Here is a 57,345-nt window from a genome sequence, read left to right on the forward strand (position 1 = left end):
GGCTACAACAGAGCGCGCGGCAGCGCGGTGATCGCGGCCGCCAAGGCGCATTTGGATTGCGTTGCGCCTTTGCGGCAGGGCAACCATGCTCAAGTTCAAGGTTATCGCGTCGACGCTGGCGAACTGGACGTGTTGCTGGTTGACGGCCAGCACACCCGCTTAGTGGATCCGGCAACCTTTGTCGGTTTCACGGGTCAGAGTGCATCACCACAGTCCATCCTGCTGCGCCATCATGGCCTGCATGTGGAGATTCAAATTGACCGGCAGGGCGCGATCGGTGCCCAAGATTTGGCCGGTGTACAGGACCTCTGGGTCGAGGCGGCGCTCAGTACCATCATGGATTGCGAAGATTCGGTCGCCGCCGTCGATGCCGAGGACAAGGTCGCGCTCTATCGTAACTGGCAGGGTTTGATGACCGGTGACCTTAGGGTTACCTTTCGCAAGGCGGGCCAGGCCCAGACCCGCCGCCTGGCGACAGATCGAACCTATAACGCCGCACCGGGCGGCGAGTTGACCTTAGCCGGGCGCAGCCTGATGTTTATTCGTCATGTCGGTCATCATATTTTGACCGACGCGGTGCTCGATGCCCAGGGTAATCCGATTCCCGAGGCTATTTTGGACGGCATGATTACCAGCCTGTCGGCGATCCACGACCTGCAGCGGCGCGGCAACAGCCGAACCGGCAGTATCTATGTGGTTAAACCCAAGTTGCATGGCCCGGCCGAAGTGGCCTTCGCGGTCAAGTTGTTCGGCCGTATCGAACAGGCATTGGGATTGGCCGAAAACACTCTCAAGATCGGCATTATGGATGAGGAGCGGCGCACCAGTGTGAACTTGAAGGCCTGCATCTATGAGGCTCGGCAGCGCTTGGTGTTTATCAATACCGGCTTTCTCGATCGCAGCGGTGATGAAATACACACCAGCCGCCATGCCGGGGTCATGGTACCCAAGGCCCAGATGAAGCAAGCGCCCTGGTTGGCCGCCTACGAACAACACAATGTGGCGGTCGGCCTGGCCTGTGGTTTGGCCGGTCGAGCGCAGATTGGCAAGGGGATGTGGGCCATGCCCGACGAGATGGCCGCGATGTTGCGGCAAAAGATCGTCCACCCCATGGCCGGTGCCAGCACCGCCTGGGTGCCGTCGCCGACCGGTGCAGTGCTACACAGCCTGCACTATCATCAGGTCGATGTGGGTGCGCGGCAACAGGATGCGCAGGTCCGGCAAGACGTGAAGCTCGATGAACTGCTCAGCTTGCCCCTGTTGGCGAACCCCAGTGAGCTTACGGCTAGGCAGATTCAACAGGAGTTAGACGGCCATGCTCAAGCCGTACTCGGTTATGTAGTGCGCTGGGTCGAACAGGGTATTGGCTGTTCGACGGTGCCGGATATTAACAACATGGGCCTAATGGAAGACCGGGCGACCCTGCGTATTGCCAGTCAACATCTCGCCAACTGGCTGTTACAGGGTGTTATCGACCGGGCTTTGGTGCTGGTGACGTTGGAAAAAATGGCTCGGATCGTCGATGGCCAAAACTGCGCGGATCCGCTCTACCGGCCGATGGGACCGAATTATCACACCAGTCTCGCCTTTCAGGCGGCCAGCGCCTTGATCCTCAACGGCTCAACACAGCCCAATGGCTACACCGAGCCGTTGTTGCATGCCTATCGTAGGCAAGTAAAGGCGCGTTCGGCGGCTATTGTTTGACCTGGCAGATGGCCGCTGGGTCGTTGTTGGCCAGGCCATTAATATTGCGCAAGGTGATCTCGGCGATGGCGGTTAAGGCTTCCTGGGTGAAAAACGCCTGATGGCCGGTGATCAATACGTTCTTAAAGGTTTGTAAGCGGGCGAGCATATCGTCGTGCAGTATTTCATCGGAGTTGTCTTCGAAGAATAGCTCGGCTTCTTCTTCATAGACATCCAAGCCGAGATAGCCGATGTGGCCCATTTTCAACGCATCAATCACCGCCCGGGTATCGATTAACGCACCGCGGCTGGTGTTGATGAGCATCAGGCCCGGTTTCATCTGATGGATCGAATTACTGTTAATGATGTGCCGGGTCGTGGCTAGCAGCGGGCAATGCAGGGAGATAATATCGCTGTCGGTCCAGATCTGCTCTAGTGGTACATAGGTCGCGGCGGTTTTTTCAAGCTCTGGGTTGGGGTAGGGGTCGTAGCAGTTTACCCGGCAGCCGAAGCCGAGCAAAATGTTGCAAAAGGCCAAGCCAATCTTACCGGTACCGATCACTCCGACCGTTTTGCCATGCATATCGAAACCGAGCAGGCCATGCAAAGAATAGTCGTTTTCACGCACCCGGTTATGGGCCCGATGCAGATTGCGATTGAGCGATAGGGCTAGCGCGACGGCATGTTCGGCCACGGCATAGGGCGAGTATTCCGGTACCCGGGCGACTAGGATGCCACTGGCGTCGGCCTGCACCAGGTCGACATTGTTGAAGCCGGCGCAGCGCAGCGCAATCATCTGCACCCGATGGTCAGCCAGAGTCCGGATAACCGGCGCCGAAAGGGTGTCATTGACAAAACAGCAGACCACATCGAAGCCCTGGGCCAGAATGGCGGTCTGCTCATCCAGATGCGGCTCGAAAAAGGTCATCTGATGTTGATCCTGATTGACCGCGCTCAGGTGCGCCCGGTCGTAGGGTTTACTGCTGAATACGGCAATTTTCATTGGCTTACATTCCGTTAGCAAGATTCAGACTGATGGGCTGTGGCGACTATTTGGGGTCTCGGGTCTCAAGTGTCGGGTCTAGGGTTGGAACGTAACTTCCTCATCATCGAGCCAGAGTCGCTCGACCAGGATATCGTTCTCTATTTTGCCATCATCGAAGGTGGCAAATCGAATCGGCACAAACTCCAATTCTGGCGCCACCCAGATGAGTTTCTTTTGCTTCGATTGGAGCGGCCAGAGCTGCTTGATAATAAGAGTATGAACCCGGCCATTGGGCAGCAGCAGCAATTCTTCACCGATCACCTCGAATTTTAAGGCGACCGGACGATTGTGACGCATAAATTGAAACGCAAAGCTCTTGCCACCTTCCATCAGCGCGGCTCGCATCGGTAGCTGGAAGCTCATCGGGTCGTGAATCGGGCTGGCCAGGCTGTACTCAAAGAAATCTTTTTTGACGTATCCCGTCAGCCACTCTTTACCCCAATCAAATTGCCAGTCGACGTGTTCCTTAAAAAACAACACCTTGCTATCACGCTGATAGCTAAGCGGCCGGTATTGGCCCTCAACGGTTTCACCGACCGAGCGTTCAAAGGAGTTAATCGGGCCTCCGTCGGTCTCGAGCTGCAGGGACCAGTTACCCTGAACGTCAGAAAAAAAGGTCATTACCCCATCAAGTTTGATATCCAGAGCACCGTGGCGCGTGGCGGTGATCTCAGCGCGATAGTTACTCAACGCGAGGCTCTGACCGGCGATCAGGCAGGTTACCAAAAAAACACCTAGGGACTTACAACTCGACAGCAATGGCATACCCGGTTAACAATCCAAAAAAACAATTAGTCAGCAGTATTATCTATTTGTTTGGGAAACAGAAGCGTTTCACCGTCAAAGTGGGGAATGCCGTCGACAAAGATCAGTTGATCACGGCACAGCCAGGACAGCACCAGCGGGTAGAGTTGATGCTCAGCCACTAAAACTTTATCGGCCAAGCTGAGCGCTGTGTCCTGGTCGTCGATCGCAACGTGCGCTTGCGCTAGGAGCGGTCCACCGTCCAGTTCGGGGGTAACCAGGTGGACCGTCGCGCCGGCTTGGCGATCGCCGGCCGCTAGGGCGCGCTCATGAGTATGCAGTCCGGGATACTTGGGCAGTAAGGACGGGTGGATATTAACCATCCGGCCGAGATAGTGCGACACCAGGTCGGCGGTCAAAATCCGCATAAAACCGGCCAATACCACCAGATCGGGCTGGTATGAGTCGATGCGTTGCTGCAGCGCTTGGTCAAACAGTGTCCGTGAGGCAAATTGGGTATGATCTAGAGTGATGGCGTCGGCACCGTGGGTCACGGCCCGCTGTAGGCCCATCACGCCGGGGCGATTGGAAACCACCGCGACGACCTGGCCGGCCACGCTCTGGTCGGCGCAAGCATCGAGTATGGCTTGCAGATTGCTGCCGCCACCACTGATCAGGACTACTATTCTTTTCCGAATCATTAGCCGTTGATGCCATCAATCAAGACGCTGGCACCATCCTTGGCTTCAATCACGCCGATGGTCAGGGCCGGTTCGCCTAGGGCGGTCAGGCGCGCGATTATCGCTTGCTCAGAGGCGGCCGGGACCACCAGAATAAGCCCGATGCCGCAATTAAAGGTGCGCAACATTTCGCTATCGGTAATATTGCCCTGCTCCTGCAGCCAATTGAACACCGCCGGCATTTGCCAGCTCGTGGCATCGATGCGCACCGCCAGATGATCGGGTAAAACGCGCGGTAAATTTTCCCAGAAACCGCCACCGGTAATATGCGAGATAGCGTGTACTGGCTGGTCCTGTAACAGGGCCAGAACCGGCTTAACATAGATGCGCGTGGGGGCCATCAAGGCATCGGCCAGGCTGACATCGCCTAACATTTGGTTGGTGTCGGCATTGCTCAGCTCGAGCACCTTGCGTACCAATGAATAGCCGTTTGAATGTGGACCGGAGGAGGGCAAGCCAATGACGACATCTCCCGCTGCGACCTTGGTGCCGTCAATAATCAGCGCTTCTTCGACTACGCCGGTGCAGAAACCGGCCAGATCATAATCTTCACCCTCATACATACCGGGCATTTCCGCGGTTTCGCCGCCCACCAGGGCACAGTTGGCCTGTTGGCAGCCTGCGCCGATGCCGGCGATGACTCGACTGGCAATGTCAATGCTGAGTTTTCCGGTGGCATAGTAGTCGAGAAAATAGAGCGGTTCGGCCCCTAAGACGATTAGGTCGTTAACACACATGGCGACCAGGTCAATGCCGATGGTGTCGTGACGATTCAAATCCATCGCCAGTTTGAGCTTGGTGCCGACGCCATCGGTGCCGGAAACCAGGACTGGCTGCTTATATCCAGCCGGAATGCGACATAGGGCACCAAAGCCGCCAATGCCACCCATCACTTCGGGGCGACGGGTTGCCTTAACAGTACCTTTTATACGTTCTACCAGGGCATTGCCTGCATCAATATCAACACCTGCATCTTTATAGCTTAAAGAAGGTTTATTCTGGTCTGTCATTCGGGGCTCCAATCGTTTATCTGGGTGGTCTGCTCGCGCGGCGCGCGGATTGTAACAGGGTCTTTCTTGATGGTCAGCATGTTCAAACGGTCAGGATCCATCAAAGTCACAAAAAGAACAGCCTTTGTAAGGGCCTGAGTCACTTTGGTCTGTATTTTTTGCAACGCTCTGTCACAATGGCCCCTTGATTAGTCTGGGTTGCTGTTTTTGCCGCACCTGATGGGAGAATTATGCACACCACCTTGCCTCACGGCCACCCTGCGCGAATGTCGGGTCTGTTCGCCTCTTTGCTACTGCTTATGATCGTTGCAACGCCGACTTGGGCGGCAACCGAGTTGCCACTCTATCAGGAACGAATAGTTGTTAGTGGTAATGCAACCCCAAAAGAACAAGATAGCGCCATTAAACAGGCCTTCAAACAACTATTAGTGCGCGTGACGGGCATTCGTGCGACGCTTGACGAGCCAGCCATTGCGGCAGAACTGGGCCAGGGCAGTCGTTTTCTGTCATCGTTTCGGTTTGAAGAGAGTAGTGAGTTTTTTACCAATATTCTGGGTGAGCAGGTGGCCACTAAAGCCATGGTGTTGGACTTTGATAAGGCCACGGTAGACGATCTGTTAATTCAGAACCGCCTGCCGGTCTGGGGTGCCCGACGGCCCGACGTGTTGATTTGGTTGGCGGATCGACTCGACGGGCAGGATCATATTCTCTCCGACAGTGAAACCACCGAGGTTTCTGAGCTGCTAGCATCTGAAGCCGCTGCGCGCGGTGTGCCGCTGCTACTGCCGATTATGGACCTCACCGATACCTTGAATCTGTCTTTTGCCGATGTGAATGGTTTATTTTCGCAGGATATAGAGTTCGCTTCGGGGCGATACAATGCTGAGGCCGTTTTGGCTGGTCGAATTGTGCAACGAGAAAGTGACTACAGTGCCGACTGGTTGCTGTTGTTTAAAGGCGAGCGCACCCGTCTGCCGGTACTCAGCGGAACTCTGGCCGATATTGTTAGCGAGGGACTGAATATGGTGGCCGAGCGCATGTCTAAGCAGTATGCCTTTGTCTCGGATCCTCAGCTGTCCGGCTCTGTTCGCTTACGGGTGGTCAACATTACCGATCTCACTGAGTTTGCGGCTATTGAGCGCTATTTACAGAGTGTTAATCTGATCACCGGGATTACGGCGCATCATTTCAGTGCTACCGATATTGTCTTCGAACTGTCGATCAGCGGCGACCGCATGCAGTTGGCCGATTTGCTCACCCTAGATGGTCAGCTGGTTAGGATCGAGGAAGCTTCGCTGGCCGCTGCGTTGGACAATCTGTTGTATTATCAATGGCTGCCTAACTGATCGCTCTGCGGGCTCTAAAAAAAGGAATTGTTATGCATATCACAGACTCCCAGAAATGGCTGATTTTGGCTGGAGTGCTCTTGCTCGGTTGGCTGATCGTGTCCCTGGCGCCGATCTTGAGCCCGTTTTTAACCGCCATCCTGTTAGCCTACCTGGGTGATCCACTGGTGGATCGACTCGAACAATGGAAAGTCTCGCGCACCAATGGCGTGATTATCACCTTTCTCCTGTTAACGCTGGTATTTGTCGCCGCGGCATTGTTGTTAGTGCCCGCGCTGGCGCGACAAGTCGATGATCTTATCTCGTCCCTACCGGCGGTCTTTGCCTGGATCCGCGACGTCGCCGCACCCTATCTTGAAAGTCGCTTCGGTCTGGTGATCATTCAGTTCGATTGGCTTGAGTGGGGCAAGCAACTGGATTGGGGTGCGACCGGCAATGTGGTCAAGACCATTGTTGGCAATCTGACTCAGTCGGGTATGGCGCTACTGGGTATGCTCACCAACCTGGTAATCGTTCCCGTGGTGACCTTCTATTTGCTACGCGATTGGGATTTGTTGGTCGAGCGGATTGGTGCCTTGGTGCCGCGCTTCTATATCGACTCGGTGTCCGATCTGGCGCAGCAATGCCATGAAACGCTCGGTGCCTTCTTTCGCGGTCAGCTAATGGTGATGTTTGCCCTATCGCTGATTTACTCCGGTGGCCTGATGGTGTTGGGCCTGGACTTAGGTCTATTGGTCGGACTCTTGGCCGGTTTGGCTTCCATCGTGCCTTATCTAGGCACCATAGTGGGTATCGGCGCCGGTCTGATTGCTGCCTATTTTCAGTTCGGTGATATCACCCATCTGCTTTTGGTGGTGCTGGTGTTTTCGATCGGGCAGGTATTGGAAGGCACGGTCCTGACTCCCAAGCTGGTCGGCGATCGTATCGGTTTGCATCCGGTTGCCGTTATGTTTGCCGTCTTGGCCGGAGGCCAGCTGTTCGGCTTTGTCGGGATTTTGCTGGCGTTACCAGCCGCGGCAGTGATTATGGTCCTGTTGCGTCGTGTGCATCTGAACTATCGTGCCAGTCGCCTCTACGGCCAAGCCGACGATGTGCTTAACGAGTCGTCTGAGGCCGAGCCGGAGCCTGCCCAATTGACTGCGGAGCCGGAGCCGATCGGCGATCAAGCGACGCATCAAAAGGACGACTCGTGACGCTTAAAGAGATACCCCATCAGCTGCCCTTACACGTCAGCTTCCGTGAAGACGCGGTGTTTGAAGATTTCTTGCCCGGTAATAATGCCGTGGCCATTGGCACGCTGCGCCAAGCGCTGGCAAAGTTAAGCGATCATCTGGTTTTTCTCTGGGGCGCGCCCGGAACCGGTGTCAGCCATCTGTTGCAGGCGGCGGTCCACGATTTGCAAAACCAGGGCTTGTCGGCCTTGTATTTGCCGCTGTCGGAATGTTTGGCTTACGGCCCTGAGGCTATCGAGGGTTTAGAGGACCTAGATGCTATCGCGTTCGACGACCTGGATCTGATCAACGACCATGCTCAGTGGCAGGAGGCCTTGTTTCACTTCTATAATCGGATGCAGGATCGAGGTAAGTTGATTCTCATTGGCGGATTGTGCAGCCCTTTGCACCTTGGTCTGAGCCTGCCTGACCTGAAGTCGCGGCTCAGCTCGGGTCTGACCCTGCAGTTAGTCAGCATGGGCGATGAAGAACGGATTGAATGGCTGGTCTGGAAGGGTCGCCGGCGCGGCTTAGTGATCGAAACCGATGTCGCCGAATTTATCATTCATCGGCACAATCGCAATATGCAGCAGATGGTCGCAACCTTTGATCGCTTGGATTCAGCTTCTCTGGCCGAAAAACGCCGCCTGACCATTCCCTTTATTAAGCAAGTCCTCGATTGGTAACAACCTAGCGAGACCTTAGGTCTGGCTAGGTTGCTTGCCGCTCATCAACAACTAATTGATGAAGGGATTGTTGAATCGATGAAGGGATTGTTTAATCGATGAAGGGATTGTTGCTCGACAGGTGGATCGGGTTTTCAAATTGCGCCAGTTTGATTGCGTCAGGGCTCAGGTCGACCTGATCGGCGCCCATCACCGATTCGCCAAATGAATAGATCGCCTGTAAGCCATTGCTGCGAACCGCCTTATCGACCGATCTCTGCTCTTCCAATACTGCCTCGTTGGCGACTCTATAACGAGTCATAGCCGGCGCACCGTGGCGCGTGGCCATCAGCTCAAGAGTTTTAGCCGGCGAAAGCAACAGCGCACTGGCATTATTGCCGCCGAAGCCCTTGGAATTGATGATGGTGCCCATCATTGATGCGCCGTCCTCCCCGACCGACTGATGATCCATTAAGATATTTAGATTCGAACTGTGCACGTCCTCAGCCAGATGATCGATCGTCTTGATCCCCGGAATCATGCCGGTGTGCCAGACGCCCAGGGCGGCCGTGATTTGATCCGCCGCCGCTGGACCCAGGGAATGGCCGACATAGGATTTGACCGCCGAAACGGACCAGTCTTTGATGGCAAAGGTCTTGGCCACCTCATTGAGAATATGGGATTCAGTAACGCGATTTTGCGGCGTTCCAGTGCCATGGGCCATAACGAAGGTTTTGTCCACATCTTTGCCTAATATACCCTGAGCCAGGGCCGCCGCCTTGGCCATGGTAATGTAGTTACCAATGCCCGGGCCGGAAATGGATTTCTTGTTGGCATCGGCGTTGACAAACACATCTGCGACCGCACCGAAGACGGTGGCACCGAGTTCCAGGGCCAGCTCATCGTCCATCAGAATAAGGAATTGGGCCGACTCGGCCAGGGTGAAGCCGACATTCGATGAGAAGGGTCGGCAGGCTCGGCGGTTGTCCGCCTTGCTGGCATCATCGAGGTCACGCAACTGCTCGTCTTCGGCCAGGGCGCCCATGACGCGAAAACCTTCCATCAGTTCCGGCACGATCGGCGCCTCGGCGTTGCCGACAATAGCGACGCGACACTGGCCCGATTGAATGTCGTGCAGGCCTTGACGCAGGTTGTATAAGAAGGTCGCGCAGGCCCCAGCGTTCGATCCGGTATTGCCGACGCTGTTGATGATATAGCTGTTGATAAAGTCGGCGGACATCTCGGGAAAGCTCAGCGGCATCATCTTCGAACTGACGCGTTTGCCGTTATAGCCGGCCTGTATCAGCCCCTTGAGACCGTATTGATCGAGTTGGCTGAGCGATGAGCCGGCATAGACCGAGACCGCATCGGGCGATATCTTCGCCATAATCGCCTGCCAAGGCATGCCCAGTGACTGAATTGCATCCGAAGCGCCATAGACCGCCATTTGCAAGCCGCGGGGGTGGTGGGCCGAATTATAGTGTTCCGCTGGGTTAAAGCCGGCCGGCAATTGACCGGCCGAAGAGACCTTGGCGCTATAGGTATCGGGGATCACGGTGTCCAAGCGCTCGCTAAGCGTAACCCGACAGGTTTTCGCATCGACATCGTTGACCGTCCAATTGTCGGGCAGGGTATTGGGCATATGGTGTTTTTTGATGGTAAAGCTGACCGGTTCGGCAAAGTTCAACTCTGCCTTTTGGCCGGTGGGCACGGCGCTGGGGTCAAAATGGGTCTGGGCATCGATGCGCCGGATCAGGGTACCGTCGAGTATCGCCTGTCGGGTTTGCGGATGCGCAGGGTCCAGTCCCATTAAAGTGGCTAAATCCTGCCAGGTATCGGCCATCTGGTTTTCGCTGAGTGCTTCATGCACCAAACGCTTGTGGGCGTGGTGCATTGACGTGCGGCCAGCGGCGTTTATGCCGCCAAAACCAACAATGACAGGAAGCTTTTTCATGCGCAAAACCTTAATGTTTTAGAGGCGGTCAATATAGGCATTATCTTGCCGATCTGTTATAACTAAGCGGACATATTATTAAACTATTCGGTCAATTATGAACATTGCGTTTGTGCTATACCCGCAAATTTTGGCCACCGGTGTGTCGATTCCGGTCGAGATGTTTCATGCCGCCGCGTTGGCCGCCGCCAACCGAGGCCAAGGCAATTTGCAACTGAGCTTTGTCGCCGAGCAGAAGGGACCGGTCACGGTCACGGCGGGTCTGCAATTGGTGGCCGATCACGATTTTAACGATACCTTGGATGTCGACTGGTTGTTTATTCCGCCGATGTGGGGCTCGCCCTGGTCGGTGCTCGGCCAACAAACGGCGCTGCAGAGCTGGATCGTCAAGCAATATCAACGGGGCTGTCGATTGATTGCCACCGGCACTGGCGTTGGCCATCTGGCGATGGCCGGTCTAATCACCGGTCGGGTCGCGACCACCCATTGGTACTATCTGCCGCGTTTTAGCCAACGCTTCCCACAGGTTAAATTCCAAAAACAGCATTTCATTACCCATCAGGATGGCGTCTATTGTGCCGGTTCGATCAATGCGCAAACGGATTTAGTGCTCTATTTTATTGAACGGGAATATGGTGCGGCAGCGTTAGCGTTAGTTGAACAGCAGTTTATGCACGAACTCAAACGCACCTTCTCGACCCCGTTCTATGAACCCGGTGGCGGCATCCACGATGATGAAGCGGTGAGTGTGGCGCAAAGCTGGATCCGCAGTCATTATGCGCAGCCGATTAGCATTGGTCAGGTGGCCCAGGCGGCCGGGCAATCGGAGCGCCAGTTGCGGCGTCGCTTTGAACATGCGGTGGGTGAGTCGCCGCAACGGTATCTGTTGCGAGTGCGTATCGAGGCCGCCCAAAGCCTGCTGCGCGAAACCAATCTATTGATGATCGACATCGCCCTGGCCTCGGGTTTTAACGGCTCGGCTTACTTTTCTCGGATCTTTAAAAAGCACACCGCCATGTCGCCCGGTGGCTACCGCACCATGGTACGCAATAAACGCTTCTCGGTCGGTTCAGCAGACTAGTCCATCTGTTCCTCTTGCTTTTGTTTTTCCTTGGCCGCTTTCTTCAGAGGTCGTAACCAGACGACCGTGTAATAGAAGGTCGTCAGGATAAAAGTGCAGATCAGCAGACCGCCGACCAGTCCCTGAGGTGAGACGGTTTTTACCACGCCCCAGACCAGGTATGCCAAGAGGAAAAAGCCCAGCCAGCTGAGGTTGCGGGCATTAGGTGCCATCACGGTGGGAATGAAGAAGAGCAGGGGAAGGATGCTCAGCGCTGCCAAGAACAGACCCGACAGCAGCCATTGGTGCAGCGGCATGCTCGATGGGCTGGGTCCGGACAAGAAGGTGGCGACAAAGCAGGCGACAAAGAGCAATGCAAAATGCAGACGTATTTTTTTGTTGATCTGAGCTTGATTAGTGGTCATTTAGGAGCCTTAAGCTGTAGTGCGCCAAGCGTTTGCCCTGGCCAGTGGCCAGTTTAGCCACCTCGGCACTGAGGTTTTGGTGTTGTTCGCCGGCAATATGAGACACGCCATAGGGCGTGCCGCCCCCGTAATCGCTGTGCAGAGCCGGTTCGCTAAAGGGCACACCGGTGATCAGCATGCCATGGTGGAGGAGCGGGTTCATCATCGACAGTAGGGTGGATTCTTGACCGCCATGGGGTGTGGTGGTGCTGGTAAAGACCGTTGCCGGCTTACCGAGCATTTGGCCGTTGATCCAACTGGAGGTGGTCTGTTCGAGAAAGTACTTGAGTGCCGCAGCCATATTGCCGAAGCGGCCTGGAGACCCCAAGGCCAGACCAGCCGCACCGGCAAAATCCTCGGGTGTGCAATAAAGCGGTCCCTGATCGGGAATGGTATCGATGGCCTTATCAAAGCCCGGACCGACCTCCGGCACGGTGCGCACGCGCGCTTCTATCCCAGCAACTGACTCGATACCGGCCGCCAGCGCCTCAGCCAATTGGGCCACGCTGCCGTGGCGACTGTAATATAAGACTAAAATATAGGGCACCTAGAGTATCTCCAGTAGGGCATCAGTTGGTCGGCCGATGCGCGCACCCTTGGCGGTCACGACTATGGGTCGTTCGAGTAGCTTAGGGTAGGCCGAGATAGCGGCGAAGATGGCCTCGTCTGAGGCCGCGGGCGACAGGCCGGCGAGCGTATATTCGGCGTCTTTGCTGCGCAGCAAATCGTGCGCTGGGCGCTTTAAACTGGCCAATAGGGCGCGCAACTCGATCACGTTTGGCGGGACTCGGCGGTAGTCGCGCAGTTCAATGTCGATGCCCTGTTGCGTCAGCAGCGCGAGCGCCTGACGGGATTTTGAACAGCTGGGGTTGTGATAGATCGTTGCTTTCATCTCGTTCTTGAGTCCTTGTTTTGCCACTAGTTTACCGTCTTTTTCTCTGCACAGGGTAACGGCCGGGCTATTGTTCTTGGTCGCTCAGATCGTCAGTGGGAATGTTTTGAGTAAGCTGATAATAGCGATAAACCCGTTCCAATTCGTTCTGATGCCACATCTGGGCGGCGGCACCATTGTCCAGTCCCTGATAAACTCCCAATTGCATTAATTTCTGAAAAAAGCCTGGGCGAGGGTAGGGTTCCCCGGATTTCTGGATAACCACCGCCGCTAATTGTGGCAGCTCCAAGAGCGCATCATCCTCCTGGCACGCTTCCAACAGCGCGGTGGTTTGACCGATGCTATTGGGCGGCTGAAAGCCCAATTGTGTGGTCAGACTTTTGTAGTCCAGGGTTGCCTCTTTTTGCGCGCACTCAAGAAGTATGGCTCGCAACCGGTTTGTGTCGGGAATTTGAAACATGAGTTACCTGTGCAAGGTTCGATTTTCTGGGGCCAAACGGTCATCAAGTGACTCTTAGGGTCACCTTTACTTCGACCGGCTCGACGCTAAATGTGACGCCACGCTCAGGCCAAGAATAAAGTATTTAATGTGTGAAGTCGTTCCATAATTATCATTTACAGCATGATACGGTTGCGCTCTATACAGAACCTCATCTCAATAATGCAGAGGTTTTGGGGGAGAAAGCAATGAACATGACAAAGCCGTACCAATCGATTCTACGCGTACTAATTGTGGCCACTATTACCGTCTTGTCAGCTTGCAGTCAGGAATTTGGTGGCGATGGTGAGCGCACGGCGGTTATCAATGAGCAGGGCCGGTCACTCTACAATGGCCAATGTGCATCCTGCCACGGTCCCAATGGTGAAGGTGGTTCCGGTGGTGCCCTGATTGCCTGTGCGACCTGTGGCAACGAGGCCTCATTGATCGCCAAGATCGAGCGCGACATGCCCAACAGCAGCAGCCCGATGCACGGCAGCGATGCCGCCGATACGGCGGAATACATTATCGCCGCCTTTAATGAACATGCCAATGGCAAAGTAGAGCGCGCCTTGCCGGGTGTGGCGACCCTGACGCCGAACGAGGCCGTCTACAAACTGGCCTTTGAGCTCGCCGGGCGGCTGCCCACCGATGCCGAAATATCCGCCTTTGCACGGGATTTGGACGGTGAGAAGGCGGTCATGTATGGCTTTATGGAGACCGACTACTTCTACGAACGGCTCAAGGACATGTTCAACGATTCGATGTTGACCGACTACGCTCGGCGCGAGAATACCAATAGTGGTAACTCGGTTGAGAACCTCTTCGCCTCGCTCGAATCGCCGGTGAACGTCGGTCAAAACGCAAAATACGATGTCTATCCTAACCTGAACTGGGAGCAGGACTTTGTCGATGCCATCAGCATCGACGGCAAGATTTCCACCACCTATCTCGATTACTTTACCGATGAAGCCCTGGGCCGCCGACCGATGCTGTTGGTGGAATATCTGGCGCGCAATGATCGTAACTTTAAAGAATTCGTCTCCGCTAAATACACGGTGGTAAACCGCTTTTCCTATGAAGCCCTCGGCGCCGATCGGGCCGGCACGCATGTGCGTATCGTGGATCCCGATTTACCCCTGCCTAACGGCGCATCGGCGGTGGTAACCAATCCGCAGTGGAGTGCCTTTCAGAACGTCACCGAGGTTGAAGAATATCTCGATGTGATCGAGCTCTATGGCAATGTCGGCACTAACGGCGACCATTATGTGGTGCGCGATTTTCCCTACGATCCACGCGATATCAAGGCCGCTCAGCTGTTCTACAATGACGAAAACGGCAATGCCAAAACCGAGGGCGTGCCCCATTCCGGTGTTCTGACCGATGAGGTCTTCCTGAATAAGTACACCGCCACCGAAACCAATAAACACCGAAATCGTGCGCGTATGGTCTATTGGTTCTTTGCCGCCAAGGATCTGCTCGCCATTGAAGGCAATCGCAATGCCGATCTGTTGGAATTCGAGGACTTTGGCAACAATGTCGGTGAGACCGATCCGACCAACTCCAACCCGGACTGTCTGGTTTGTCATGAAATAATGGACGTGGTGGCGGCCGCGTTCGAGAACTACAGCTTGTCGGGCGTCTACGACACGCGCAACCCCGATAATGTGCCCGATCACGACCTAGCCATCAGTTGGGGCCTGAGTTCCGCTAAGATCAAGACCACCGGGACCATCGACCAGAACTACTATTCTCGGGAGCTGCAGTGGTTAGGTGAGCAGGTCGCCAATGATCCGGCCTACTCGCGTGGCATCGCGCAGATGATCCTTAAGGGCCTGACCGGTCAGGATATATTGGGGGAACCGAGTGAGGATTCGCCCGAAGCCTATGTCCAGGCCTATAAAGAACAGGCACGCCTAATTGTGCATGCCGCAGCCGAATTCGAGGCCGATGAGTTCAACATTAAGGCGTTGATCTATGCCATTTCCAAGAGTGCCTACTATCGCTCAACGGGCATGTTTTATAACGATCTGGCTGAGGATTACAGCCAGATAGGCTCATTGCGCTATTTGCCCCCCCAGTTACTCAATCAGAAGCTGCGCGCGCTCAATTCCGGCGGCTGGAATCAATCGCTGCGCCTGGATCAGCTAAATTCACGGCTGTTTATGGGCGGCAAAAATTCCACCGATATATTCCGCGATGCCGATTCGGTGAGCGGAATTATCTCTGCGGTGACCGAACGGATGGCCGTCGAGGAGGCCTGTGACATCGTGCGCAATGAGTTTGGTACCAATCGACTCGAGCGCACGCTGTTTAAATTGGTCGACGATACAACCGATCTGAATGCCAGTTCGGCCAATGCTCGCCAAGGTCAACTTAAGGCGATCCGCGCGACCATTACTCAGCTCTATTTGGCGGTCTTGCATCAGGAGGTGTCATTGGATAGCGAGGAGGTTGCAATCACCTTTGAGCTGTTCCAAACGGTATTGGATGCCAATATCGACTCGCCCTGCAACACCGGTGGCGGTGCGCGAGCGGTGCGCGAAGCCTGGTACGCGGTAATGGTCTATCTAATGACCGATTACCGTTTTATCTACAGCTGATCGACAGGAGATTTGACCATGAATCGCAGAACCTTTCTTAAAAATGCCAGTGCCTCCGGCATGGTGCTGATGGCACCGTTGTCCCTGTCCTTGTCATCCACGGCATCAGCGGCGACCGACCTAAGTCCGGTCGGGCAATACTTCGTCTTTGCCCATCTGGGCGGTGGTTGGGAACCGACCACCTTCTGCAACCCGCACGGCAATAAGCTGCGCTCGACGGTGGGTGTGGAGCTGGGTAAGCAAGCCAGTCAGGTGCGCAATGCCGGCAGTCCGGTCAATCGGTTTCCCGCCTCAGCCATTCGCCGGGCCCAAGATATCTATGCCGGCACCAGCAGCATCGATGCTGATCTGAAGTATGCCCCCTATTTGGGGACCTTCAATCAGGCCGGCGCCGCTGGCGAACTGGATGATGACAGCGCCAATCAGGGCTTAACCAGCGTGCATATTCAACAGATACTCAGTGGCGAGCTAGTCGCCGACCTGTTGACCGCGGCGCCCAGTGCCGGTTTTAGTTGGCAAGGCACCAAGACGGTGGCGCAAATCAGTGTTAATGCTAGGGCTATTATCGAAGGCACGGTGACCACCATCGAATTGGGCGCGATCGCGACCGATGAGTTGGTCGATCGCAACCTAGCGCTAAACGGCACCCAGATGGCGGCCAATCTCTTCGTTTACGATGCCTTTGTCTGTTTGCACGCCGATCAGTTGCGCGTGCTCAATGGCGTCGACAATCGCACCAACTCGCACGATACCGGCACCATGTATGCCGATACCGGCAGCATGAGTGCCGGTTATCCCGACTTCAGCGCGCTCTATGCAGCGGTGCAGGGTGCCGACCGGCCTCTGGCCTGGATGACCGATGGCCGGGGCAACGACGAACCGGCCGGGCTGGTGGCCCGCTCTGCCGCGGCCGATGCCAATTTCTTTGGCATCTTGGGCAATCCGACCAACGATATGGTCGAGCCCTTCGCCAACGCGCTCGATATTGCCCAGACCAAACGCAGCCAACTCCAGGCCAGCCAGGAAAATCTCCCGCTGCGGTCCCAGTACCGCAGCCAACTCTATTTGGTGCGGGATCAAGGCCTTGAATTTGCCGGTGTTGCGGCGCAAATATCCGATCCGGTCGCGGGTTCACCGGCCGACCTTATTCGCCTCGCCGCTGGTGGCAGTGGCACCCGCAACCATATGCGCATCGGTGCGGCCGGTTTTTCCACCGGCATGGCCTCGTCGATGCAGGTTGGCTTTGGCGGTTTTGATACCCATGGCGATCACGACAACAGTCATTATCCGCGTATTCGCACCGTACTGAGCGATTTGCACTATCTGTTTCAAGCGCTCGAGGTCTATGGCGTGCGGCAGCAAACAACGGTGGTTGTGGGGTCGGATTTTGGCCGTACGCCCTGGTATAACGACGGCGATGGCAAGGATCATTGGGCCGTAACCAGCTATATGTTGCTTGGCAATGGCGTTGCCGGTGGCACGGCGGTCAATGCCACCAATGGTCTGATCGAGGCGTTAAACGTCGATCCGGTAAGCATGACGCCGGTGGCCAGTGGCGGCGTTAAGATGACCGCCACCCATTTGCATGCCGAAATGCGCAAGCTGGCGCTGATCGATAGCCATCCTTTCGCCTTACGCTTTCCGCTCGAGGCTGAAGAAATTCCGATCTTCGGCTAGAGCGTGACTAAACTTTAGGGGCCGGTGCCACCTCTGTGTTCGGTTGAGGCGGCCTATGCAAATAGGGCGCGAGGCGAGGGGTCTAACTTGCCAAAATATTTAATAGATTAGAAGTGAACCCTATGATTATGAAAAGCGCAGTTTTAGTGTTGAGTTTGCTGATCTTGAGCGGTTGCAGCACCGTCAGTCCTTGGCAACGGGGCACCCTGGCAAAACCTGAAATGCGGTGGTCGCCCGATGTGCTTGAGAGCACCCTAGACGGCCATATCTATTTTGCCAAAGAAGCCTCGTCCGGCGGCGGTTCTGCCGCGGGCGGCGGCTGTGGATGTAATTAACGCAGGATTGCCCATGAACCAGAAGCTAAAGTTATTGGCCCAGAGTGCCTTCGCCATTCCCGGCATGATTGCGACAGCCCATGCGGCCGGGCCGGCGGCCACGGAAGCCGCCTATCGTTATTCATATTACAGCGAAGATGATAGCCCCGCGGCTCGCGATGATTCCGGTGGCGCCCAGGATCGTTACAAAATTCAGGTACATCAGTTCCATCTGCTCACGCCGCTGACCGATAAACTTGCACTGACCGTCGAAGGCAGCTACGAGACCATGGCCGGTGCATCGCCGGTATACACCTATGTCCCGGCCGGAGAAGACACGGTCTACACGCATTTTTCCGGCGCCTCCCAGGAGCAGCGCTACGACCTAAACGTGAGTGGCCGAGTCTATGGTTCGACCTCGGATCTGGGCGTTGGCGCCTATGTGTCGGTGGAGCGGGATTATCTGGCCGTGAGTGGCTCAGTTGATGGCAGTATTGCCTTGAACGATCAGATGACCACGGTCAGCGGTGGGGTCAGCGGCGGTTATGATCTGATTGAGCCGACCTCCGCCTATGAAGCCGGGTCCACGGCTCAAGCGGCCAATGAACCAGCGCGCTTTGGCGCCAGCGGCCAGAGCAAGTGGCAGGTGTCGGTATTCGAGGGCGTGGGCCAGATTATCGATATGAACACCGCTGTACAGGCCAACCTGGCCTTTACCTATAAGAACGGCTACCTATCCGACCCCTACAGAGACTGTCCGCACGCCGAAAACGTACCCTGTGATATTCGCCCTTCGACCCGTGCGATCGGCATCCTGGGCCTGGGCCTGCGCAAATTCCTGCCCAGTCTCAATGGTGCGCTGCACGCCGATTACCGACTCTTTGTCGATACCTGGGACGTTGCCTCCCATACCGTTGACGTCGATTATTATCAGAACTGGGCGCCTAACTGGCGCCTCTTTACGGCGAACGATATTAAATTTCAATTGAGCCCAGGCATACGCTATTACCTGCAAAGCAGTGGTTACTTTTATGAGGTGCCAGATCTCAACGACAGTATCGGCGGCCAAGTCTATAACACCGATACCAGCCGGTATTACTCCAGCGATCCCCGTTTGGCGCAATACGGAGCCATCGCCTTAAAAACTCGCCTGCGCGTCGATTTTCGCCAGTTTAGTTGGGTCGGTGCCCTGGAACGCTATGTCGCCAATCCGGAATTTGGCTTTAACTCGAGCGAAATCCCCGGCTTACCCACCTTTTGGCGCTTCACCACGGGACTGGATTACCGCTTTTAATGACGCCGGTACTACTCAAACGGCGCTTTAAGGCTATGGGCGGGCCATGCGAATTGAACCTATGGCTCGATCCGGGAGAGCCGGTGGCCAATCAAGCCCTGTTTTCCCAGCTGGAATCCGAACTTGGTCGCTTGGAAGCCAAGTACAGCCGTTTTCAATCGCACAGCCTGCTGTCCCAAATCAACCGCGGTGAATGGAACAATCGGGCGTTGGACGCCGAAACCTGTGGGTTATTAAACTATATCGATCACTGCTTTGAACTGAGTTGTAAACTTTTTGACCCGACTGTCGGCATTTTGCGGCGAGTGTGGGATTATAGTCGGTCTGAGTTGCCCGACCCGGTGGCCTTAGGCCGCTTAATGCCATCGATTGGCTGGCCTAAGCTGGCGTGGACCGGCCACCATTTGCACCTGTTGCCGGGCATGGAACTTGATTTCGGCGGCGTGGTAAAAGAGTTTGCCGTCGATCGGTTGGTGGTAATACTCAAACAACAGGGCGTCTCTGGCCTGGTGAATTTAGCGGGCGATATCGGTACCAGTGCTCTGCAGCCCGGCGACCGACCTTGGCAGGTTGCCATGCGCCATCCGCGCCACACCCAGACCGCCCTGGCCACGCTCGATTTGGCGATCGGCGGCTTGGCCGGCAGCGGCGACTATGAGCGCTTTATCACGGTTGCGGGGCGACGTTATAGCCATTTGTTGCGGCCTGATACCGGTTTTCCGCCGGTTGATGGCTTGGCAGCTATCACGGTGTTAGCCGACAGTTGCTTAATGGCGGGCAGCGTTGCAACCATTGCGATGTTGGCCGGTCCTACCCTGGCCGAGCAAACCGTGCAGGCATGGCTTGATGAGATAAACATACCCTATTTGGCGGTCGATCAGACGCTGAATGTCTTTGGTTCTATTAAGGTGAACGGTTAATGAAAAGACTTGGACTGGTGTTGCTGTTTTTTGTTATGAACAGCGTTTGGGCAGGAGATTTTTTAGCCGTCGATGACGCGTTTAGTGTGTCGGTGGTCGGGGATGGCACAGAGCTGGTCGTGCATGTTGATATTGCCGATGGCTATTATCTCTATCAGGATCGCTATAACCTAATTCCTCAGGATGGCGCTGCGCTGTCCGACGGCCTATTCAGTGATAATGCCAAGGTTAAATACGATCCCAACTTTGATGAAGACATGACGGTTTTCTATCATAGCTTAGACGTTCGCCATCAAATCTTATCGGATCAAGGGCATATTCTGTTGGTCTATCAGGGCTGCGCCGATGCCGGTCTGTGTTATCCACCGCAGAAGCGGCTCTTTTCGCTCAGCGGCGAACCGATAAGGGTCGCACGCTCCGTGCCGTCCTTAGACTTGGATGTCGGCTCCGGTGATGCGGTCGAGCTATCGAGCCCGGTCATTACAGCCAATACCTCGAGCAGCGTGCCCATGTCTGGCCTGACTGTGCTCAGCGCGCTAATCTTTGCGTTAATCGGCGGTCTTATTCTCAATCTAATGCCCTGTGTGTTTCCGGTCCTGTCCTTAAAGGCCATGCATATGGCGCAATTTGGACAAGACTCTGCGCACACGCGCAACCATGGTCTGGCTTACACCGCTGGGGTGGTGATCAGTTTTATCGCGGTTGCGGGTCTGTTGCTGTTGATTCGGTATTTTGGTGAATGGGTCGGCTGGGGTTTTCAGTTGCAATCGCCGTTTTTCGTCGCCTTCTTAGTGTTGTTGTTCTTTGGCATGGCCTTGACCATGACCGGTTATATTGAAGTTGGCCAGAATCTAATGGGCGTGGGGCAGGGGCTAACCGAAAAATCAGGCTTGACCGGCTCCTTTTTTACCGGGGTATTGGCCACCGTGGTCGCCACCCCCTGTACGGCACCCTTTATGGGCTCGGCTATTGGCTTTGCTTTGCTGCAGCCGGCCTATGTCAGCCTATTGATCTTTGCGGCCATGGGCCTGGGTTTGGCGTTGCCAATTCTAGCGATCAGCTATGTGCCCGCCTTAGTGAAGAGGATGCCCAAACCCGGTGCCTGGATGGATCAATTTCGCCAGTTGATGGCATTCCCGCTCTATGCCACCGCGCTCTGGCTGCTCTGGGTGTTGGTTGAATTGCAAGGCTCGAACGCCCTATTGAAGGTGGGCCTGGGCTTGATTTTGTTCAGTTTGGCGATTTGGCCTGCTCTGACCGTGTTGCCGGGCCAAGCGCGGGGCAAGATCTGGTTCAAGCGTTTGACCCGCCTGTTGTTACTGGTGACCGCGCTCTCGATGATCCTGGATCAGCGCCGTAGCGTCGATATCTGGCAAGACTATTCCGCCGCTCTGGTCAGTCAATCCTTGGCCGAGGGTAAGAGTGTGTTTGTCGATGTGACCGCGGCCTGGTGCATTACCTGCAAAGCCAATGAACGCGTAGCACTGTCGGGTAAGCGCTTTGAACGCTTGGTCCGTGATAACGAGATAGTCTTGATTCGAGCCGATTGGACCAATCCATCGCCAGCGGTTGATGCACTGATTGCCGGTTTTAATCGAGATGGCGTGCCGCTCTATGCCTTTTACTCGCAGGGTGATCCGGTAGCGCAGATCTTACCGCAGTTGTTGACCTATGGTCTGGTCGAGGAACTGTTTTCATCGGCAGCGCTTAAATAGCCTTAATTGCCGTCCATCGCGGGCCCGCCGGCCCGCTCATAGCCCACCTCCGTAGTCTTGAACACACCGTTTCGGCCTAATCGAGTAACCTTATTGAGGTAGATTTGAGCAACCGCTCTGCCAACAGCAGAGGTGGGTCGGTTTTGCCCCAATCTTCAGTTACACTGTACCCCTGACCGGTAGGGTGGCAGGTTTTTTAACTATAGTGCCGTACTGTTTGACCGTAATACCGGTCCAACTTTTTTCATATTAGGGTTTTTATTTTGGATCGACTTTACACACCGGCCATCCTGGATATTGAAGCATCGGGTTTTGGCAAGGGCAGCTACCCCATTGAAATTGGTGTTGCCGCGGAGACAGGCGAGGTTCATTCCTGGCTGGTGTTACCGCAACCGGACTGGACCCATTGGCGTGAAGAGGCGGCCAGCCTGCATCTGATTTCCAGGGAAGAATTGCTCTCAGATGGGGTGGCACCGACCACTATCGCGAACGAATTGAACGCGCTCTTTGAAGGCCAAACCCTCTATAGCGACGGCTGGGGATTTGATTCGGGCTGGTTGAGTCTGTTGTTCTATGTCGCCCGAAAAACCATGCTCTTTCGCTTGGACACCCTGCCCAAAATAATGTCCGACGATCAGTTGGCGCAATGGGATGAAACCAAAGCGCAACTGCGCCAGAGCAACGAATGGGTGCATCATCGGGCGGGTATAGATGCGCGTTTACTGCAGTTGACCTACAAAAAAACTGCCATAGATGAGCAACTGCGTAAGGCCTGAAGGCTCAGCCGGGACGTAGATAGCCGCATCTGTTGAGGGCTGAGTGTTATCCACTAGTCTCAATCGAATAGGCAATCGCCACAGCGGTTGCCAGATACTACCTTGAAGGGTCGCAAGCATGTCTATTCAAAACCAAATCGAACAAAAACTAGCCGCCTTCGCACCGACCTTTGTCACCGTGGAAAATGAGAGTCACAAACACTCGGTACCAGCCAACAGCGAAACCCATTTCAAGGTGGTGCTGGTCAGCGAGCAATTCGCATCAATCCGCCGGGTTGCGCGCCATCAACAGGTCTACCAGGCGCTCAGTGCTGAATTGGCAGGGCCAGTGCATGCCCTGGCCCTGCATCTCTATACGGCCACCGAGTGGGCCGGACAAGCGCCGGCATCACCCGATTGTCTGGGTGGCGGACGCTAAAGCCCTAAGACGGGGCGTGGAAGAGCAGATAGATATCGGTTAACAGCTCAGGGATGTCGTTGAACATCTGGGTCAATAACTCAGGCTGGCTGTAGAGTTTTTGGAAGTCCGGTTCATCCACAAAGAAGCCTGAAGCGGTCTCAATGGGTAGTAGCAACATCGCTAACTGCTCCTCTTCCTCATGTTGCCAAGCTTCGGGTCGCTCAAAGACCACTTCCATAAAGCCCTGACACCAGGCCTCCATATCGGACTCTTCATAGTCCAGGGTTGGTTCAAAGGTGACCGAGAGGTTAGAGTCCGAATAGAGCTCATCACCGATCTGCTTGTAGAGATCACTGCAGCCCTGGGCAAAGGCCTGTGCCTCGCTCTCCGGCAAATCAGTCAGTGGCTGATCGATGGCCGATTGCAACCACTCATCTGAAAGCGGTTCACTGCACAGGAAGAGGGCGGTTAAAAAGCCATGCAGGCCGTGGAAATCGAAACAATCTTCTGAGCGCTGCTCAGAATCCAGCCAATCGGCTATCTGATCTATATCTAAAGGAGTCATAGGTTTTTCAAACTGGAAAAAAACACAGTATATCGTTAAATTGGACCGTTGCCGAAATTCATTCTGCAAACAGACTGTTAATCGATCGCGGCGCTCGTTACAATCGCGCTCTATTTTTTGTCTCCTTGGCACAGCGGATAGCGCGGCTCCCTCCTAAGGAGCAGGTCAGAGGTTCGAATCCTCTAGGGGACACCATTTCTATAGACTGTTGGGTCGTGTCTTAGCGGCCAACTTTGAGAGGTTATATGTCCGGTACATTGGCGATCATCGGCGGCACAGGTTTAACAGAACTGCCCGGCCTGACCATTTCTGCGGCGCATGACATTCAGACGCCCTTCGGTGCACCCTCAGCGCCGGTATTGGAAGGCGAGCTCAATGGCTTGCGGGTGCTGTTTATCGCGCGCCACGGCCACCCGCACAAAATTCCACCGCACCAAGTGAATTATCGGGCTAACCTATGGGCCTTGCAGAAGCTTTACGCGACCGATGTCATTGCCGTCAATGCGGTTGGTGGGATCTCGAAAAACATGAAACCGGGTACTTTGATTTCCCCGGCGCAGATCATCGACTATAGCTTTGGGCGTGAATCGACCATCTTTGATGGCGAATTTGCCCCGCTATCCCATATCGACTTCAGCTTCCCCTACACCGAGACATTGCGTGCCGAGTTAGTCCGATCGGCAGCCAAGGTCGACCAAAAGGTGATTAATGGCGGCGTCTATGGGGTGTCGCAAGGCCCTCGGCTTGAAACGGCCGCGGAAATCTTCCGTATGGAGCGCGATGGCTGCGATATAGTGGGTATGACCGGCATGCCCGAAGCCTGCTTAGCGCGCGAACTCAAGCTCAACTTTGCGAGCCTGGGCCTAGTCGTCAATTCCGCGGCGGGCAAGGGTGCCAGCGCCATCACGCTCAAGGATATTGACGATCATCTGTCCGCCGGTATGCAGCGGGTGCGGCTTATACTCAGTCAGTTAGTGGTCGATTTCTATCAAAGCTAGCCAAGCAAGAATAAAAAAAAGCAGCCTTGGCTGCTTTTTTTTGGTCCGAACCTAGGGGCTAGGGCGCGGCCTTACTGGATTTTAATCGGGGTGATCAGGATCAATAGGCCAAACTCGGGGTTGTCTAAATAATGGATTTCCTTGCTGCGCATGCGGCGGTTCTCGCTCAGTTGAACATCTCGTACGGAGATGAAAAATTGACCGGACTCATTACCGGCCTGGCCATTGGGCAGTAGGTCCGCACTGACCAGGGGTATTCCGGCCAGGCTATTGATCACTGGTCCGCTGCCGTCGCTGCTTTCGACCAGATTGAACGGATCGGTGCTTTCTATGTAATCGATCAGGTGTAGATCGGTACTCAGGTGCAGGTAGCGCTCAACATAGAGGGTGATATAGCCTTGTAACTCAAATTGACGGCCAAAGCGTTCACCGCCATCAATACGGATCGGAATGACCTGGTCGCGACCGGGTACCGGTTGATTCCAAGCTTGATGAAAGAGAATCTCATAGCGCGAATCGCGCGCAATTTTGTTACGCGCGCCAAGCAATTGCTGTTCGGCCTCCGTCAGGGCCATAAACGAAGCCAAGCGCTCAACCGCAACCGGCTCGTTCAGGTCAATAATCGCGTCGGCGGGGGTGTCCTCGATCAGGTCGATCAGATCGATCTCGTCGACGCTGTCGGTGGGCACGTCGGACAAGACTTCCAGTTCAATAAAGGCGGATGGCTGCTGAATATCTGCAAAAACGGGCCACAATTCAGGATTGTCGGTATCGATTGGCGGATTCTTGAAGATCAAGACCTCCACTTGAAACCAACGCTCCGGCTCAGCGCTTGCGGTGCTGTCTTCAGCATAACTAAAGGGGAGCGTAAACAGTAAGAACAGGGCAATACTAAGGGGAAGCTTCATCAAACGTCTCGTAACACTCATTGGGTAATTTTAGCCAGAATCTGCTCTATAGTGGCAAATCGCTGATCGGCTGTCTCGGTTTCGATTGTAAATTTCAATTGGGTACCCTTGGCCAGGCCATAACGATGGGGTTCGGCCTGGACCAATTGCACGATCTTAATCGGGTCGACGACGGTTTTGCGACCAAAGTCGATCGTGCCGAAGCGGTTATTCATATCCACCCGATCAATGCCCAAGGTTTCCAATGAAATGCGCAGCACCGTCTGTTGGCAGAGGTTTTTAACTTGGTCGGGCAACAAGCCAAAGCGATCGATCATTTCGACCTGTAGCTCGCGCATGTCGGCGGTGTTTTTAACGCTGGCGATGCGTTTATACATCGACAGTCGAGAATTGATATCGAAGATATAAGCCTCTGGGATGAGTGCCGGGATGCGTAAGTTGACCTCCGGCCCCTGTTTGTCGATGTCGTCCAGAGACAGATGCTCGCCTTTTTTAAGCGCGGTAACCGCCTTGTTGAGCAGCTCCAGATAGAGCGAGAAACCGATGCCCTCGATGTGGCCACTCTGTTCTTCGCCGAGCAATTCCCCGGCGCCGCGGATTTCCAGATCGTGGGTGGCGAGCGTAAAGCCAGCACCGAGATGTTGCGATTCAGCAATCGCTTCGAGCCGTTTTTGGGCGTCGCGCTTTAGGGCTTTCCAAGGTGGCGTCAGCAAATAAGCATAGGCCTGATGATGCGACCGGCCGACCCGGCCGCGCAACTGATGCAGTTGGGCCAAGCCAAACTTGTCGGCGCGTTCGATGATGATGGTATTGGCACTGGGTACGTCGATGCCCGTTTCGATAATAGTCGTGCAGAGCAGGACATTGAACCGTTTATGATAGAAGTCGCTCATGATGCGTTCCAGCTGCCGTTCCGGCATCTGGCCGTGTGCGGCCACGATGCGCGCCTCGGGCACCAGTTCTTGTAGGTACTGCGCCATCTTATTGATGGTGCTGACCTCATTGTGCAGCATATAGACTTGCCCGCCGCGCAAGATCTCGCGCAAAATTGCTTCTTTAACCAGGGCATCGTCCTTTTCGCGCACGAAGGTTTTTACCGACAGCCGGCGCGCCGGTGGCGTGGCGATAATACTCAGATCGCGCACTCCGGACATCGACATATTCATTGACCGCGGTATCGGCGTGGCTGTTAGGGCCAATATATCGACATTTGCACGCAGCGCCTTAATGGTTTCCTTTTGGGTGACTCCGAAGCGATGCTCTTCATCGATAATCAATAGGCCCAGTTGCTTCAGTTTGATCGATTTTTGCAGCAGCTTGTGAGTGCCGATGACGATATCGACCTTACCGTCGGCCAGGCCGTCGATAACCAATTTGGTTTGCTTAGCGCTGTTGAATCGGCTTAGAACCTCTATGCGGAAAGGCCAGTCGGCAAAGCGATCCTGGAAACTTTCAAAATGCTGTTGCGCCAGTAGGGTGGTGGGTACCAGGATGGCGACCTGTTTACCATTGTTGGCGGCGACAAAGGCCGCGCGCATGGCTACTTCGGTTTTACCGAAGCCGACATCGCCACACACCAACCGGTCCATGGGTCGAGCCTGTTTCATATCTTGCAGGACCATTTCGATGACCGAGGCCTGATCGTCGGTTTCTTCAAAGCCAAAACCGGCGGAAAACTGTTGATACTCGATATCATCGAGAGTGAAGCCAAAACCGCTTTGGGCCGCCCGGCGGGCGTATATTTCGAGCAGCTCAACGGCGGTGTCACGGATCTTCTCGGCCGCCTTGCGCTTTGTCTTGACCCAATGGTCATTACCGAGCCGGTGCAGCGGTGCAAAATCGGCATCGGCACCGGAATAACGGCTGATCAGATGCAAGCTGGCGACTGGCACATAGAGCTTGGCGGCTTGGGCATATTCCAGGGTCAGGAACTCCTGAACTTGGCCGTCCATTTCCAGCGTTTCAAGTCCTCGATAGCGGCCGATACCGTGATCCAAATGCACCACTGGGGTACCCGGATGTAGCTCGGTTAGGCTCTTGATGATCTGTTCATTGTTATCTGTTAGCGTCTTCTTGCGTCGCCGCCGCTGCGAGACATACTCGCCAAACAGCTGTGCTTCGCTGATCAGGGTGATCTTGGGGTCAATCAGAGTCAGGCCACTGGATATCGGCGCAATGCTAACACCGATTTGGATGGCGCTATCGCCGAGAAAGGCACTAATGGAATCGCAATCGGTAGGTCGCACCCGAATGCGGCCGAGCAACTCGCGCAAGGCCTCGCGCCGGCCGGCCGATTCGGCACAAAACAGCACACGATGTTCGGTTTCTTGCAAGAAACACTCGAGTTTACTCAGGGGCTCTTGCGCGCGATGGTCGATCGGATAGTTTTCCGGTGCCAAAATGGCTTGATTGTAGCGGCCTTGCTGGTCTGCTGAGGCATGGCGAGCCAAGATTAGGCGTGGAAAGTGCCCCAGATGGGCAAACAACTGTTCTTTCGGCAAAAACAGTTCGTTTGGTGTCAGGATGGGGTTGCGAACATCGTGCCGACGATTTTCATAGCGGCTTTCGATGTCGAGCCAATACCGTTCAAAGGTCGCGGTCAGGGTTGCGGAGCTGGCGATCAGCGTGCCCTCGGGCAGGTAATCGAACAGGGTTGAGGTTTCTTCGTAAAATAATGGCAGGTAATATTCGATGCCGGGACTTGGGATGCCATTGCTGACATCTCGGTAGATGGCATTCTTGCTGAAGTCGGTATCGAATCGGGCGCGAAAATTCTGCCGAAACATATTGATCCCGGCCTCGCTCATCGGCACCTCACGGCCCGGCAATAACTGGATCTCATCGACCTTTTCGGCGCTGCGCTGGGTGTCTGGGTCAAACCAGCGAATCGACTCTATTTCATCATCAAACAATTCGATTCGGACCGGCAATTTGGAACCCATCGGGAAAACGTCCAGCAAGGAGCCCCGCACAGTGAACTCGCCGTGCTCAAAAACGGTATCAGAGGCACGATACCCGGACTTTTCGAGCTGACGACGCTGTTGGTCCAAATTGAGCGACTGGCCGACACGCCAAGCAAAACTGCCGCCTTGAATCGCCGAGTAGGGCGCCAGGCGGTGCACGGTATTAGCTGCGGTCGACAAAACGATAGCTTTGGGTCGACTGGCCAGTAGGTTTAAGACCCGCAAGCGCTCCGAGATAATGTCTTCATGGGGCGAGAAGTTGTCAAAGGGCAGGGTTTCCCAGTCGGGAAAGGTCAAGATGTCCCAGTCGCGCTCCTGATGATAGGCCTCCAGATCCGTAATCAGGGCCTCGAGCTCGGATGGGGAGTCGACAATACACAACAGCGTCTGTTGGTGTTGTTCCATGATCTCCCCAAGTGCGAAAGCAATGGCGCTGCCACTGAGATTAGCAATTTCGCGAATATCGCCAGTTTTGGTCGGTAACTGAAATGTTAAGTAAGTCATTTTAGGAGGCTTTTAGGGTCATCAGAACGAATCGAAGGCGAATCCTAGCCAAATTCTTCCTGAGGTGCGAGTTTTCTACTGAATTTGCCCACATTCTTGAAGGCATCGCACTGATAAACGATCAAAATAAGAGTAACTGTGCCATAAATGACGAGTATCTAGGCATTTCACCTGTAGCCTTCTAAAGGCTGGATCACTATACTAGTCGTCGAATTTTGGGGGGCTGTGCTGCGCTTTGCAACGATGCAAGAGCAGATCGCCTGAAACAAATTTGACAGCAACAGTTCCCGAACAGGGCTACATAGCACTGTTTATGGGTGATCTGAGCAAGTCAGCGGATAAAATAATATGATAACCATCAAAAAAGGACTCAACCTACCGATCTCCGGCGCACCGCGCCAGGAAATCTCGGAAGGTCGTTCAGTGCGTTCCGTGGCCCTAGTCGGCTATGACTATCATGGCATGAAGCCAACGATGTTGGTCCGTGAAGGCGATTCGGTTAAGAAAGGCCAAGCCGTTTTTTCTGATAAGAAAAATCCCGGGGTGCTTTTTACCGCACCCGCTTCGGGCGTCGTTGCGAAAATAAACCGGGGTGCCCGTCGGGTGTTCCAGTCAATCGTGATCGATGTTCAGGGTGACGAGCAGGTTAGCTTCAAACAATACAGCGCTGCTGAGCTGGTGGCTTTGCCGGTCGCTGATCTGGTGGGTCAATTGGTTGAATCCGGTCTGTGGACCGCCTTTCGTACCCGTCCTTATTCCAAGGCCCCGGCAATAGACGCGCAACCGTCGGCGATCTTTGTGCAGGCGATGGATACCAATCCCTTAGCCGTTGATCCGGTCGTGGTCATCGCGGAGCAGAGCGAAGCGTTCGCGCTTGGTTTGACGCTGCTGACGAAGCTAACAGCGGGCAAGGTTTGGCTCTGTAAGGCCGCCGGTGCCAAGATACCTAGCGCTGAGGGTGTCACCGTTGAAGAGTTTAGCGGCGTTCACCCAGCCGGAAATCCCGGCACTCATATCCATTTTCTGGCACCGGTGTCGGTCAAAAGAACGGTTTGGACCATTGGTTATCAAGATGTGATCGCTATCGCCAAACTGTTCTCAACCGGACAACTCGATACCAGTCGAGTGATTGCCATCGCCGGTCCCCAGGTAAAAGAACCTCGCCTGATTCGGACCCTGCTCGGCGCTTCCCTGGCGGAATTAGCTCAAGACGAACTCAAGCCCGGCGAAAACCGCCTGATTTCCGGTTCTGTCTTCGGCGGTCACGCCGGCTTGTCGGTCACCGAGTTCCTCGGTCGTTACCACACTCAGCTGAGTGTCTTGGAAAATGACTATTCTCGTCCGATGGTCCATTTCTTGCGGCTTGGTACCCATATGTATTCGGTCAAGAATACCTATGTGTCGAGTTTGTTCAAAAACAAACTCTTCGATTTCACCACGTCGACCAACGGTTCCGAGCGCAGTATGTTGCCGATTGGTCAGTATGAGAAAATCATGCCGTTGGACATTTTACCGACTCAATTGTTGCGCGCCTTAGTTTGCGGCGACCTGGAGTCGGCCGAGCAATTGGGCGTTTTAGAATTGGATGAAGACGATCTGGCTCTGTGTACGTATGTATGCGCAGGCAAATACGAATACGGTCCAATCCTTCGGGATACCTTGACTAAAATAGAGCTGGAGGGTTAATCATGGGACTTCGAGCTTATTTAGATAGAATCGAGCCTCAGTTTCACAAGGGCGGCAAATTAGCTCCCCTATATCCATTGTACGAGGCCATCGATACGGCACTGTACAAGGTCAATTCCATGACCAATACCACTTCGCATGTGCGCGATGGCATGGATCTTAAACGAATCATGATCATGGTTTGGTTGTTTGTTTTTCCGGCCATGTTCTGGGGCATGTGGAACCTGGGTTATCAGGCCAATACGGCTCTAGCCAGTGGTGCGGGAGTAATGCCGCAAGACTGGCATCAGGGTTTAATTCTGTTGCTATCGGGCAACGATCCGGCCAGCCTCTGGGATAATTTCTGGTACGGCGCGGTCTACTTCTTACCGATCTACATAACCACCTTTGCTGTGGGTATCTTTTGGGAAATTCTCTTTGCTTCGATCCGTGGCCACGAGGTGAACGAGGGTTTCTTTGTTACCTCGATTCTTTTTGCCCTGATCTGCCCACCGACCATACCCCTTTGGGCCGTTGCGCTGGGTATCAGTTTTGGCATCGTCGTCGGCAAAGAAGTATTTGGCGGCACGGGTAAGAACTTTCTCAACCCAGCTCTGACCGGTCGTGCGTTTCTCTACTTTGCCTATCCGGCCTCTATGTCCGGTGACGCAGTCTGGACTGCGGTCGACGGTTTTTCCGGTGCTACCGCACTGAGCATTGCCGCCGCCAATGGCCTGATCGATAACGCGTTAGGCGGTCTCACTTGGATGCAAGCGTTCCTGGGCATTCAACAGGGTTCGGTAGGCGAAGTTTCAACGCTGATGATCTTGCTCGGCGGTACCGTTCTGATGGTTATGGGCATTGTGCAGTGGCGGATCGTGTTTGGCGTTTTGGTCGGCATTATCGGCACCTCCCTGTTCTTTAATCTGATTGGCTCAGACACTAACCCGATGTTTAACTTGCCTTGGTATTGGCATTTTGTAATCGGCGGTGTAGCTTTCGGTACTATCTTTATGGCGACCGATCCGATTTCATCATCGATGACTAACGAAGGCAGAATTTGGTTTGGTGTCTTGGTCGGCCTGATGGCAATTATGATTCGTGTTGTCAATCCTGCCTATCCTGAGGGCATTATGTTGGCTATTTTGTTTGCCAATATTTTTGCGCCAACCATCGATTATTTCGTGACTCAACGAAACGTGAAGCGGAGACTCGCTCGTGGCTAAAAATAAAGACTCCATCCAATATGTATTCACCGTCGCCTTTGCCGTCTGCATGGTGTGTGCGATCGTGGTAGCAACATCAGCGGTGGTCTTGCGGCCGCTGCAAGTTGAGAATAAAGAGCTCGATCTGAAGCGCAACATTCTCGCGGCCGCCGGTCTTATGGAAGACGGCAAGACGGTTAAAGAGCTGTTTGCCTCCATCGAGACCCGTCTGGTGGACATCAGTGAAGGCCAGTTTTCGACTGACTTCGATGTCGACACCTTTGACTCAGTCAAGGCTGTATCCGATCCTGCGTTAACTGACGCGCTGGACAAGGTGACTGATATCGCCGACATCAAGCGGCGTGAAAAGTATGCCGAAGTCTATCTGGTGCGCGGTACAAACGGTGACATTGAAACAGTCGTGCTGCCCATTCGAGGCTACGGCCTGTGGTCTACCCTCTGGGGCTTTATTGCGCTTGAAAGCGACTTTAATACCGTCGCCGGTTTGGGCTTCTACTCCCATGCTGAAACGCCGGGTCTAGGCGGTGAAGTGGATAATCCGAAATGGAAGGCTCAGTGGCCTGGCAAGAAGATCCTCAATGAAACGGGCAATATGGCCATTGAAGTGACCAAGGGCGGGCAAGCGGATGCCGCTAGTCCTTACCAGGTTGACGGCCTATCGGGCGCTACCTTGACGACTCGTGGCGTCGACAACCTAGTGCAGTTCTGGCTCGGTGATAATGGCTTTAAACCATTCCTTGATCAGCTCAAAACAGGAGGGGCGTAAGATGTCCGATACTCGTAAGGTCCTGTTGTCCCCTATATTCGACAACAATCCAATTGCCCTGCAAATTTTAGGCATCTGTTCTGCACTTGCGGTGACCACTAGTTTGAAAGTAACCCTGGTGATGTGTATTGCACTAACTTTGGTTACGGCATTTTCAAACTTCTTTATCGCCTCGATTCGAAACTACATCCCGAGCAGCATTCGAATCATCGTTCAGATGACCATTATTGCGTCGCTGGTGATCGTGGTGGATCAGGTATTGAAAGCCTACGCCTATGATATTTCCAAGCAGCTATCGGTGTTTGTCGGTCTGATTATCACCAACTGCATCGTGATGGGGCGTGCTGAAGCCTTCGCGATGGCCAACCCACCGATTCCCAGCTTTTTAGACGGTATCGGCAATGGACTGGGCTACAGTGTGGTGCTGATATTTTTAGCCGCTATTCGTGAGTTGTTCGGCGCGGGTAAATTGTTGGGTTACAACATTCTGCCGCTGGTCAAAGACGACGGCTGGTATATTCCCAACGGACTGTTGTTACTGCCGCCCAGCGCGTTCTTCCTGATTGGTGGTTTTATCTGGCTCATCCGTACTCAACGCAAAGATCAGGTTGAAGCGGTGGATTATCGCTTAGCCAAGCAGAGCCATAAGGAGGCCGTGTAAATGGAAGGCTTAATCAGTTTATTTATCCGCGCGGTCTTTGTTGAAAACATGGCCCTCGCTTTTTTCCTAGGCATGTGTACCTTCTTGGCTCTGTCGAAAAAAATGTCCGCGGCCATCGGTCTGGGCATTGCCGTAATCGTGGTGCAAACCATCACGGTACCGGTCAACAATCTTCTGTTTACCTTTGTGCTGCGTGAAGGTGCTTTAGCTTGGGCCGGCTTTCCTGAAGCCAACCTAAGTTTCTTGGGCTATCTGAGCTATATCGGCGTGATCGCTGCGATAGTCCAGATTTTGGAGATGGTGTTAGATCGATTTTTTCCAGCCCTTTACAACGCTCTAGGCGTCTTCCTGCCGTTGATTACCGTTAACTGTGCCATCATGGGCGGGTCCCTGTTTATGGTCGAACGCGGTTACAACTTCAGTGAAAGCGTCGTCTACGGTATAGGCTCGGGTGCTGGTTGGGCATTGGCGATCATTGCATTGGCCGGTATTCGTGAAAAATTAAAGTACAGTGACGTTCCTGATGGACTGCGCGGACTGGGCATTACCTTTGTTACCGTCGGCTTAATGTCTTTAGGCTTTATGTCTTTTTCTGGTGTATCACTGTAAAAGCTGAGGGGAAGTAAGAGATGACTACAGAAATACTATTAGGCGTCGTTCTATTCACCGCGATTGTTTTTTTGTTGGTGGCCGTTATTTTAGCGGCACGTGCCAAACTTGTTAACAGTGGCGATGTGACCATCGATATCAACGATGCGGCGGATCGGAAATTAACCGTCGCCGCGGGCGGTAAACTGCTGCAGACCCTGTCGGCCAACGGTGTGTTCTTATCGTCGGCCTGTGGCGGTGGCGGAACCTGTGCACAATGTAAATGCATGGTGACCTCCGGCGGCGGCAGTGCCTTGCCAACGGAAGTCCCGCATTTCACCAAGGGTGAGTTGCGCGAAGGCTGGCGTCTGTCCTGCCAGGTCGCCGTTAAAGAAAACATGACCATTCAGGTCGACCCGGAAGTGTTTGGCGTGAAGAAATGGGAATGTACTGTAATGTCCAACCCCAACGTCGCCACCTTTATCAAGGAATTGACCCTCAAATTACCGGAAGGTGAAAGTGTTGATTTCCGCGCCGGCGGTTATGTTCAGCTCGAATGCCCACCCCATGAAGTATTCTATAAAGACTTTGAAGTCGATGAAGAATACCGCGCGGACTGGGATAAGTTTAACATCTGGCAGAATAGCTCTAAGGTGACTGAACCGGTGATTCGGGCCTATTCGATGGCCAACTATCCCGATGAAGTCGGCATCGTGAAATTTAATATTCGTATTGCGACGCCACCACCGGGCACCAGCCTTCCGGCCGGACAGATGTCTTCCTATACCTTTAGCCTCAAGGCAGGTGACAAGATTGACGTATACGGTCCCTTCGGTGAGTTTTTTGCTAAGGAAAGTGAAGCCGAAATGGTCTTTATCGGCGGCGGAGCTGGTATGGCGCCGATGCGCTCACATATCTTTGACCAACTCAAACGCATTGGCAGTAAGCGCAAGATAAGCTTCTGGTATGGCGCACGCTCAATGCGTGAGGCTTTCTACCAAGATGAATATGACATGCTTGCCGCTGAAAATGAGAATTTTGATTGGCATCTGGCGCTGTCTGATCCGATGCCAGAAGACAATTGGGACGGTTACACCGGTTTTATTCACAACGTTTTGTTTGAAAATTATCTCAAAAATCACGAAGCCCCCGAAGATTGTGAGTTCTACATGTGTGGCCCTCCGATGATGAATGCGGCGGTGATCAAAATGTTGGAAGATCTGGGTGTTGAGCGTGAAAATATCCTCTTGGATGACTTTGGTGGTTAAACCCTGTTAGCGAGCGTTGGATGTTAAAGCACCTCTTAAAGCCCGTATTGTCTGTCTGCCTAAGTGTATACAGCCTTACGGGCTGTTCTGTTTCTGAGCCCTTAGAAGTCCAAACTCTGTTTGGCTATGCCATGGGGACCAGTTATTCCGTTAAATTAGTGAGTACTCTGTCCGAAGCGCGCGGTTTGCAGCTGGGCGTCGAGGGAGTCCTGGCCGACATCAACAATCGCATGTCGACCTATTTGCCACGATCTGACCTATCAATCTTCGCAGCTGCGCCGGTAAACAGCCCGGTAGCGGTCGACGCAAAAACCATTCATGTGGTTGAGCGAGCATTGCAAATAGCCGAGGCCACCGACGGTTACTTCGATCCAACCGTGGCGCCACTGGTCGATCTGTGGGGTTTTGGGCCCATAGTCGGTCAATCGGATCTGCCCGACCTCGCTGAGCTAGAGCAGCTGCAGACGCAAGTCGGTTACGCACAGTTGGTGGTCAACGAGGAGGCCGAAACCTTGACCAAACTGGCCCCGCGCGCGCTGGATTTGTCAGCCATTGCCAAGGGCTACGCGGTCGATCTGGTGGCCGACTATTTGGGTCAAAAAGGCTTTGCCAATTACCTGGTCGAGGTTGGTGGTGAGATGCGTTTTTCCGGCACCAAACCGGATCGGGTTGCCTGGCGCATTGCGATCGAGAATCCCGATTCAGCGAGTCGTTCGGTGTTTCGAATTCTCGAAATCAGTACTGGGGCGGTGGCAACCAGCGGTGATTATCGTAATTTTTTTGAAGTGAATGGACAGCGTTACAGCCACACCATTGATCCCAAAACGGGTTACCCGGTGGTGCACGATCTAGCGTCAGTGACCGTTGTCACGCCCCTTTGTATCGATGCCGATGCCTATGCCACGGCCTTTATGGCTATGGGTAAGGAGCCGGCGCTGAAACTGGCTGAGGCGAAAAATTTGGCTGTCTTGTTGATCTACAAGGAGGGTTCAACCTTCCGATCCTGGCAGTCGAGTCAATTTACCGCGCAATTTGGTTTGTTAGCAACGAATATTTAGGAGAGTAATATGTTGGATACGATTTTAGTAGTTTTCGCCTTTATGCTCACGGTTGTAGGCCTTATGGCCGTTGGCGTGATCTTTGGCCGTAAGCCTATTGCCGGTTCCTGCGGCGGTATGGCAGCCATCGGCATGCTATCGGAATGTGATGTCTGTGGTGGCGATGAAAGCATATGTGATGAAGAGAACAAGGTGACCGGTAAGAAATCTTCCACACCCTTATCTTATGACGCGAGCAAATAACGTTACCTGGAGTTTTAATGTCGGAACATAAGTATGATCTAGTGGTAATAGGCAGCGGGCCCTCGGGTGAAAGTGCGGCCATGAACGGCAGTAAGGCTGGGTTGAAGGTAGCTGTTATCGATGCCCGCAGCGAGGTTGGCGGTAACTGCACCCACAAGGGCACCATCCCATCCAAGGCGTTGCGCCACGCTGTTCATCAGATTATGCAATACAACCGCAATCCCATGTTCCGCAACATGTCTGAACAAAAATGGTTATCTTTCGCACAGATCCGTTTGACGGCGCAAAAGGTGACCGAGAAGCAAACTGCCATGCGCGCCCGGTTTTACGCCCGTAATAAGGTGGACTTGTTCTTTGGCCAGGCCAATTTCCAAGACAACCAAACTATTTTAATTGAGCTGGAGAACAATAAGGTCGAGACGCTCAAGGCGACCAATATTGTGATTGCCACCGGTTCTCGGCCCTATCGTCCGCCCGAAGTCGACTTTACGCATCCATTGATTTTCGATAGTGACACCATCCTTGACTTGGCTACGACCCCACGCAACATCGTGATATATGGCGCCGGAGTCATTGGCTGTGAATATGCTTCGATCTTCAACGGGCTAGGGGCAAAGGTGGATCTAATCAATCCCGCAGACCGCCTACTAGCCTTTATGGACGATGAAATCTCGGATGGTCTGGGTTATCACTTACGCGGCCATGGGGTGTTGATTCGCCACAACGAAACCTTTAAATCGGTCGAAGGGTTCGACAATCATGTCATCTTGACGCTCAATTCGGGCAAGAAAATAAAGTGTGATGCCTTCATGTGGGCCAATGGCCGTACCGGCAATACCGACCAGTTAAATTTATCGGCTATCGATTTGCCTGCCAATCAGCGCGGCCAACTTGATGTTGACGATAAATATCAGACCACCATAGAGCATGTCTTCGCCGTAGGCGACGTGATTGGTTGGCCCAGCCTCGCCAGCGCCGCTTATGATCAAGGACGTTCGGTATCGGGGGTGATTTCAAATAACGGCACCTATCGTAAGATCAATAGCGTGCCGACTGGTATCTACACCATCCCAGAAATCTCCACCATCGGTCAGACGGAACGGGAACTGACCGCAGCCAAAATCCCCTACGAAGTGGGCAAAGCCTACTTCAAAGATACCGCCCGAGCCCAAATCACCGGCGAGGAGACCGGGGTATTAAAATTGCTCTTTCACCGTGAGACCACCGAGTTGCTGGGTATCCACTGTTTCGGCGATCAGGCTGCGGAAATCATCCACATTGGCCAAGCCATCATGGCGCAGAAGGGTGGCGGCAACTCGATTCGTTACTTTCTCGAGCACACCTTTAATTATCCGACCATGGCCGAGGCCTACCGGGTTGCCGCCCTGAATGGCTTGAATCGACTGTTTTAATGCAGCTCATTTAATAGAAGGCGCGCTTGACTGCGCTAGCATAGCGATGTACCCGTATCGATGGCAAAAAAGCATCATCATCGATTCGATTGTCGCTGCGCACAAGCCGAGTCCGTTGGGATGGTGGTTCGATCGGGGGTACATTGAACTCCGGCAATTCGCCCTTACCTTCGTGCGGGAAGAGCAGTGGCAAGGAGACATTAAGAGAGCGTCGTTTTTTGTCGGCAAAGATTAGATTAGCACGCAGTATCGGTGCCTGTTTTTGCACTCGCGCCAGGGGCTCATCGTCGCTCAGGCTAGCCAGTCGTTCGAGCTGAATGCGGATATGGCTGGAGTCGGTATTGAGCTTACAAAGCAACTCATAGGCCTGTTGTTTGCTAGTTTTCTTGATTGAACGGCCGCTGGTATACCAACTAAAACCTACCTTTTCGGGCCGACTGACGACCAGTGGCAAATGCCGAAAAACCTGTTTTAAATGCAATCGATTTAAGCCCTCGCGCGACATCTGGTCATTCAGAGCCTGGTAACGGCGGGCTAATCGACCCTGAATCTCTCGCCAATTGGCCTTATCGAGCTCTTTAATTTGCGCAATGGTGCTACGAAAGGTGTCCTTGGCGATATTGATTTCATTGGCATAGGTGAATTGTTGCCGCGTCAGGCCGATGAGTCCAGGATAGACGCGCGTTTCCCGCCCATCTTGGTCCTCGTGATACCAGAGATCAAACAGGATATCTTCTACGGTTGCCGATTGGCCCAGCCCATGCCAGGGAGCTAGCCATTGAACCTTGGCCTGGTCATTCAATTCCCGGGCAAAAATCAACATAGTCGATCTTAGGTGTTCAAACTGTTTAAAGATGGAGTGTTCCATTTTATACCGTTATCTATAATGGGTTAAATTATAATAATCGGCATGGCGCCACGTTTCAAGCGTTAGTCAACACCTTAGCGATGGCCGTCTTCCTTACTCGCTATATTCTTGGAGCCCGCGGAAACCAATCGGTTTGATAAAGGCCAGGGCTGTTTCGAAGATATCCGGCGGAGCCTCAATTGGATGCATGGTTTCACTCAGATGACGACGAAACTTTCTTGACCCGGCTTGTCCGCTGTATAGACCCAACATATGACGCGCCAAGTACTTTAGCGGTGTGCCCGAGGCCACCTTGAGTCGAATCCAGTCGATTAAAACCTCATTGAGCGCCTCTGGCGTGTCATAGGGGTCGGCCGACTGGTAGAAAAGCTTGTCAACCTCAAGCAGAAGAAGGGGGTTTTGATAAGCTTCCCGGCCTACCATGACGCCGTCCACGCCTTGATCCAGCAGATCCTGAGCCAGACCATGGTCCTTAATGCCGCCATTGATCACAATATGCAATTCTGGGAAATCCCTTTTTAACTGAATAACGCGTTGATAGTCGAGGGGCGGGACGTCACGGTTTTGTTTCGGACTCAGGCCTTTCAAGATGGCCTTCCGGGCATGCACAATAAAGGTTGTGCAACCGGACTGTGCGACGGTACCAACGAAGTCGCGTAAAAAGGCATAGCTATCAAAATCATCAATGCCGATTCGATGCTTTATGGTTATGGGTAGGTCAACCCGATCTAACATGGCCTTGAGCGCATCGCTGACCAGTTGCGCATGGGCCATTAGGATGGCACCAATCATACCGTTTTGAACCCGATCACTGGGACAACCCGCATTGAGATTGACCTCATCATAGCCATAATCCTGAGCAAGCTGTGCACAATGCGCCAGATCATGCGCATCATGTCCGCCCAACTGCAGCGCGACCGGGTGCTCTTGCGCAGCCGAAAAGCGTAAAAACCGTTCGGTGTTGCCGTGAATTAGAGCCCCTGTTGTGACCATTTCGGTATAGAGCAGAGCCTTTTTGGTCAGTAACCTGTGAAACTGACGACATTCACTGGTGGTCCAATCCATCATCGGTGCAACGGAATACTTGTGCGGGTACTGAGCATGGGGTTTTGTAGACTGCGTTGTTAAAGGCTGGGACGCTAAAGACATAGGATAGACGAAATGCTTGATGAAAAAGGCAGTATACGGTCTTTCGTCAGCACAGAAAATACTATTATTAAATGCTCTAGAGCGTGATGTCGGACACATCTTTACCCTATAGATGTCGCGTTTCCCGGCTGTTCATAGACTCTTGGACGCAATGTCAGTATTTTTAGCAGGGACGAATTTGCCGATTAGCGCATGTTAATGCAGGGGACGCAAAGAGTGATGGCCGATCACGAAGGGGTAAATTGACCTACTCGTGGTGAATAACAAGCTAACATTACACAGAGACGATGAAAAAGTTCGGAGTTGGGTGACCAGATGAGTGCAATTTTTTCAGCAGAGGCGATCAAGGGCGAACTTGGCACAACGATTCAACAAGCCCAATCCGCTTTGCAAGACTTTAGCGAGAACAGCAGCGAATTGGCGTCCCTTGAAGAAGTTCAGGACTGCGTTCGGCAATTGCGGGGCATCTTTCAGGTTTTGGAGGAGAGTGGCGCCATCTCCGTGTGTGATGAAATAAATACGGCTTTAAACGCGCTGCCCGATGGCCTTGAGATAACCGAGCAAGGCGTTAAGTCGATATTAGAAGCTGTTAGTCAAACCCTGGTAATATTGACCCGTTATTTGGAATTGCTGAGTCTGCAACAAAAGGCGGTGCCTGCTGTCTTGCTGCCCGCTATCAACACCTTGCGTTTAGCCCGCAAAGCCCCGGTCCTAGGGGAAGGCTATTTTTTCCAGTTTAGCTTTAAACCCAGTAAGGTACCGTCCAAGGTGCCGGTACGAATAACCCGAGACACGCTGGTTAAATTACGTAAGTTTCGACAGATGTACCAGGCCGGTCTGTTGCATGTAATTCGCGGGGATCGAGCCAAAGGCGCTCTGCGTTATATGGCCTTGGCCATTGGCCGAATCGATCAGCTGTTAGGCAATGCACCCTGTGCCCCGCTCTGGTGGGTTGCCTCAGGTGCATTGGACGCCATGGTGGTTAACGAGGCGAGCATGACGCCGACTCGAAAGCGTTTGTTTTCCTTACTGGAGCGGGAGCTGAGAAGCCTAATCCTAAAAGCGCCGGAGTCGCTTAGACAACAGAACAACATAGCCCTGATCAAGGAATTTTTGTTTTTACTGGCATTGAACCAATGCGATAGCCCAAAGGCCCTTCAGGTCGCCAATTTCTATCAGCTGCCGCGCCTACCCTATAGCGAAGCAATGCTCGAAGAGCAGCGCCAAGTGCTCTTTAGTCCCGGTCGAGGTGTCCTGGCCAGTGTGGCGGAGGCCTTAAAGGAGGATATTACCGCGATTAAGGATTCGGTCGATCAGGTCGCCCGAGGTGGGCCTTTTTCGGCCAAAGAATTGCACAATCGTCTGAAAAAAGTTGCCGATATCTATGTCATGGTGGGCTTAACCAGCCCCGCTAACGTGTTAAAAGGGCAGGCCGATATAGTCGGCAGTTGGGCCGACAGTGCCGCGCCTAGCCATGATGAGCTGCTAGCCATCGCCGATGTCGTACTCTATGCTGAAAGCGCACTGGCTAGGTTACTCCAAGGTTTTTCGCAGAAAGACTTGGAGGGTGAAAATAAGGCATTTCAGGTGCAATTGCATGAGGCCCGCGTGATTTTAATCGATGAATCGGAGGGCGGTTTGGCCCTAGCCAAACGCGCCATTTCAGCCTATATGGACTCTGAAGGGGATCGGCTGCACCTATCTAATGTCGTCGCAACGCTGGCCGGAGTGCGCGGTGCGCTGATATTTTTAAACAGCGACCAGGCCGCGACTATTGTGTCTCGGATCATCGTGTTTATTCAGCGCGAGCTGCTTGAAAAGGGCACACTGATCGATCCCGACCAACTGGAGTTGTTTGCCGATGCGCTGTCGAGCTTGGAGTTCTATTTGGAGGGATTGCTGAGTTCCAGCGAAAATCTGGATATCTTGAAATTAGCCGTGCATTCGCTCAATTCCCTCAAGGTTTAGCGACTTGGCCAAGCTACCGCCCTAAGCCGGTAGCGGTAAGCAGGACGCAGGGTTAGAGGGAAAATAGGGCGGCTAATCGAGTCGCTAACATCATATCGCCTTCGGTGCGCAGTCGGCCGGCCATAAAGGCTTGCATGCCGTTCAATTCACCGCTCACGACCTCTTCAAAGGTGGCCCTATTCATAATCAGGGTGACCGTCGGATCCTCGTGCTCGCCGACCGTTAAGGTACAGTTTTCGTCCTTGACGACGAGGTGGTAAGCGTCATCATCAATGGTAAATTGAAACACAACATCAAGACCGGCCGCGGCGGTTGCATTAAAACGGGACTCTATCTGGTTAAAAGCGTCTACTAGGCTGCTCATCCGGTTTGCTCCTCTTGCAAAGTTTGAGTGTTGACACCAACTAGTGCCTGTATACATTGTAGGTGTAGCGAAGTTTAAAAATCAAACATATGTTTGAAACAGTCGTTCAAATATTAGGAGTGTACTATTTTGTGGTCTGATTATGTCCTGTTCTTACTTAAAACCCTGACGTTTCTCGTTGCCGCTGTGGTGTTACTGGGCGTGCTCGTCCGGGCATCCAAACTGGGCGGTGAGGGACCCAATCAAGGCAAACTCGTTATTCAGCATCTTAATCGAGTGTTCGATGATATTGGTTTGCGTATGCGCCACCAAATGCTCAGCAAGAAAGCCCTAAAAAAGGTCCTTAAAGCGCGCAAGGTGGCCGATAAAAGTGCTGAAAAGTCCGAGGATACAGCTAAAAACGCCTATTACCTCAAGTTTAAAGGCGATATTCATGCCTCTCAATTAGCCAATTTACGCCAAGAAGTGACCGCCATACTGAGCATTGCCCAGCCCGGAGAGGAGGTCATAATTGCCATCGAAAGCCCAGGTGGTTCGGTAACCGGGTACGGCTTGGCCGCGTCCCAATTGGTGCGCTTAACCGATGCCGGGTTAACCTTGACGGCCTGTGTCGATCAGGTCGCCGCAAGCGGCGGGTATATGATGGCCTGTGTTGCCGATCGCATCTTAGCCGCGCCATTCGCCATTGTAGGGTCCATTGGCGTCGTGTCACAAATACCCAACGTCCATCGCTTGCTGAAACGCTTGGATGTCGATGTGGATGTGTTAACCGCAGGTAAACATAAGGCACCCTTAACCCTCTTGGGGGAAAATACCGATGAGGGTCGGGAAAAGCATTTATTGGATCTGGGCGCCATTCACGGTCATTTTAAAGCACTGGTCAAACGTCACCGCAGTGAACTCGATATCGACCAGGTGTCTGAAGGGGATTTCTGGCTGGCCGAAGACGCGCTCACGTTAAAACTGGTCGACGAAATATCGACCAGTGATGCATATTTGCAACAGGTTTGCGCACAGTCACAGGTGTACAAGGTGCAATGGGTCCCGCACAAGAGCCTCGAGCAGCGCATCAAGGGCGCAAGCGCGGCCTTATTTGGCGCATTTGAGGGTCAGTTGCGCAAACGTTGGTTACCCTAGTAGCGGGGCAGGCCCTGTGAGCCCGATCGACCGCGGCCTGGGGCCAAACCACAACGGCATTAATTGGTGATTGTGATACCGTGGGGCCATGCCTAGGTTGTGCTAAAGCTCGCGGTCAATATCATGGTTGGCATCAGGGATATCGGAAAGGGCACGGAGCCGCACATGCAACGTCGCTGTAACACAGTGAAACTTAGCAACCCAAATCTGCGTCAATGGCGCGGTCACCTTGCGGCCGCGGGTCTGTATATGTTGAAACTGACCTGGCGAATTCGCTTCGTCGATCGCCGCTTCTATGATGACCCCTACGATAGCCATAAACCAACCTTTCTGTACTTTTGGCACGGTAAATATGTGCCCATATTGCCCCTATTACAAGGCTATCAAGGCTGTGTTATCAGCAGTGAGTCGGATCGCGGTGACGCCATCGCGACGATCTCTCGACGCTTTGGTTTTAGCAGTCTATTGATTCCAAACCGGGCTACTCGTCAGTCGATGCGCAGCCTGCTCGCCAGAGTGCGCCAGGAGCATAATAGCGTCGGTACCGCGGCAGACGGTCCCTTGGGCCCTAAACACCAGGTTAAGAGCGGTATCGTCTGGATTGCCTCGAAGATGAATGCGACGATTATTCCCATATCGGTCGCCAGTAAGCATAAGTTCGTCCTTTCGAAACGTTGGGATGGCTTGGAAATTCCGCTGCCCTTTAGCCAGGTTACGCTAATGTTTGGCGCACCCGTGACCGTTCCCGATACTTTGAATAGCGACCAGCTGGAACAGTGGCGACAACAGCTCGAGCGTAATATTTTGGCTGTCGATCAACGGGTCGAGCGATTCGTCAATTTTAACGGACGGCGCCCGTGAGTTCGCGCTGTAACGGGCCATGCAGGCCGCCTCATGGCATGCTGTAAACGTCTATAGCGCGTTTTTATGGGTCTGGTTTTGGTCGATAGAGCCTGCTTCTAGCGCACAGGGAACGCGCCCATGACTAAGAAAAACAATTTGAACCTGGCCTTGGCGCTCTTGTTGCTGTTAGCTCTGGTGCTCATCTGTTTTCGAGCCTATACCTACCTAGCCTACATCGACTACAAGGCGATCAATGCGCAACAGGTTGATACCATTGAGGCGGCGCTGCGCGACAAAACGGACTTTAATTTCGCCGTGGTTGGCTCGATGAATAATTCACTGCAGATTTTTGACAAATGGGTGGTTCCTGAGCTGCTCAGCCATCAGGTCGATTTTATTATTTCGGTCGGTAATGCGGTCTATGACGGTGCCGAGTCAAAGTACCAGCTGTTATATAAGGGGATGACCCGCGCCAATATTCCGTTCCTGTTGTCGGTAGGGGAAAACGAGGTCGAAGGTTTCGGGGCGCAAAACTACTATCGTTATTTTGGGCCTTTTTTGTATTCGTTTCATCTAGCTGACAGCTATTTCATCATGCTCGATGGCACCGGCCATACCCCCTTGGCTTGGCAACAACGTTGGTTGAGCGAGGAGTTGGCGCTGGCCCAGCGGTTTCGGCAGCGCTTCGTGTTTATGAATTATTCCCCGTTGCCTGATCTCGCAGCCGATGAGTCAAGCGGGCAGCCAAGCGACCCGCTATTAGCACAATTTGCTGCGGCGCGAGTCACGGCTGTTTTTTCGCTTGGCCAGGGCGGCTATTCTCAGCAGCTTCAGCATCGGGTCAACTATGTTAGCGTCGGACAAATCGGTGGCCTGCTATTGGAAAAACAAGATAAGTATCAATTTACCCTGGTAAGGGTGCAGGGTGAAAGGACGGATTTTTTGCCCGTTGTGGTTGAAAAAAGCCTCGGGAATATGCGCTACAAGTTTGAAACAATCAAACTGTTCTTATTTTCATTTTTCTATATGAGTCTGTTTAACTTGCTGGTGACCATAACCTTGCTCGGATTAGTGTGCGTGCGGGTCTATGCTAAGATCATCAAACAGGATCGTTATTATCAAGATTTCAGCCAGGCAGATGACCAAACCAACGCCGAGCCATTAACCATCGCAATGTTCACCAACACCTATTTGCCCTTTGTCGGTGGGGTGCCCATTTCGATTGACCGGCTGCGCCGCGGCCTAATCGAACGTCAGCACCAGGTCAGGGTCTTCGCCCCGACCTACAGTCTGCCGTTGATGACTGAACCGGACTCCCAGGTTATCCGGATACCGTCTGTCGGTTTTAGCCAAAAAATGAATTTCCCCTTGGCTAGCCTCTGGTCGCCCTTGACACGCCAGCAGTTCTCGGCTCAGAACATCGATGTGGTTCATGTGCACCATCCTTATTGGCTCGGCACCAAGGGCATGAGGTTGGCCCGGCGGCGCAAGATCCCCGTCGTCTTTACCTACCACACCCGAATGGAGCGCTATGTCCATTATCTGCCCGTGCCGGGCGAGCAGTTGAAGGCCCTGCTGGTACACTTCCTGATTCGCCGATTCGCCAATCGCTGCCAAGCGGTAATTGCTCCTACCTCCTCGACGGAGGAGTACCTGCGGCATCTAGGGGTCAGGGCGTTGGTCGAAACCATACCAACAGGCATTAATTTGACTGCCTATCAGGGCCACAGTGCTGCGGATATAGACGGAGTGCGGACGCTCTACGCCAGCCCCGGTGAACGGCTGTTGATTAGTGTGTCGCGGCTGGCGAAAGAGAAAAACCTGGATTTTCTGCTTGAGGGCATTCAAATGGTAAAGCAGGGTACTCAGGTGCCCTTTCGCTTGCTGTTGGTGGGCGATGGACCCGAACGGCGTCACTTGCAACGTTGCCTCAATGCGACCGGCTTGGCACAACAGGTGGTCTTAGCCGGCAGCATGGCGCCAGCCGCGCTCGTGCGGGCCTATCTCGCGGCCGATATCTTTGTCTTCGCGTCAACCTCTGAGACCCAAGGTATGGTGTTGCTCGAAGCCATGGCGGGAGGGTGCCCAGTTGTCGCCGTTCGGGCCAGCGGTGTGCATGATGTGATTGAACAAGGCTATAACGGCATGAAGGTACCAGAAAGCACCGCCAGTTGGGCCGCCGCCGTTATATCATTGCTTGAAAATGAGGATTTGCGAGCGTCGATGGCGGGTAACAGTCGTACTTTTGCGCAGAAATATTCAGTAGCCAATATGGCTATGTCTATCGAGCGCCTCTATCGGCGTGTCATAGCCCGAAATCAAGCTACTCCTGACCGCTGACGTCGAGGCGGTTGCAACGCGCCCAATATGATCGAGTAAAGGGCGTTGAGTACGGGTACATTTAGTTGATGTTGGTGACATCCACGTAAAGTGTCAAGCGATCACCCGGTTGCAGGTACTTCGAGACAACGTTCCATTTTTGAATGTCACTGATTCGCACATTGAACTTGTCGGCAATTCGGTACAGAGAATCTCCGTTTCGGACCACATAACCGACCTTTCGAACGATCTTTCGCTGGTCTGCACTGGCACTGGCACTAACACTGGTCACCCTATTAGGCTTCACCCAAACCACAAGCAATTGGCCGGGCATAAGCAGATCCCGCGGGGCCATATTGTTCCATTTAGCCAGGCTCTTCACACTGACATTATATTTCATCGAAAGATCCCAGAAGGTGTCTCCGTAAGTGATTCGATGGTCAATACGAGTCAGGTCCGAGCTACCCAAGGCATCCTGTTTTACCTTTAAGCGACTATCCGCCGAAAGGGCGTAAAAGTTGTCGTTTTCGCTGGCGACCGGAATCATTAATTTATCCCCGGCTCGAATTAGGTTGCCTTTGAGGCCATTAACATCCTTGATGACGCTCACCGTCACATTAAACTTTCGAGCAATTGTTATCAGGGAGTCGCCGTTGACAATGCTATAACGATCCCATGTTAATCGTTGATTGCTAGGCAGCTGGGCAATATTATCGTTAAAGATCTGCTCTCGATCGGTAAAGACCAGCAATTGGTGGGGCCCATCAGGATCTGTCGCCCAGCGGTTATAACCGGGATTAAGCATATATAGGTCGCTCAGTTCCATCTTGGCCAGCGCAGCAGCCTGAGCTAGGTCAATCTGCCCACCGGTCTGAACAATCTTGAAAAAGGGCTCAGTAGATACCTCAGGGAGCACCACGCCATAGGCCTCGGGATTCTTAAACAATGTGGCCAAGGCAATCATCTTAGGGACATAGGCTTCGGTTTCGCGCGGTAAGTCAAGGTGCCAAAAATCCGTAGCCTTGCCCGCTCGGCGGTTCTTTCGTTGTGCTTTCCTGACCGTGCCCGGGCCTGAATTGTAAGACGCCAAGGCTAATAACCAATCACCATCGAACATCTTATTTAAATGGGTCAGATAGTCGAGCGCGGCGCGGGTCGACTCCACCACATCGCGGCGCCCGTCATACCACCAGTCCTGTTTGAGACCGAACATAAGCCCGGTTGACGGTATGAATTGCCACATACCGGACGCCCGCCCATGGGAATAGGCAAAGGGATCGAAGGCGCTCTCAACAATGGGCAGTAACGCCAGATCCATCGGCATATCACGCGCTTGCAGTTCGGCAACGATATGGAACATATAGCGCGAAGCGCGTTCACTGACTCGATTAAGGTAATTCTGGTGGGAGGCATACCATTTTAATTGGCTGGCAACCCGCTTATCATCTATTTCTAGATTGAAATGAAGGTTGCGTCTGATGACCTGGTAAAGATCGTCCGGATATTGGGCATAAGGGTCTGGGCGGGTCAAATCTAAGGGCAGATGCCAAAAAGGCTCGCTTTGTGTGATATTGGCCAGCAATATTGTGCTCTGTATTCGCCGAAGCGTCTGAGCGAGTGCTTCTTGGCTGGGGTCGCTGGTGACATTGGCCTGGATCGGGGATGTCTGCTCAGCAGGCTCAATGGTTTGAGTCGTCTGTATGGCCGGGGCGGTTACAATCGCTGGCGTGTTTATTGAAGCCGTAATGGGGGCGATTTGCGCTTCTTGACTGACCCGTTCGACGGGTATCAGGTTACAGGCAGTCAATAACAGACTGGCACCGAGGGTGGTAATTTTTTTAATTAATATCATTGAGTCGCAGCAGTTTATTGAGACGAATGGATAGATCGGCGATAATTCTATTTTCCTCTGCTTCAGGTAGCAAGGAATTCGACCCGAATCGGGCATTTAAAATAGTATCAAGGTGTTTATATTGGTAAAAAGACTAGGGCAAGGGTTTAAACAAGTCTATCGCCACGGTCCAAATGATACCCGATATCAGGAATTAATTTTGTCGCAGTGGTACCAAGGGGCCTTGGGGCAAGAGTTAATAGAGGCTGAGCGAGGCCTGATCTCTCGGGCTATCTCGGGGCGTTTTGGCGCGTCGATGGTTCAGCTGGACAGCGGCTTTCATGAAATCCTGTTTGAGCAGCGCTTGTTTGGGTCGGGCATTATTGTCTCGCAATTGGAAAATCGAGCCCATTGTCCCGTGGTGTGTGCCAAACCCGAAGACCTCCCGTTCGAGCCGGAAAGCTTGGATATGCTGTTGATGCATCACACACTGGATTTATGTGAAAACCCCTACCAAGCGGTGAGGGAGGGCGCTTTGGCGCTCAAACCGGGCGGTTTGCTGATTGTATTGGGGTTTAACCCGCTTAGCTTATGGGGGTTACGATCGATGATTCAAAGCCGACCGTCCGGTTATGGCGTTTGGAATTCCAGGTTTCTTCGCAGCGGTCGGGTAGCCGATTGGATGCAACTGCTCAACTTCGAGCTAGAAAGACAGGAAAAGCACCTGTTTTTACCGCCCATGAATCGCCCGGCTTGGCTTAAAAATCTTGCCCTAGGCGAACATGTCCAACGCAAACTGCTGCCCTTCACCGGGGCTGTGTACCTCCTGGTCGGCTATAAACAGGTATTTGGCAAAATTCACACCAGTCCCAAACGTCAGCGGCGCAGTTTTATGGATTCGTCGGTTACCGCCAACAGCACCATCCGGGAGCAGCCCCGATGAGCACGCCGGTGACGATTTACACCGACGGTGGCTGTCGTGGTAATCCCGGTCCCGGTGGCTGGGGCGCCGTGTTATTGTGGGGTGAACATCGCAAGGAATTAAACGGCTCCGAAGCGCTAACAACCAATAATCGTATGGAGTTATTAGCGGCGATTGAGGGCCTAAAGTTCCTTAATAGAGATGTCGCGGTCCGTCTGTACACCGATTCGCAATATGTGAAGCAGGGTATTACCCAGTGGATTCGGGGCTGGAAGAAGAATGGCTGGCAGACCGCCAGCAAGCAACCGGTTAAAAATAAGGACCTGTGGCAGGAACTCGACCAGTTAATGGGTCGATATCGAGTATCCTGGCATTGGGTTAAGGGGCATTCGGGTGACCCGATGAATGAATTGGCCGACCGCCTGGCCAATCACGCTATGGATAAGATGGGGAAATCATGAGACAGGTCGTATTAGATACAGAAACAACGGGATTGAACCCCAAGAAAGGCGATCGAATCGTAGAAATCGGTTGTTTGGAGATGATCGACCGACGCTTGACCGGGCGGCAACTGCATTATTTTCTCAATCCTGAACGCGATATCCCCGAAGAGGTTGTCGCTATTCACGGCATCACCAATGAGCAGGTCAAAGATGCACCCAAATTCACCCAGATTGCCGATGAATTGTGGCAGTGGCTCGACGGCGCTGAACTGATTATCCACAATGCGGCCTTCGACATGGGGTTTCTCAATGCCGAATATCAGTTGTTGGCCAATAAGCAGGGCACGACCTTTAAGGCCTTGGAGTCAGTCTGTGGGGTATTAGATACGTTAAAGCTGGCGCGAGAAAAACATCCAGGCTCGAGAGTGTCACTCGATGCGCTCTGTAAACGCTATGGCATCGACAATTCCCACCGCACATTGCACGGCGCAATTCTCGATTCAGAGATACTGTCCGATGTGTACCTGATGCTGACTGGTGGTCAAACTGACTTGCTCTTGGATGATTCCGATCCAGTGCCGGCAGCCGCCAATGCATTAGACTTATCTGCTTTAGCAACGGTGCAGGGCGACCTTGTTAAAATTGTCCCAACGGCAGAAGAGATAAGTGCGCATCAGGACATGTTGCAGTTGATCGCCAAAAAATCCGCGTCGGTAATCGATTGGCCGACACCCGACTAATACGCTAGAACGGCTGACGATCAGCCGTTTGGGCCACTTTTTAGTGAATTGAACGACGAATAACGCCGACATAAAGACCTTCGATGGCAAAGTCCTGTTCCGTCACATTCACCACTATCGGCTTAAAGTCGGCATTTTCAGGATATAGGGTAACGAGATTACCTTTTTTCTCATAACGCTTAACGGTAACATCGTCGCCCACGCGCGCCACGACTATATCGCCGTTGCGTACCCGGTCGGTCTTATGGACCGCAATCAGGTCATCTTCGAGTATGCCGATGTCCTTCATGCTGAGGCCCTGAACCTGCAGCATAAAATCGGCTTTAGGGTGAAACAGACCCTTGGGCAGGTCAAAATATTCGGAAATTTGCTCTTCGGCCAGTATTGGGGAGCCTGCGGCAACCATGCCAACAACCGGCAACCCGGTCTCAGACGCGGGTAAGCGGATACCACGACTGGCGCCATGAACAATTTCGATATAACCTTTGCGCGCCAGTGCCTTAATATGTTCTTCGGCGGCATTGGGCGATTTAAAGCCAAGAGTCTTGGCGATTTCTGCCCTTGTGGGTGGGTATCCCGTATCATCAATGTGATCTTTGATGACATCGAGAACTTGCTGTTGCCTTGCCGTGAGTTTTTCCATAACCTAGCGCCTGTTATTATGTACAGTACATGTGATTATATACAGTCAAGGTCGGCTGTAAAGGGATAAATCGTTTGAAAAGTAGCAGTCAATTATTTCCAGTGGAACTTATCTCCGCAGAAGTCCGAGCAGATCATTTCGAAGACTCTTATTCATTGAAGCCGAATAAGAGCAAAGACAACTCGGTTGAAATTGCGTTGATTCATTTACACGCCAACCGAAACCCAGACGGGGATCAGGTCTTGTTTGTCCACGATGTGTTCGAAAGTCATTGGCAGTGGACTGACGGACCGTGTAAGCCAGTGATTGCCAAACTGCTGGCCCAGGGCGTTTCGGTCTGGCTGATGGATTGGCGCGCGCACGGCTCGTCTAAAAAAAATAAACAGCCACAATTAAATCACATCGAAGAGATGGCGGCCCTCGATCTATCGTCGGTGACCGCCTTTATTGAGGAGAAGAGCGGTCAACCCCTTACTCTGGTGGCACGCGGCCTTGGCTCGCAAATGGTGTTACTGGGTCTGGCGGGCTTGCGCAATATCAAACGTTACATCCTAATCGATGCCGGCTCAGTGCGCGGGCTGAGACGTTATTGGATTCCCGGTTTAAAATGGCTCAAGCAGTCAAAGTTGATTGGTCGACACTGGATTAGCGGCACCGGGTCGGAACAGGAACCGGTCAGTCTATTCAAAGGCCAGCTCAGCCGGCAGGGGCTGTTCGCGCGCTTTCGGCATAAGAATACCCGCCAGCAACTTCAGACCCTTCAGCAGTTGGCGGGTAATATCATCTGGCTGTGCACCCAAAGTAGCGCCGAGACGGTGGCCCGTCGGCATGCCGGTAAGCAGGCTCGGATCCACCGGATTAAGCCGTCAGAGGTCCATGATGAGATCTATAAGCTAGTCTCGTCGAAGTCGGTCTGAGACCGCGATCGGGTTCTGGAAATTGAATACGATGATATAGCTGGACAGGGCGAAGGTTGCTATGGCTGTGGACTGAACCAATACCGCGGCCTTTTCGGAGAGCAAACCGGAACCTTGTGCCAAAAAGGTCACCAGCAGTGAAAATTCCGATATCTGGCCCAGTCGATAACCTATATCCCAGGCCAGGTGATTGGTTTCGCTGAGCCGTAACAGCAAAGAATGGAACACAATCGGTTTGCCTACCAAGACCAGCACGGTCAAGATCGCCATCGGGATCATCACTGTCGACAATACTTGGAGATTAAGTTGAGCACCCAAGGTAAAGAAAAACAGGATCAGAAAGAAATCGCGCAGGGGCTTGAGATTCAAGGCAATGTATTGAGAAATCGGACTGCTGGCCAAGCTAACCCCAGCGATAAAGGCGCCTATTTCATAGGACAGGCCGATCAGGTGCGCAAATTCTCCAACCCCCAAACACCAGCCAATGGCCAGCAAGAAGATATATTCGTGGAATCGGTCGAAGCGACTCAAGAGCGGCAATATGGTGTACTTGACCGCGCCCAGTGTGCCCAGAATCAAGATCGGTAACATAACCAAGGGTTTGATTAGGGTCCAGGTATTAACTGTCTCTTGACCAAAGCTTTCGATGGCCAACAGCACCAAGATGGCGATAAAATCCTGTATCAATAGAATGCCAACCATCAGCTCGCCGGAGTGGCGATGATGCAAAACCGTCGTAGGGAGCAGCTTAATACCGATAATGGTGCTGGAAAACATCAGGCAGAGCCCGATAATAATAGCCTCGCCCACCTCAAAGCCTAACAACCGGGTCACCGCAAATCCGGTCACCGCAAAGGTCACACAACTGGCAATGCCGACCACTAGGCTTTTTCTTAAGGTGGTCATAAGATTAGACAGTTGCATGTCCAGGCCAAGCAAGAACAACAGAAAAATGATGCCGATCTCGGAAATATCCGTCAGCAATTGGGTGTCTTCGACCACCGAAAAGCCAAAGGGTCCAATTAGGACCCCGAGCAAGATGTAAGCAATCAACAAGGGCTGCCGGGTATAGAGCGCAAGGGTTGCGAGCACCGCGGCGCCGGTGAAGATCAGAAAGAAGGAAAAAACCATAAATTTTTTTGCCGAAGTTGGTGGAATTCAGGAGTCGGATAAAGGTTTCACAATAGCGAAACCAGTATCCTTCAACTGCGCCCGGTTAGGAAGGGCGTTTATTCAACATTGGCTTGACCTTATCGCGCATCGAACGCAGCAACTGCTCGGTCGCATCCCACGAAATGCACGCATCGGTGACCGATTGACCGTAGGTTAAATCGGCAAGATCGGCTGGGATTTTTTGATTGCCGGCCACCAAATTACTTTCAATCATCACGCCGATGATCGATTGGTTGCCTTCAACGATCTGATTGGCGACATTGTCGGCCACCAGCATTTGCAGATTGTGGTCCTTATTGGAATTGGCGTGAGAGCAGTCGACCATGATATTGGGCACGATACCCGACTTGCTCAATTGGCCTTCACAGACCGCGACCGATACTGAATCGTAATTGGGCTTGCCATCACCGCCGCGCAAGACGACATGGCCGTAGCCATTGCCTTTGGTGGTGATAATCGATACCTGACCCTGATGGTTAATGCCAAGGAAGTTATGCGGCGAGGAAACACTTTTTAATGCATTGATGGCCACATCGAGCCCGCCATCGGTGCCATTTTTAAAGCCAACGGCAGACGACAAGCCGCTCGCCATTTCGCGATGCGTCTGACTCTCCGTGGTACGGGCACCAATGGCCGACCAGCTGATTAGATCTTGTAAGTATTGGGGGGAAATAGGATCCAGCGCTTCGGTTGCCGTGGGTAGGCCAATTTCAGCGATGTCCAATAACAGCTGGCGACCGATATGCAGGCCGTCGGCAATTTTAAAACTGTCATTCAGATAGGGGTCGTTAACCAGGCCTTTCCAGCCGGTCGTGGTGCGAGGCTTTTCAAAATAAACCCGCATTACCAGCAACAGGGTGTCCTGCACTTCATCGCTGATTGCCTTTAAACGCTTGGCATAGTCGATGGCGGCCTTCGTATCATGGATCGAACAGGGGCCGATGACCACGATTAAACGCGGATCGGTGCGGTCTAAGATATTACGAACCGCGTTTCGACCCTGCGCTATGGTTAGGTTCGCCGTTTCGGTCACGGGAACATCTTGTTTCAGCTGAGCCGGGGTAATCAGTATTTCTTGGCTAGCAATGTTCAGGTTTTCTATCTTATTTATTGTCATTGTCTTATCGTAGCGGTTGCTGAAGATATAACGATCATAGGCGAGTACATAAATAATTACAACCCGTACATCTTTATTTACAGGAGACATATGTTATGAACAAAGAAGATCGCATAAATCGCATCTTCCTTCCCGCTGCTATGGTTACCATTGTGGTATTGGGTGCGACCATCCTAACCTACAACTATATGAAGAATAACCAAGCGGTCAAGCCACAAGTCGATATCAATCTCACGCAGCCGCAAGCACTTCAAATATGTATTGCTCAGGCCCGAGAAGACTACGGCGTGGACATGTTGCAAGCGACCTTTGATCAGCAATCCTCACGTTTTAACATCGCCGAGAAGACCTTTACCATCTTTGCCGATCTGGTGATCAGAGGCGTGGAGCGCGAACCGGCCTACATTCGCTGTGAGGTTTCGGCGGTGAATCGGAAAATCGAGGATTACCGAATTAAGGGTATAAAGCGAAAAAGTTTTTTCTAGCGCCTCACTGGACTGGGCCGGTCACAGGCCTAAAACAACGCATACTTGAGGCCGAGTAGCATCAGTAGACTGGCCAGTATCGGATGCATTAGTTGACCCGGGATGCGACTCGACAATGCACTGCCGACATAGATGGCCGGCAGTGAGCCGGCCAACAAACAGGCTAGCAGGACAAAGTCGACATTGCCCAAGCGCAAGTGAACCAGGCCGGCAATAAAGGTCAGGGGTACGGCATGGGCAATATCGGTACCGACTATGTTCTTAGGCACCAAGTAGGGGAACATAATCATAAGCACGGCCGTGCCGATCGCGCCTGCGCCCACCGAGCTGAGCGTGACAAAGGCTCCCAAGATAATACCAACGCCAATCAACCGCCATGAACCACCAGAGGCATCTGCCTGGGTGTTTTGTCGACGGCCGTAAAGGGCTGAAATTCGGGTCCGAAACAAGAGCGCAATGGATGTCAAAATTAGCATAAAGCCGAGCGCACTTTTCAGCAGCGGGGCGTAGTTTTCGGGCGAGTCCGACCAGGCGGACAAAAGAATGCCGGTCACAACGGCTGCGGGCAAGCTGCCCAGCGCGAGATTGCGCACGATGGTCCAATTAACGTGGCCCTGCCTGTGGTGGCTGATTAGGCCGCCGGTCTTGGTCAGGGCGGCAAACCAGAGATCAGTGCCGATCGCGATGTGAGCCGGAAAACCAAAAAGGAGTAGGGCAGGTGTCATGAGTGCGCCACCCCCGACGCCGGTGATGCCAACTATCAGGCCAATAAGACCACCTGTAAGGACTAAAAAAAGGATTTCCATATGTATAAAAAAGGCATAAATTGAATGTGTCAGTCAATCTAACTGTTATTTGCTACTTCTAAAAAGAATAGTTAATGATATTTATATAACTAATTTGCAGGTTAGACAGTAGGTTGGTTACTATCCCCGTAACCACTGAGAAGTTTAATGTGTCATCTGGATGTTCAGTGATCAATTTATACTTCAACAGCCAGCTTTATTGACATAAAAACATTGCCATACAAGGATTGCATCAATGAAACTTCAGCAGCTAAAGTATATTTGGGAAGTAGCCCACCACGATCTTAATGTCAGTGCCACGGCTCAGGTACTCTATACCTCGCAACCGGGCATCAGTAAGCAAATCCGTCTCTTGGAAGATGAGCTGGGTATTGAAATCTTCGCCCGCTCTGGCAAACATCTAACTCGTATCACTCCGGCGGGCGAGGCTGTACTCAAGGTGGCTGGCGAGATTCTGGGTAAGGTCGATTCGATCAAGCAGATTGCCCAAGAATACAGTAACGACAAGAAGGGCAGTCTTAGCCTGGCGACAACCCATACTCAAGCCCGATATGCCTTGCCGAATGTTATCGAAGGGTTCATTCACGACTACCCGGAAGTGTCCTTTCATATGCATCAGGGTAATCCGACACAGATCGCCGAAATGGCCGCCGATGGCACCGTTGATATGGCAATTGCCACCGAGGGTATGGACCATTTTACCGATTTGGTCATGATGCCCTGTTATCGTTGGAACCGCTCAATAGTGGTTCCCAAGGATCATCCGCTGGCGCAAAAAAACACCATTTCACTGGAAGATGTCGCCAATTACCCGTTGGTAACCTATGTTTTCGGTTTTACCGGTCGGTCCAAGTTGGACGATGCCTTTTTACAGCGTGATTTAAAACCTAAGGTGGTCTTTACCGCAACCGATGCCGACGTGATCAAGACTTACGTCCGACTCGGTCTGGGGGTTGGAATTTTGGCGCATATGGCCATCGACCCCGAAACCGATCGAGATTTGGTTAGCATCGACGCCAGTCATCTGTTTGAGGCCAGTATTACCAAAATTGGCATGCGCAAGGGCACCTTTCTACGCGGTTTCCAGTTCCGTTTTATCGAACGCTTTGCCCCTCATTTGACCAAGACCGTAATCGAGCAGGCGATGCGATGCAGCAGTCGTCATGATCTCGACGAGTTGTTTAAAAACACCCCGTTACCAACCTATTGAGCCTTCTCGGCATGTAAGCCACACTCTTTTTGTGTGGCTTCTTCCCACCACCATCGACCTTCCCGTTCGTGCTGATTGGGCAGAGTTGCCTGGGTGCAGGGTTCACAACCAATACTTTTGAAGCCTTGTAAATGCAGCGGATTGAACGGCAGTTCGAACATCTTGATATAGTTCCAGACATCGGCCGATGACCAGTTAGCGAGCGGGTTATATTTCATCAAGACCGCGTTTTGGCCGCTAAAGAGCGTATCCGGTTGCACCACCGGCACCGTGCTGCGAGTGTTCGGGCTCTGATCTTTGCGTTGCCCGGTAATCCAAGCGTCCAAAGGCAACAGGGCTCTAGTGAGGGGTTCTATTTTGCGAATGCCACAACATTCCTGATGACCGTCGGTAAAAAAGCTAAACAAACCCTTCTCCTGCACCAGCGCCTGCAGCGCAACATGATCCGGAGTGAACACCTCGATATCGATCTTATAATGATTGCGTACCTGCTCTAGGTAGCGATAGGTTTCCGGGTGCAGACGCCCGGTATCGAGCGTAAAGACCCGGGGCTTGGCGCTGAGTTTACTAATCATATCGACCAACACCACGTCC

General features: G+C 53.0%; 54 protein-coding genes and 1 tRNA gene (1 of these 55 cut by a window edge). 34 read left to right on the plus strand and 21 right to left on the minus strand.

What is annotated here, in order from left to right:
* Positions 1-1,704, plus strand: a 1,704-nt coding sequence (locus tag AC4FIC_RS02845) for a malate synthase G (protein WP_490359374.1), incomplete at its 5' end; no start/stop codon positions are given.
* Here AC4FIC_RS02845 and AC4FIC_RS02850 read toward each other — a convergent pair.
* The 4 genes from AC4FIC_RS02850 to purM all read right to left on the minus strand — a co-directional run bounded on the left by AC4FIC_RS02850 (position 1,694) and on the right by purM (position 5,222).
* On the minus strand, positions 1,694-2,686 hold the full coding sequence (locus tag AC4FIC_RS02850) for a 2-hydroxyacid dehydrogenase (protein WP_273285833.1): 993 nt from the start codon (positions 2,684-2,686) through the stop codon (positions 1,694-1,696). The genes AC4FIC_RS02845 and AC4FIC_RS02850 overlap by 11 nt on opposite strands.
* Before the next feature lie 78 nt (positions 2,687-2,764).
* Positions 2,765-3,493 (minus strand): DUF3108 domain-containing protein, encoded by a 729-nt coding sequence (locus AC4FIC_RS02855; RefSeq protein WP_100257198.1) that lies wholly within the window; start codon positions 3,491-3,493, stop codon positions 2,765-2,767.
* Positions 3,494-3,519: 26 nt separating this feature from the next.
* Complete coding sequence (gene purN, locus AC4FIC_RS02860) at positions 3,520-4,173, minus strand: phosphoribosylglycinamide formyltransferase (RefSeq protein WP_100257197.1); 654 nt, start codon at positions 4,171-4,173, stop codon at positions 3,520-3,522.
* The gene (gene purM / locus AC4FIC_RS02865) at positions 4,173-5,222 is read right to left on the minus strand and encodes a phosphoribosylformylglycinamidine cyclo-ligase (protein WP_273285832.1); all 1,050 of its coding nucleotides are present in this window, start codon (positions 5,220-5,222) and stop codon (positions 4,173-4,175) included. The genes purN and purM overlap by 1 nt, the downstream gene beginning before the upstream one ends.
* 230 nt (positions 5,223-5,452) lie before the next feature.
* Here purM and AC4FIC_RS02870 point away from each other — a divergent pair, with 230 nt between their 5' ends.
* The 3 genes from AC4FIC_RS02870 to hda are packed head-to-tail and all read left to right on the plus strand — an operon-like array spanning position 5,453 to position 8,465.
* The gene (locus tag AC4FIC_RS02870; RefSeq protein ID WP_273285831.1) at positions 5,453-6,568 is read left to right on the plus strand and encodes a DUF2066 domain-containing protein; all 1,116 of its coding nucleotides are present in this window, start codon (positions 5,453-5,455) and stop codon (positions 6,566-6,568) included.
* Between the two features lie 32 nt (positions 6,569-6,600).
* On the plus strand, positions 6,601-7,761 hold the full coding sequence (locus tag AC4FIC_RS02875) for an AI-2E family transporter (RefSeq protein WP_193437294.1): 1,161 nt from the start codon (positions 6,601-6,603) through the stop codon (positions 7,759-7,761).
* Complete coding sequence (gene hda, locus AC4FIC_RS02880; protein ID WP_158524337.1) at positions 7,758-8,465, plus strand: DnaA regulatory inactivator Hda; 708 nt, start codon at positions 7,758-7,760, stop codon at positions 8,463-8,465. The genes AC4FIC_RS02875 and hda overlap by 4 nt, the downstream gene beginning before the upstream one ends.
* A 91-nt stretch (positions 8,466-8,556) precedes the next feature.
* On the opposite strand, the gene AC4FIC_RS02885 is transcribed toward hda, so the two are convergent.
* Complete coding sequence (locus AC4FIC_RS02885) at positions 8,557-10,398, minus strand: beta-ketoacyl synthase (RefSeq protein ID WP_476194387.1); 1,842 nt, start codon at positions 10,396-10,398, stop codon at positions 8,557-8,559.
* Positions 10,399-10,495: 97 nt separating this feature from the next.
* Here AC4FIC_RS02885 and AC4FIC_RS02890 point away from each other — a divergent pair, with 97 nt between their 5' ends.
* Positions 10,496-11,479, plus strand: coding sequence for a GlxA family transcriptional regulator (locus AC4FIC_RS02890; RefSeq protein ID WP_100257192.1), 984 nt, complete (start codon positions 10,496-10,498; stop codon positions 11,477-11,479).
* Here AC4FIC_RS02890 and AC4FIC_RS02895 read toward each other — a convergent pair.
* Genes AC4FIC_RS02895 through AC4FIC_RS02910 form a run of 4 tightly spaced genes read right to left on the minus strand, consistent with a single transcriptional unit; the run spans position 11,476 to position 13,274 of the window.
* Positions 11,476-11,883 (minus strand): DUF2069 domain-containing protein, encoded by a 408-nt coding sequence (locus AC4FIC_RS02895; RefSeq protein WP_100257191.1) that lies wholly within the window; start codon positions 11,881-11,883, stop codon positions 11,476-11,478. The genes AC4FIC_RS02890 and AC4FIC_RS02895 overlap by 4 nt on opposite strands.
* Complete coding sequence (gene wrbA / locus AC4FIC_RS02900) at positions 11,873-12,469, minus strand: NAD(P)H:quinone oxidoreductase (RefSeq protein WP_100257190.1); 597 nt, start codon at positions 12,467-12,469, stop codon at positions 11,873-11,875. The genes AC4FIC_RS02895 and wrbA overlap by 11 nt, the downstream gene beginning before the upstream one ends.
* Positions 12,470-12,841 carry an arsenate reductase (glutaredoxin) gene (arsC, locus tag AC4FIC_RS02905; protein WP_476194738.1) on the minus strand — a complete coding sequence of 124 codons (372 nt, stop codon included), beginning with the start codon at positions 12,839-12,841 and terminating at the stop codon, positions 12,470-12,472. It lies immediately after the preceding gene.
* A gap of 40 nt (positions 12,842-12,881) precedes the next feature.
* Positions 12,882-13,274 (minus strand): hypothetical protein, encoded by a 393-nt coding sequence (locus AC4FIC_RS02910; RefSeq protein WP_273285827.1) that lies wholly within the window; start codon positions 13,272-13,274, stop codon positions 12,882-12,884.
* Positions 13,275-13,501: 227 nt separating this feature from the next.
* Between AC4FIC_RS02910 and AC4FIC_RS02915 the strand changes: the two genes are divergently transcribed.
* The 8 genes from AC4FIC_RS02915 (at position 13,502) to AC4FIC_RS02950 (ending at position 23,009) form a co-directional block, all read left to right on the plus strand.
* Positions 13,502-15,895, plus strand: coding sequence for a c-type cytochrome (locus tag AC4FIC_RS02915; protein ID WP_476194739.1), 2,394 nt, complete (start codon positions 13,502-13,504; stop codon positions 15,893-15,895).
* 18 nt (positions 15,896-15,913) lie between these two features.
* The gene (locus AC4FIC_RS02920) at positions 15,914-17,572 is read left to right on the plus strand and encodes a DUF1501 domain-containing protein (protein WP_476194740.1); all 1,659 of its coding nucleotides are present in this window, start codon (positions 15,914-15,916) and stop codon (positions 17,570-17,572) included.
* A 128-nt stretch (positions 17,573-17,700) separates the two neighbouring features.
* On the plus strand, positions 17,701-17,907 hold the full coding sequence (locus AC4FIC_RS02925) for a DUF4266 domain-containing protein (RefSeq protein WP_193437339.1): 207 nt from the start codon (positions 17,701-17,703) through the stop codon (positions 17,905-17,907).
* 13 nt (positions 17,908-17,920) lie between these two features.
* Positions 17,921-19,180 carry a DUF3570 domain-containing protein gene (locus AC4FIC_RS02930; RefSeq protein ID WP_476194741.1) on the plus strand — a complete coding sequence of 420 codons (1,260 nt, stop codon included), beginning with the start codon at positions 17,921-17,923 and terminating at the stop codon, positions 19,178-19,180.
* Complete coding sequence (locus AC4FIC_RS02935) at positions 19,180-20,100, plus strand: FAD:protein FMN transferase (RefSeq protein WP_490359375.1); 921 nt, start codon at positions 19,180-19,182, stop codon at positions 20,098-20,100. Before AC4FIC_RS02930 ends, AC4FIC_RS02935 begins: the two co-directional genes overlap by 1 nt.
* The gene (locus tag AC4FIC_RS02940; protein ID WP_287438170.1) at positions 20,100-21,815 is read left to right on the plus strand and encodes a protein-disulfide reductase DsbD family protein; all 1,716 of its coding nucleotides are present in this window, start codon (positions 20,100-20,102) and stop codon (positions 21,813-21,815) included. Before AC4FIC_RS02935 ends, AC4FIC_RS02940 begins: the two co-directional genes overlap by 1 nt.
* 263 nt (positions 21,816-22,078) lie before the next feature.
* Positions 22,079-22,591 carry a 3'-5' exonuclease family protein gene (locus AC4FIC_RS02945; protein WP_227003644.1) on the plus strand — a complete coding sequence of 171 codons (513 nt, stop codon included), beginning with the start codon at positions 22,079-22,081 and terminating at the stop codon, positions 22,589-22,591.
* A gap of 118 nt (positions 22,592-22,709) precedes the next feature.
* Complete coding sequence (locus tag AC4FIC_RS02950) at positions 22,710-23,009, plus strand: BolA family protein (protein WP_100257181.1); 300 nt, start codon at positions 22,710-22,712, stop codon at positions 23,007-23,009.
* Positions 23,010-23,013: 4 nt separating this feature from the next.
* Here the strand turns inward: AC4FIC_RS02950 and AC4FIC_RS02955 are convergent, their stop codons facing one another.
* Positions 23,014-23,556 carry a YecA/YgfB family protein gene (locus tag AC4FIC_RS02955; protein ID WP_100257180.1) on the minus strand — a complete coding sequence of 181 codons (543 nt, stop codon included), beginning with the start codon at positions 23,554-23,556 and terminating at the stop codon, positions 23,014-23,016.
* Positions 23,557-23,675: 119 nt separating this feature from the next.
* On the opposite strand from AC4FIC_RS02955, the gene AC4FIC_RS02960 reads away from it, so the two are divergent.
* Positions 23,676-23,751, plus strand: a tRNA-Arg gene (locus AC4FIC_RS02960).
* A 50-nt stretch (positions 23,752-23,801) separates the two neighbouring features.
* Positions 23,802-24,554 carry an S-methyl-5'-thioinosine phosphorylase gene (locus AC4FIC_RS02965; protein ID WP_100257179.1) on the plus strand — a complete coding sequence of 251 codons (753 nt, stop codon included), beginning with the start codon at positions 23,802-23,804 and terminating at the stop codon, positions 24,552-24,554.
* Between the two features lie 71 nt (positions 24,555-24,625).
* On the opposite strand, the gene AC4FIC_RS02970 is transcribed toward AC4FIC_RS02965, so the two are convergent.
* Together AC4FIC_RS02970 and mfd are read right to left on the minus strand one after the other, a co-directional pair.
* Positions 24,626-25,462 (minus strand): CsiV family protein, encoded by an 837-nt coding sequence (locus AC4FIC_RS02970; protein ID WP_287419933.1) that lies wholly within the window; start codon positions 25,460-25,462, stop codon positions 24,626-24,628.
* Between the two features lie 17 nt (positions 25,463-25,479).
* Positions 25,480-28,929 carry a transcription-repair coupling factor gene (gene mfd, locus AC4FIC_RS02975; protein ID WP_100257177.1) on the minus strand — a complete coding sequence of 1,150 codons (3,450 nt, stop codon included), beginning with the start codon at positions 28,927-28,929 and terminating at the stop codon, positions 25,480-25,482.
* A 348-nt stretch (positions 28,930-29,277) separates the two neighbouring features.
* On the opposite strand from mfd, the gene AC4FIC_RS02980 reads away from it, so the two are divergent.
* Genes AC4FIC_RS02980 through sthA form a run of 9 tightly spaced genes read left to right on the plus strand, consistent with a single transcriptional unit; the run spans position 29,278 to position 37,816 of the window.
* Positions 29,278-30,615, plus strand: coding sequence for a Na(+)-translocating NADH-quinone reductase subunit A (locus AC4FIC_RS02980; RefSeq protein WP_100257176.1), 1,338 nt, complete (start codon positions 29,278-29,280; stop codon positions 30,613-30,615).
* A gap of 2 nt (positions 30,616-30,617) precedes the next feature.
* A complete protein-coding gene (locus tag AC4FIC_RS02985) occupies positions 30,618-31,820 on the plus strand; it encodes an NADH:ubiquinone reductase (Na(+)-transporting) subunit B (protein ID WP_100257175.1) in 1,203 nt (400 codons plus the stop codon).
* Positions 31,813-32,586 (plus strand): Na(+)-translocating NADH-quinone reductase subunit C, encoded by a 774-nt coding sequence (locus tag AC4FIC_RS02990; RefSeq protein WP_100257174.1) that lies wholly within the window; start codon positions 31,813-31,815, stop codon positions 32,584-32,586. The genes AC4FIC_RS02985 and AC4FIC_RS02990 overlap by 8 nt, the downstream gene beginning before the upstream one ends.
* 1 nt (position 32,587) lies before the next feature.
* Positions 32,588-33,247, plus strand: coding sequence for an NADH:ubiquinone reductase (Na(+)-transporting) subunit D (locus tag AC4FIC_RS02995; RefSeq protein ID WP_100257173.1), 660 nt, complete (start codon positions 32,588-32,590; stop codon positions 33,245-33,247).
* Positions 33,248-33,856, plus strand: a complete 609-nt coding sequence (gene nqrE / locus AC4FIC_RS03000) for an NADH:ubiquinone reductase (Na(+)-transporting) subunit E (protein ID WP_273285820.1) — start codon at positions 33,248-33,250, stop codon at positions 33,854-33,856. It begins immediately after the preceding gene.
* 20 nt (positions 33,857-33,876) lie between these two features.
* Positions 33,877-35,103 carry an NADH:ubiquinone reductase (Na(+)-transporting) subunit F gene (nqrF, locus tag AC4FIC_RS03005; protein WP_100257171.1) on the plus strand — a complete coding sequence of 409 codons (1,227 nt, stop codon included), beginning with the start codon at positions 33,877-33,879 and terminating at the stop codon, positions 35,101-35,103.
* 20 nt (positions 35,104-35,123) lie between these two features.
* Complete coding sequence (locus AC4FIC_RS03010) at positions 35,124-36,161, plus strand: FAD:protein FMN transferase (protein WP_100257170.1); 1,038 nt, start codon at positions 35,124-35,126, stop codon at positions 36,159-36,161.
* 12 nt (positions 36,162-36,173) lie between these two features.
* The gene (gene nqrM, locus AC4FIC_RS03015) at positions 36,174-36,404 is read left to right on the plus strand and encodes a (Na+)-NQR maturation NqrM (protein ID WP_100258734.1); all 231 of its coding nucleotides are present in this window, start codon (positions 36,174-36,176) and stop codon (positions 36,402-36,404) included.
* Positions 36,405-36,421: 17 nt separating this feature from the next.
* Entirely contained in the window at positions 36,422-37,816 is a 1,395-nt protein-coding gene (gene sthA / locus AC4FIC_RS03020) for a Si-specific NAD(P)(+) transhydrogenase (RefSeq protein ID WP_100257169.1), read from the plus strand.
* Positions 37,817-37,826: 10 nt separating this feature from the next.
* Here the strand turns inward: sthA and AC4FIC_RS03025 are convergent, their stop codons facing one another.
* Entirely contained in the window at positions 37,827-38,639 is an 813-nt protein-coding gene (locus tag AC4FIC_RS03025; RefSeq protein ID WP_475843686.1) for a DNA replication terminus site-binding protein, read from the minus strand.
* A 138-nt stretch (positions 38,640-38,777) separates the two neighbouring features.
* The gene (gene dusA / locus AC4FIC_RS03030) at positions 38,778-39,833 is read right to left on the minus strand and encodes a tRNA dihydrouridine(20/20a) synthase DusA (RefSeq protein ID WP_287420165.1); all 1,056 of its coding nucleotides are present in this window, start codon (positions 39,831-39,833) and stop codon (positions 38,778-38,780) included.
* A 315-nt stretch (positions 39,834-40,148) separates the two neighbouring features.
* On the opposite strand from dusA, the gene AC4FIC_RS03035 reads away from it, so the two are divergent.
* Complete coding sequence (locus tag AC4FIC_RS03035; RefSeq protein WP_100257166.1) at positions 40,149-41,801, plus strand: FimL-related protein; 1,653 nt, start codon at positions 40,149-40,151, stop codon at positions 41,799-41,801.
* Positions 41,802-41,853: 52 nt separating this feature from the next.
* Here the strand turns inward: AC4FIC_RS03035 and AC4FIC_RS03040 are convergent, their stop codons facing one another.
* Positions 41,854-42,165 carry an SCP2 sterol-binding domain-containing protein gene (locus tag AC4FIC_RS03040; protein ID WP_100257165.1) on the minus strand — a complete coding sequence of 104 codons (312 nt, stop codon included), beginning with the start codon at positions 42,163-42,165 and terminating at the stop codon, positions 41,854-41,856.
* Between the two features lie 129 nt (positions 42,166-42,294).
* On the opposite strand from AC4FIC_RS03040, the gene sohB reads away from it, so the two are divergent.
* From sohB to AC4FIC_RS03055, 3 genes are all read left to right on the plus strand, one after another.
* Positions 42,295-43,302, plus strand: coding sequence for a protease SohB (gene sohB / locus AC4FIC_RS03045; RefSeq protein ID WP_100257164.1), 1,008 nt, complete (start codon positions 42,295-42,297; stop codon positions 43,300-43,302).
* A gap of 165 nt (positions 43,303-43,467) precedes the next feature.
* Positions 43,468-44,163, plus strand: a complete 696-nt coding sequence (locus AC4FIC_RS03050) for a lysophospholipid acyltransferase family protein (RefSeq protein ID WP_273285816.1) — start codon at positions 43,468-43,470, stop codon at positions 44,161-44,163.
* Positions 44,164-44,283: 120 nt separating this feature from the next.
* Positions 44,284-46,485 (plus strand): glycosyltransferase, encoded by a 2,202-nt coding sequence (locus AC4FIC_RS03055; RefSeq protein WP_287419659.1) that lies wholly within the window; start codon positions 44,284-44,286, stop codon positions 46,483-46,485.
* Between the two features lie 61 nt (positions 46,486-46,546).
* On the opposite strand, the gene AC4FIC_RS03060 is transcribed toward AC4FIC_RS03055, so the two are convergent.
* Positions 46,547-48,316: a lytic transglycosylase gene (locus AC4FIC_RS03060; protein ID WP_287419657.1), complete on the minus strand. Its 1,770-nt coding sequence runs from the start codon at positions 48,314-48,316 to the stop codon at positions 46,547-46,549.
* Between the two features lie 121 nt (positions 48,317-48,437).
* On the opposite strand from AC4FIC_RS03060, the gene AC4FIC_RS03065 reads away from it, so the two are divergent.
* Genes AC4FIC_RS03065 through dnaQ form a run of 3 tightly spaced genes read left to right on the plus strand, consistent with a single transcriptional unit; the run spans position 48,438 to position 50,400 of the window.
* On the plus strand, positions 48,438-49,238 hold the full coding sequence (locus AC4FIC_RS03065; protein ID WP_145980266.1) for a class I SAM-dependent methyltransferase: 801 nt from the start codon (positions 48,438-48,440) through the stop codon (positions 49,236-49,238).
* Complete coding sequence (rnhA, locus tag AC4FIC_RS03070; RefSeq protein WP_100257159.1) at positions 49,235-49,678, plus strand: ribonuclease HI; 444 nt, start codon at positions 49,235-49,237, stop codon at positions 49,676-49,678. The genes AC4FIC_RS03065 and rnhA overlap by 4 nt, the downstream gene beginning before the upstream one ends.
* Entirely contained in the window at positions 49,675-50,400 is a 726-nt protein-coding gene (dnaQ, locus tag AC4FIC_RS03075; protein WP_100257158.1) for a DNA polymerase III subunit epsilon, read from the plus strand. Before rnhA ends, dnaQ begins: the two co-directional genes overlap by 4 nt.
* A 40-nt stretch (positions 50,401-50,440) precedes the next feature.
* Here the strand turns inward: dnaQ and lexA are convergent, their stop codons facing one another.
* Positions 50,441-51,043 (minus strand): transcriptional repressor LexA, encoded by a 603-nt coding sequence (lexA, locus tag AC4FIC_RS03080; RefSeq protein WP_100257157.1) that lies wholly within the window; start codon positions 51,041-51,043, stop codon positions 50,441-50,443.
* Positions 51,044-51,117: 74 nt separating this feature from the next.
* Between lexA and AC4FIC_RS03085 the strand changes: the two genes are divergently transcribed.
* The gene (locus AC4FIC_RS03085; protein WP_100257156.1) at positions 51,118-51,960 is read left to right on the plus strand and encodes an alpha/beta hydrolase; all 843 of its coding nucleotides are present in this window, start codon (positions 51,118-51,120) and stop codon (positions 51,958-51,960) included.
* Here AC4FIC_RS03085 and AC4FIC_RS03090 read toward each other — a convergent pair.
* Positions 51,937-53,091, minus strand: a complete 1,155-nt coding sequence (locus tag AC4FIC_RS03090) for a cation:proton antiporter domain-containing protein (RefSeq protein ID WP_273285812.1) — start codon at positions 53,089-53,091, stop codon at positions 51,937-51,939. The genes AC4FIC_RS03085 and AC4FIC_RS03090 overlap by 24 nt on opposite strands.
* Positions 53,092-53,176: 85 nt before the next feature.
* Positions 53,177-54,250, minus strand: a complete 1,074-nt coding sequence (locus tag AC4FIC_RS03095; protein ID WP_273285811.1) for a 3-deoxy-7-phosphoheptulonate synthase — start codon at positions 54,248-54,250, stop codon at positions 53,177-53,179.
* Between the two features lie 95 nt (positions 54,251-54,345).
* Between AC4FIC_RS03095 and AC4FIC_RS03100 the strand changes: the two genes are divergently transcribed.
* Positions 54,346-54,735 (plus strand): hypothetical protein, encoded by a 390-nt coding sequence (locus AC4FIC_RS03100; protein ID WP_100257153.1) that lies wholly within the window; start codon positions 54,346-54,348, stop codon positions 54,733-54,735.
* 29 nt (positions 54,736-54,764) lie between these two features.
* Here AC4FIC_RS03100 and AC4FIC_RS03105 read toward each other — a convergent pair whose 3' ends face one another.
* Complete coding sequence (locus tag AC4FIC_RS03105) at positions 54,765-55,541, minus strand: sulfite exporter TauE/SafE family protein (RefSeq protein ID WP_100257152.1); 777 nt, start codon at positions 55,539-55,541, stop codon at positions 54,765-54,767.
* 235 nt (positions 55,542-55,776) lie between these two features.
* On the opposite strand from AC4FIC_RS03105, the gene cysB reads away from it, so the two are divergent.
* The gene (gene cysB, locus AC4FIC_RS03110; RefSeq protein ID WP_100257151.1) at positions 55,777-56,751 is read left to right on the plus strand and encodes an HTH-type transcriptional regulator CysB; all 975 of its coding nucleotides are present in this window, start codon (positions 55,777-55,779) and stop codon (positions 56,749-56,751) included.
* On the opposite strand, the gene AC4FIC_RS03115 is transcribed toward cysB, so the two are convergent.
* Positions 56,745-57,345 carry the 3' portion of a phosphoadenylyl-sulfate reductase gene (locus AC4FIC_RS03115; RefSeq protein ID WP_273285810.1) on the minus strand. Its footprint extends 113 nt past the window's final position, so 601 of the gene's 714 nt are visible here — the last part of the coding sequence; the start codon falls outside the window, past its right edge — the gene reads right to left on this strand; the stop codon is at positions 56,745-56,747. The two genes, cysB and AC4FIC_RS03115, sit on opposite strands and share 7 nt — an antisense overlap.

The organism is Reinekea sp. (assembly GCF_982785585.1).

Excerpts from the sequence above, each read along its gene's own strand:
- AC4FIC_RS02850 (WP_273285833.1), bottom strand. The coding sequence starts at position 2,686 with ATGAAAATTGCCGTATTCAGCAGTAAACCCTACGACCGGGCGCACCTG.
- AC4FIC_RS02855 (WP_100257198.1), bottom strand. The coding sequence starts at position 3,493 with ATGCCATTGCTGTCGAGTTGTAAGTCCCTAGGTGTTTTTTTGGTAACC.
- purN (WP_100257197.1), bottom strand. The coding sequence starts at position 4,173 with ATGATTCGGAAAAGAATAGTAGTCCTGATCAGTGGTGGCGGCAGCAAT.
- purM (WP_273285832.1), bottom strand. The coding sequence starts at position 5,222 with ATGACAGACCAGAATAAACCTTCTTTAAGCTATAAAGATGCAGGTGTT.
- AC4FIC_RS02870 (WP_273285831.1), top strand. The coding sequence starts at position 5,453 with ATGCACACCACCTTGCCTCACGGCCACCCTGCGCGAATGTCGGGTCTG.
- AC4FIC_RS02875 (WP_193437294.1), top strand. The coding sequence starts at position 6,601 with ATGCATATCACAGACTCCCAGAAATGGCTGATTTTGGCTGGAGTGCTC.
- AC4FIC_RS02885 (WP_476194387.1), bottom strand. The coding sequence starts at position 10,398 with ATGAAAAAGCTTCCTGTCATTGTTGGTTTTGGCGGCATAAACGCCGCT.
- AC4FIC_RS02890 (WP_100257192.1), top strand. The coding sequence starts at position 10,496 with ATGAACATTGCGTTTGTGCTATACCCGCAAATTTTGGCCACCGGTGTG.
- AC4FIC_RS02895 (WP_100257191.1), bottom strand. The coding sequence starts at position 11,883 with ATGACCACTAATCAAGCTCAGATCAACAAAAAAATACGTCTGCATTTT.
- AC4FIC_RS02910 (WP_273285827.1), bottom strand. The coding sequence starts at position 13,274 with ATGTTTCAAATTCCCGACACAAACCGGTTGCGAGCCATACTTCTTGAG.
- AC4FIC_RS02915 (WP_476194739.1), top strand. The coding sequence starts at position 13,502 with ATGAACATGACAAAGCCGTACCAATCGATTCTACGCGTACTAATTGTG.
- AC4FIC_RS02920 (WP_476194740.1), top strand. The coding sequence starts at position 15,914 with ATGAATCGCAGAACCTTTCTTAAAAATGCCAGTGCCTCCGGCATGGTG.
- AC4FIC_RS02925 (WP_193437339.1), top strand. The coding sequence starts at position 17,701 with ATGAAAAGCGCAGTTTTAGTGTTGAGTTTGCTGATCTTGAGCGGTTGC.
- AC4FIC_RS02930 (WP_476194741.1), top strand. The coding sequence starts at position 17,921 with ATGAACCAGAAGCTAAAGTTATTGGCCCAGAGTGCCTTCGCCATTCCC.
- AC4FIC_RS02935 (WP_490359375.1), top strand. The coding sequence starts at position 19,180 with ATGACGCCGGTACTACTCAAACGGCGCTTTAAGGCTATGGGCGGGCCA.
- AC4FIC_RS02940 (WP_287438170.1), top strand. The coding sequence starts at position 20,100 with ATGAAAAGACTTGGACTGGTGTTGCTGTTTTTTGTTATGAACAGCGTT.
- AC4FIC_RS02950 (WP_100257181.1), top strand. The coding sequence starts at position 22,710 with ATGTCTATTCAAAACCAAATCGAACAAAAACTAGCCGCCTTCGCACCG.
- AC4FIC_RS02955 (WP_100257180.1), bottom strand. The coding sequence starts at position 23,556 with ATGACTCCTTTAGATATAGATCAGATAGCCGATTGGCTGGATTCTGAG.
- AC4FIC_RS02965 (WP_100257179.1), top strand. The coding sequence starts at position 23,802 with ATGTCCGGTACATTGGCGATCATCGGCGGCACAGGTTTAACAGAACTG.
- AC4FIC_RS02970 (WP_287419933.1), bottom strand. The coding sequence starts at position 25,462 with ATGAAGCTTCCCCTTAGTATTGCCCTGTTCTTACTGTTTACGCTCCCC.
- mfd (WP_100257177.1), bottom strand. The coding sequence starts at position 28,929 with ATGACTTACTTAACATTTCAGTTACCGACCAAAACTGGCGATATTCGC.
- AC4FIC_RS02980 (WP_100257176.1), top strand. The coding sequence starts at position 29,278 with ATGATAACCATCAAAAAAGGACTCAACCTACCGATCTCCGGCGCACCG.
- AC4FIC_RS02985 (WP_100257175.1), top strand. The coding sequence starts at position 30,618 with ATGGGACTTCGAGCTTATTTAGATAGAATCGAGCCTCAGTTTCACAAG.
- AC4FIC_RS02995 (WP_100257173.1), top strand. The coding sequence starts at position 32,588 with ATGTCCGATACTCGTAAGGTCCTGTTGTCCCCTATATTCGACAACAAT.
- nqrE (WP_273285820.1), top strand. The coding sequence starts at position 33,248 with ATGGAAGGCTTAATCAGTTTATTTATCCGCGCGGTCTTTGTTGAAAAC.
- nqrF (WP_100257171.1), top strand. The coding sequence starts at position 33,877 with ATGACTACAGAAATACTATTAGGCGTCGTTCTATTCACCGCGATTGTT.
- AC4FIC_RS03010 (WP_100257170.1), top strand. The coding sequence starts at position 35,124 with ATGTTAAAGCACCTCTTAAAGCCCGTATTGTCTGTCTGCCTAAGTGTA.
- sthA (WP_100257169.1), top strand. The coding sequence starts at position 36,422 with ATGTCGGAACATAAGTATGATCTAGTGGTAATAGGCAGCGGGCCCTCG.
- AC4FIC_RS03025 (WP_475843686.1), bottom strand. The coding sequence starts at position 38,639 with ATGTTGATTTTTGCCCGGGAATTGAATGACCAGGCCAAGGTTCAATGG.
- dusA (WP_287420165.1), bottom strand. The coding sequence starts at position 39,833 with ATGTCTTTAGCGTCCCAGCCTTTAACAACGCAGTCTACAAAACCCCAT.
- AC4FIC_RS03035 (WP_100257166.1), top strand. The coding sequence starts at position 40,149 with ATGAGTGCAATTTTTTCAGCAGAGGCGATCAAGGGCGAACTTGGCACA.
- AC4FIC_RS03040 (WP_100257165.1), bottom strand. The coding sequence starts at position 42,165 with ATGAGCAGCCTAGTAGACGCTTTTAACCAGATAGAGTCCCGTTTTAAT.
- AC4FIC_RS03050 (WP_273285816.1), top strand. The coding sequence starts at position 43,468 with ATGCAACGTCGCTGTAACACAGTGAAACTTAGCAACCCAAATCTGCGT.
- AC4FIC_RS03055 (WP_287419659.1), top strand. The coding sequence starts at position 44,284 with ATGACTAAGAAAAACAATTTGAACCTGGCCTTGGCGCTCTTGTTGCTG.
- AC4FIC_RS03060 (WP_287419657.1), bottom strand. The coding sequence starts at position 48,316 with ATGATATTAATTAAAAAAATTACCACCCTCGGTGCCAGTCTGTTATTG.
- rnhA (WP_100257159.1), top strand. The coding sequence starts at position 49,235 with ATGAGCACGCCGGTGACGATTTACACCGACGGTGGCTGTCGTGGTAAT.
- dnaQ (WP_100257158.1), top strand. The coding sequence starts at position 49,675 with ATGAGACAGGTCGTATTAGATACAGAAACAACGGGATTGAACCCCAAG.
- lexA (WP_100257157.1), bottom strand. The coding sequence starts at position 51,043 with ATGGAAAAACTCACGGCAAGGCAACAGCAAGTTCTCGATGTCATCAAA.
- AC4FIC_RS03090 (WP_273285812.1), bottom strand. The coding sequence starts at position 53,091 with ATGGTTTTTTCCTTCTTTCTGATCTTCACCGGCGCCGCGGTGCTCGCA.
- AC4FIC_RS03095 (WP_273285811.1), bottom strand. The coding sequence starts at position 54,250 with ATGACAATAAATAAGATAGAAAACCTGAACATTGCTAGCCAAGAAATA.
- AC4FIC_RS03100 (WP_100257153.1), top strand. The coding sequence starts at position 54,346 with ATGAACAAAGAAGATCGCATAAATCGCATCTTCCTTCCCGCTGCTATG.
- AC4FIC_RS03105 (WP_100257152.1), bottom strand. The coding sequence starts at position 55,541 with ATGGAAATCCTTTTTTTAGTCCTTACAGGTGGTCTTATTGGCCTGATA.
- cysB (WP_100257151.1), top strand. The coding sequence starts at position 55,777 with ATGAAACTTCAGCAGCTAAAGTATATTTGGGAAGTAGCCCACCACGAT.